Below are 54,827 nucleotides of genomic sequence, written 5' to 3'. Positions count from 1 at the left end.
TCCTCTTTTCGCCGCCCTCCCCCGTGCACGGTAATGCGCGGGCTCGACAAGCGATTGAATCGTCCGGAAAAAAGTTATGGAAGGAGCCGAGTCCGCGCAGCGGACCGGCTTATCGTCTGTTACAAATCCTCGGAACCCAGCAGCATCTCGGTGATGCCCATCCCCGCCTTGACCATCGGGAACACGTTCTCGGTCGGGTCGGTGCGGAAATCCATGAACACGGTGCGGTCCTTGAGCTTGCGCGCCTCGCGCAGCGCCGGTTCCACGTCCTGCGGGCGTTCGATCAGCAGGCCGACATGGCCGTAGGCCTCGGCCAGCTTCACGAAGTTGGGCAGCGCGTCCATGTAGCTGTGGCTGTAGCGGCCCGAATACTCGATCTCCTGCCACTGGCGCACCATGCCGAGGTAGCGGTTGTTCAGCGAGCAGATCTTGATCGGCGTGTTGTACTGCAGGCAGGTGGACAGCTCCTGGATGCACATCTGCACCGAGCCTTCGCCCGTGATGCAGAACACTTCCGATTCGGGCTTCGCCAGCTTGATGCCCATCGCGTACGGAATGCCCACGCCCATGGTGCCCAGGCCGCCCGAATTGATCCAGCGGCGCGGCTCGTCGAAGCGGTAGTACTGCGCGGCCCACATCTGGTGCTGGCCGACGTCGGACGTGATGTAGGTGTCGGCGTCCTTGGTCATGTTCCAGAGCGTCTCGACGACGTACTGGGGCTTGATCACGTCCTTGTTGCCGCGGTCGTACTTGAGGCAGTCCTTGCCGCGCCATTCCTCGATCGTGCTCCACCAGCTGGCCAGCGCCCCGGCGTCGGGCCGGACGGTGCTCTCGCGGATCATCGAGATCAGCTCGGTCAGCACGTCCTTGACGTCGCCGACGATCGGGATGTCGACCTTGACGCGCTTGGAGATGCTCGACGGGTCGATGTCGACGTGGATGATCTTGCGTTCGTTCTGCGCGAAGTGCTTCGGGTTGCCGATCACGCGGTCGTCGAAGCGCGCGCCCACGGCCAGCAGCACGTCGCAGTTCTGCATCGCGTTGTTGGCTTCGATGGTGCCGTGCATGCCCAGCATGCCGAGGAACTTGCGGTCGCTGGCCGGATAGGCGCCCAGGCCCATCAGCGTGTTGGTGACCGGGTAGCCGAGCATGTCGACCAGGGTGCGCAGCTCGTTGGTGGCGTTGCCGAGCAGCACGCCGCCGCCGGTGTAGATGTAGGGGCGCTTGGCTGTCAGCAACAGCTGAAGGGCCTTGCGGATCTGGCCGCCGTGGCCCTTGCGCACCGGGTTGTACGAGCGCATCTCGACCTTGTCGGGATAGCCGCTGTAGGGCACCTTCTTGAAGGAGACGTCCTTGGGCACGTCCACCACCACCGGGCCCGGACGGCCGCTGCGTGCGATGTGGAAGGCCTTCTTCATCGTCATCGCCAGATCCTTGGGATCCTTGACGAGGAAGTTGTGCTTGACGATCGGCCGCGTGATGCCGACCGTGTCGCATTCCTGGAACGCGTCGAGGCCGATCGCGGCGGTCGGCACCTGCCCCGAGATGATCACCATCGGGATCGAGTCCATGTAGGCCGTCGCGATGCCGGTGACCGCGTTGGTCAGCCCGGGGCCCGAAGTGACCAGCGCAACGCCGACATCGCCGGTGGCGCGGGCATAGCCGTCGGCCGCGTGGACGGCGGCCTGCTCGTGGCGCACCAGCACGTGCTGGATGGTGTCCTGCTTGTAGAACGCGTCGTAGATGTAGAGAACCGCGCCGCCGGGATAGCCCCAGACGTACTTGACGCCTTCGGCCTGCAGTGCCTTGACCAGCACTTCGGCGCCCATGAGCTCTTGGGTTTGATTGCCCATCCCTGAGGATGCGGCTGCTGCGGAAGCGAGTTCCGCCTTCGAGATTTCCATGATGAACCTTTGCGTTTTTTCGGGAACGAAAAACCTTGGGTGCCCCTTCGCCAGCTCTTTTGAAGCCGCGTCAGGACTTGAGGCCACAGCCATGGGCGTATCTGTATACCGCCGGACCGTGACCCGTTTGCCTTTTGACTTGCAAGGCGGATTATGACACCGGAACGCTGCCTTGCGGCCGGCCCGGGCCCGATCCGGGCGCAGAGGCATAATCCGCGCGACAAAAAGACAAACGTCCCAGAGACACCTCCCCACGCGGCGCACTTTCCCTGCGCCGGATTCGCTTGGCCACTGAACAAGAACTTTCCGATTTCCTGAAGAGTGTCGAAAGACGCGCTTTCAAGCGCTCGGTCTACCACGTGCGCGACGAGGAAGCGGCGCTCGACATCGTGCAGGACAGCATGATGAAGCTGGCCGAGCACTATGGAGACAAGCCGGCCAACGAGTTGCCGATGCTGTTCCAGCGCATCCTGTCGAACTGCACGCTCGACTGGTTCCGCCGGCAGAAGACGCGCCGGGCGCTGTTCTCCAATCTGAGCGATTTCGAATCGCTCGACGACGACGGCGACTTCGACCTGCTCGAGCACGTCCAGGCCCCCACCGACACGCGCGAGACCGAGAGCGCCGAAGACACCACCCGAAGGGCCCAGATCTTCCACGAGATCGAGGAGCAGATCGCCGCTCTGCCAGGGCGTCAACGCGAGGCCTTTCTGATGCGTTACTGGGAAGACATGGACGTCGCCGAGACGGCCGCCGCGATGGGTTGCTCCGAAGGGAGCGTCAAAACCCACTGTTCGCGCGCCGTGCACGCCTTGAGCAAGGCGCTCAAAGCCAAGGGAATTTCGCTATGAACACAACAAATACTGCCCCGCCAGGGTCCGCCATTGCCTTTGAAGAGCAATTCGGTCGCCGGGTCGCCGCGCGCCTGTCTGCCGGCAATCTCGAACTCTCGCACGAGGTCGGCGAGCGTCTGCGCGCCGCCCGCGTGCAGGCCGTGGCGCGCCGCAAGACTGTGCCGCAATTCAAGTCGGCGCCGGTGGTGGTTGCCAGCGGACGGGCCGCGGCCCTCGGCGGCGGTTGGTGGACCCGCATCGGCTCGGTGCTGCCGCTGGTGGCGCTGGTCGCGGGCCTGATGGCGATCAGCGTGATCCAGGAAGACCGCCGCACCAACGAACTGGCGGAAGTCGACTCCGCGCTGCTGACCGACGACCTGCCGCCTGCGGCCTACACCGATCCCGGCTTCGCCCAGTTCCTGAAGACCAGCGACGACGCTGCCGAGCGCTGACACTCCATTTCGAATGCTGCGTTCTCTCCTCCTTTGCGCACAGGCGCTCCACCCGGTGTACGTCTCGACGCCGGCCGCGAGCGTTTGTCTCGCAGCGCTGCTGACGCTGGGCGGGCTGGGGCTCGTGGCGGCAACGCCTGCCGGGGCGCAGACCGTCAAGACACAGACCCAGGCCACGAAACCCCCGTCCAAGCCGACGTGGCGCGACCTGAGCGCCCGCCAACAGCGGGCGCTGGAGCCCCTGGCCTCCACATGGGACGAGCTGACAGAACCACATAAGCGCAAATGGCTGGTGATCGTGCGCGATTACGCAGAGATGTCGACCGCAGACCAGGAAATCCTTCATAGCCGCATGAAGGAATGGTCCAAGCTGAGCAACCGGGAGCGGGCCCAGGCCCGCCTCAATTTCGCCGATGCGAAGCAATTGCCCGCCGATGAGCGCAAGGCCAAATGGGAGGCCTACCAGGCGCTCAGCGACGAGGAAAAAAGCCGGCTCGCAGCCAGCGCCAGCCCGACGGTGACGCCGGGTGCGGCCGCCACGATCCGGCCGGTGCCGGCGCAGAAGCTGGCGCCCGTGCCCTCGGCCGGCTCCGAAGGCCAGCATGCGCCGCGCATCCTGCTCGCACCACCGCCGGCCGCGCCGGTGGCAGCTGCCCGCCCGCCGGCTCCGGCGCCCTCCTCAGCGCCGGTCTCCGCCGAAGCGCAGGTGCCGCCGCCCGCCGCGAACTCGTCCGCCGCGGAGCCGCCGGTCACCTCGACGCCACCGGTTCGCTTGACCGAGCAACCCTCTTCGGCGCCCTGATCCGACACATGGCCTCCAGTTCCTCCGGCAGCGCCGGACCCCACCCGGCCACGGCCGGGGACTCCACCGCTCGACCCCCCATGCACCTGGCCGCACCCGGCCTCTGGCGCCGCATGGCCTGCTGGCTCTACGAGGGCATGCTGCTGTTCGCGGTGGTGTTCGTCGCCGGCTGGCTGTTCAGCACCCTGGGCCAGATGCGCGACGCAATGGATTCGCGCCGGCACCTGCTCCAAGCCTTTCTGTTCGTGGTCTTCGGTGTCTATTTCGTCTTCTTCTGGGCCAAGGGCCAGACGCTGGCCATGAAGACCTGGGGCATCCGCGTGGTCGATCGTCACGGCCAGGCGCTGAGCCAGGGGCGCGCGCTGCTGCGCTACCTGCTGAGCTGGGTCTGGTTCCTGCCGCCGCTGGCCGTCATTGCGCCGTTCAAGCTCGGCGGCGGCGAAGCGTCGGTGCTGATCCTCGGCTGGGTCGCAGTCTGGGCCCTGCTCGCCCGCTTCCACCCCGAACGCCAGTTCTGGCACGACGCCTGGGCCGGCACCCGCCTGATCGCATCCAGGCCGATGAGCCGGCGATGAGCGGCATCGACCCGGTCAATCCGCAGGCCCTGCGGCGCGGCCTGACCCGCGTCTGGCATGCGGCGCTGATCTCGGTGAACGGTTTTCGCGCCGGCTGGCGCGAGGCCGCCTTCCGCGAAGAGGTCTTCTGCGCCGTCGTCATGATCCCGGCAGCCTTCTGGGTCGGCCGCAGTTGGGTCGAGGTGGCGCTGCTGGTTGCCACGGTGGTGCTGGTGCTGATCGTCGAACTGCTCAACAGCGCGGTCGAGGCCGCCATCGACCGCATCGGCCCGGAATGGCATTCGCTTTCGAAGGCCGCCAAGGACCTCGGAAGCGCTGCCGTGCTGCTGTCCATTGTGCTGTGCAGCGGCGTCTGGATCGCGGCGCTGTGGCAGCGTTTCACATAAGCACGGCATCATTGCGGGATGACTCCCTCTTTTTCGATTTGCGTGTATTGCGGCTCGCGCCCGGGCGAGCGACCTGAATTCACGGCCGTGGCACAAGCGGTCGGCCGCTGGATCGGCGAGCGTGGCGGACAGCTGGTCTATGGCGGCGGCCGCACCGGCCTCATGGGCACCGTGGCCGAGGCCACGCGTGCAGCCGGCGGCCGCGTGGTCGGCATCATCCCGAAGGCCCTGGTCGACAAGGAACTCGCCAACCGCCAGAGCGATGAACTGCACGTGGTCGACACCATGCACGAGCGCAAGGCCATGATGGGCGAACGCGCCGACGCCTTCCTGGCGCTGCCGGGCGGCATCGGCACCTTCGAGGAGCTGTTCGAGATCTGGACCTGGCGCCAGCTCGGCTACCACGACAAGCCGGTCGGCATCCTGAACGTGGCGGGCTATTACGACGGCATGCTGACCTTCCTGGCCAACAGTGTGCGCGAAGGCTTCATGAACGACTGGCAGATGGACCTGGTGCGTACCGGTACCGACACCACCGCCCTGCTAGAAGCCCTGGCCGAAGAGGCCAGCCGTCACCCCAAGGGGGACAAACTCGCAGAAGTCCTTTGAACGCACGGGGGCCGGCGCAGCCAGGCCCTCGTTGGTGGGACACCGCGGAACCGGCTTCGCCGGGCCGCCGGTGTCGCCCCCGGTAGGGGGTGGGCGGGCTACACGAAGTGAGCCCAACCTGGGGGCGAGCCTATACCGCGGCTTCGTCCTCTTCGCCGGTACGGATGCGGACCACCCGCTCCACGTTGGTCACGAAGATCTTGCCGTCGCCGATCTTGCCGGTGCGCGCGGCGCTGACGATGGCGTCGACGCAGCGTTCGACGTCCGCCTCGTTGACCACCACCTCGACGCGCATCTTGGGCAGGAAATCGACCACGTACTCGGCACCGCGGTAGAGCTCGGTGTGGCCCTTCTGTCGACCGAAGCCCTTGACTTCGGTCACGGTGAGCCCGGTGACGCCGACCTCGGCCAGGGCCTCGCGCACGTCATCGAGCTTGAACGGTTTGAGGATGGCGGTGATTTGCTTCATACGGTCTTTCTTCCGGCGGTTTCGTTGAACTTGCTGGTGATAGGGTAGCGCCAATCCTTGCCGAAGCTGCGGTGCGTGACGCGGATACCCACCGGCGCCTGGCGTCTTTTGTACTCGTTGATCTTGATCAGGCGGGCCACCCGCTCGACCACGGCACGTTCGTAGCCTGCCGCGATGATCTCGTCGATGCCCTCGTCGTCTTCCATGTAGCGCGCCAGGATGCCGTCGAGGACGTCGTAGGGCGGCAGGCTGTCCTGGTCGGTCTGGTCCGGCCGCAGCTCGGCGCTCGGCGGCCGCGTGATGATGCGCTCGGGAATCGGCTCGGTGCCGGTGCCGTACGGATCGTGGGCATTGCGCCAGCGCGCCAGCGCGAACACCGTGGTCTTGAGAAGATCCTTGATGACCGCGAAGCCGCCCGCCATGTCGCCGTAGAGCGTGCAGTAGCCGGTGGCCATCTCGCTCTTGTTGCCGGTGGTCAGCACGATCGAGCCGAACTTGTTCGACAGCGCCATCAGCAGCGTGCCGCGGATGCGGGCCTGCAGGTTCTCCTCGGTCGCATCCTCGGCCAGCCCCTTGAACTCCTCGGCCAGCACGCCCCGGAACGACTCGAAGGTGTGCTTGATCGAGATCTCGTCATAGCGCACGCCCAGCCGCTTGGCCATTTCGCGCGCATCGATCCAGCTGATGTCGGCGGTATAGGGCGAAGGCATCATCACCGCGCGCACGCGGTCGCGGCCCAGCGCATCGACCGCGATCGCCAGCACCAGCGCCGAGTCGATCCCGCCGGACAGCCCGAGGATCGCGCCGGGAAACCCGTTCTTGCCGATGTAGTCGCGCACGCCCACCACCAGCGCATCCCAGAGCTGGGCCTCGGCGCCGCGCGGGGCGGCAATCGCGGCGTCGCTGCGCGCGAAGCCGACGCCGGCAGCGCGGCGTTCGAGCTGGGCGAAGACCAGGCGCTCCTTGAAGCTCTCCGCCTGCAGCGCGGTCGCGCCGTCGGCCTCGAGGGCAAAGGAAGCGCCGTCGAACACCACTTCGTCCTGCCCGCCGACCAGATGCGCATAGACCAGCGGCAAATTCACCGTCCTGGCGCGCGCGGCCATGCGCACGATGCGCTCGCCTTCCTTGCCGACGTGGAAGGGCGAGGCATTGATGACCGCGAGGACCTCGGCGCCGGCCTCCTTCGCGAGCTGGGCCGGCGCATCGAACCAGGCGTCCTCGCAGATCAGCAGGCCGACCGAGACGCCGCCGGCCTCGAACACGCAGACGCCCTCGCCCGGCGTGAAATAACGGCGCTCGTCGAACACCTGGTAGTTCGGCAGTTCGCGCTTGGCATAGGTGTCGAGAACGCGCCCCTCGCTGAGCACGCTGGCGGCGTTGTGGCGCAACTGCACCGCGACCGACCGGCTGCGCAGACTGCCGCCCGTGGGATGCCCGACCACCACCACCATGCCGTCGAGATCGGCCAGTTCGGCGGCGACGGCGCGCACCGCGTCGTCACAGGCGGTGACGAAGGCCGGGCGCAGGAACAGGTCCTCGGCCGCGTAGCCGCAGATCGACAGTTCAGGCGTGAGCAGCAGGCGCGCGCCCTGTCCGTAGGCGTCGCGCGCCGCGTCGACGATCTTGCGGGCGTTGCCGGCGAGATCGCCCACCACGAAATTGAGCTGCGCGATGGCAAGTTTCAGGGTCATATCAGAGCAGGAAAAGGGCTGGATGATTATGTCATCGGGGCCCGCCGCTCGCCCCGACGGCCGGGACCCGGCGGCCGTGCGCCATGCGGCCGACCTCGAACGGCGTGCCCTGTTACCCTCGGTGGCGATGCGCCCAGGTACCCCTCTCGCCAGCTTCTTCGACTCCGTGCTTCCCAGGCCTCAGGGCCAGGCCTATCTGCTGCTCGTGTTCACCACCCTCATCTGGGGCGCCAACGCCGTGGCGGCGCGGCTGGCGGTGGGCGAGGTGTCGCCGATGATGCTGACCTTCTCGCGCTGGATCGTCTGCTGCGTGGCGCTGGCCTTCACCGCGAGGCAGCAGATCGCCGAGCACTGGCGCACGCTGCTGCCGTCCTGGCGCTCGATCACGCTGATGGGGACCCTCGGCTTCACGGGCTTCAATGCGCTTTTCTATGCGGCGGCCCATCACACGACGGCGATCAACATCGCGATCATCCAGGGCACCATTCCGGTGCTCGTCCTGATCGGCAGCTTCTTCTTGTTCGCCACCCGCATCACGGCCCTGCAGATCGTCGGCGTGGTGCTCACGCTCGGCGGCATCGCGGTCGTGGCCTCGCGCGGGCAACTCGCGCTGCTGACCGACCTGGCCTTCAACATCGGCGATGTCTGGATCGTCGTCGCCTGCCTGCTGTATGCCGGCTATGCCCTGGGACTTCGGCGCCGCCCTGCGGTGCCCGCGATCGTCTTCTTTGCGGCAACCGCCGCGGTGGCCTGCGTGGTCTCGCTGCCGCTCGTCGCCGCGGAAATCGCGATGGGGCAGTTCTTCGTCCCGACCGGCAAGGGCGTGGCGCTGGTGCTGTTCATCGGTCTCTTGCCCAGCTTCATCTCGCAGGTCACCTTCATCCACGCCGTGACGCTGATCGGGCCGGCTCGTGCCGGCGTGTTCCTCAATCTGGTGCCGATCTTCGGGCCGCTGCTGGCCGTCCTCATCCTCGGCGAGCCGCTGTCGGCCTATCACGCGGCGGCCCTGGCCCTGGTGCTGGGCGGCATCTACATCGCCGAGTCCTTCGGGGCCGGCAAGCGCAAGGCGGAACGCCCTTGAGCACGCCGATCGTCCGCATCCACCGCTCGCCGTCCGAGATCGACCCGGCGGCCTGGGACGGCCTGCTGGCCTCGCAGCCCGCCCCCTCCCCCTTCATGCGCCATGCCTACCTGGCCGCCCTGGACGCCAGCGGCTGCGCCTCGCCCGCGAACGGCTGGACGCCGCAGTTCATCACGCTGTGGCGGGGCAAGCTGCTCGTGGCGGCCTGCCCGCTCTACGTCAAGGACCACTCCTACGGCGAGTACGTCTTCGACTGGGCCTGGGCCAACGCCTACCAGGAGCACGGGCTGGCCTACTACCCCAAGGCTGTCGCCGCCGTGCCGTTCACGCCGGTGCCGGGCGCCCGCCTCCTGGCACGCGACGCGGAAAGCCGCGTGCTGCTGGTGCAGGCCGCCGTGGCCTGGTGCAAGGAGGAAGCGTTGTCCTCGCTGCACCTGCTGTTCGGCGCCGACGAGGACATTGCGGCCTGCGCCGAAGCCGGGCTGATGCTGCGCCACACGGTCCAGTTCCACTGGATCAATGCGCCCCCCGCGCTCGGCACTGACGTGTCCTCGCTGCCCCCCGAGGGGGCGCGTTCCGCCTTGGGGCGGCCCGGCGGCGGAACTACGGCCCCCACGCTCGGCACTGACGTGTCCTCGCTGCCCCCCGAGGGGGCGCGTTCCGCCTTGGGGCGGCCCGGCGGCGGAACCGGCCCCTGGAAAGACTTCGACGCCTTCCTCTCCAGCCTGTCGCACGACAAGCGCAAGAAGATCCGCCAGGAACGCCGCAAGGTGCACGACGCCGGCGTGAGCTTTCGCTGGTCGCGCGGGACGGACATCAGCGGCGCGGACTGGGATTTCTTCTATCGCTGCTATGCCCGCACCTACCGCGAGCACGGCAACCCGCCGTACCTGAACCGCGACTTCTTCCACCGGATGGCCTCCGGCATGCCGGAGGCCTGGTTGCTGTTCGTCGCCGAGCGCGAGGGCAAACCGATCGCGACCAGCCTGATCGCGCTGTCCGCCGGCCTCGGCGGCGCCGACGACTCGCCGGCGCCGCTGGTCGCCTACGGCCGCTACTGGGGCGCTCTCGAACGCGTCGACTGCCTGCACTTCGAGGCCTGCTACTACCAGCCGCTCGCGTGGTGCATCGCGCACGGCGTCGAGCGCTTCGAGGGCGGCGCCCAGGGCGAGCACAAGATGGCGCGCGCGCTGATGCCGGTGCGCACCACCAGCGCGCACTGGCTGGCGCACCCGGCTTTCGCCGACGCGGTCGAGCGCTTCCTCGAGCGCGAAGGCGCCGGCATCGAGAACTACCTGGACCACCTGGGCGAACGCAGCCCGTTTCGCCACGACGACGAATGAAGGCCTCGACGGCGCAGGGACAAGGGGCCCGCTTCTATACTCCGCGCCGATGTCCCGATTGCACCGATTCTGGTTCCTGCTCGCGCTGCTGCTGCCCCTGCAGCTGACCTGGGCCAGTGCCAGCGCCTATTGCGCGCACGAGAGCAATCCGGGCCACGCGACACACATCGGGCACCACGGCCACCTTCACCAGGCCGACCCGCAGAAGGCCGCCGCGGGCCAGGGTCTGCTCGACAACGACTGCGGCGCCTGCCATGCGTCCTGCGCGCTGCCGCTGCCGGCGCCGGATGGCGCGACCCTCGCACCCGACCTCACGCCAAGGCGCGCGGCGGCGCCGCCGCACCACTACCTGTCCGCGCAGCCGCGCGCCCCCGACCGGCCTCAGTGGCCCCGTCTCGCTTGACCGGCGAGACGCGCAACACACATCCCCGTTTCCGTCCCGCCGAATCCTCTGGTTCAACCCTCATGAGATTCGATGCGAAGACTTCTATGGCCGCTCGGGCTGGCGGCCGCCTTGTCCAGTCCCTTTCACGTCCAGGCCCAGCCTGAGACTTTTTCTTCAACTTCCCGCCACGATCCTGCGAATGCGCTGTCGCTGGCAACGGCCTCGGCCCTCGCGGAGGCCTACAGCCCGAGCGTGTCGGCGGCCCGGCGCGAGGTCGAGGCCAGCGAAGGCGAGCGGCAGCAGGCCGGCCTGCTGCCGAATCCGGAACTGGCCCTGCTGGTCGAGGACGAGCGCCAGGCCTTTCGGACCACGACCGCCCAGCTCAACATTCCGCTCGAGCTCGGTGGCAAGCGCGCCGCGCGCGTCGCGGAAGCCGAGCGAACGACCGATCTGGCCCGCGCCGCGCTGGCCGGGGCGCAGGCCGATCTGCGCGCCGAGCTGGTAGCGGCATTCTTTCGCGTGCTGGTGGGGCAAGAGCGCGTGACGCTCGCCGCCGGTTCGGCCGACCTGGCCGCGCGCGGCGCCGAGGTCACGGCCCGCAAGGTGACGGCCGGCAAGATCTCGCCGGTCGACGAAACCCGCGCGCGGGTGGAACAGGCCAATGCGACGCTGGAACTGGCGGACGCGCAGGCCGAACTGCAAAACGCGCGACAGGCCCTGGCCTCGTTCTGGGGCAGCCCCGAACTGGTCTATGCCCAGGTGCGCGGCGACCTCGATGCCTGGCCGGTGCGGCCCGGGGTGCAGCAGTTGCTGGCCGAACTCGATGCCTCGCCGACGCTGATGGCGAGCCGACTCGAACTTGAAAGGCGCCAGGCCGGCGTCGATGTCGAACGCAGCAAGCAGTACCCGGACCTCACGCTCAACGTCGGCACCAAGCGACTCAACGAGACGCAGCTCACGCAGGCCATCGTGGGCCTCACCGTGCCCCTGCCCCTGTTCGACCGCAACCAGGGCCGGCTTCAAGCCGCCAGCAGCCGCGCGGCCAAGGCCGAGGACGACCTGCGGGCGGCGCGCACCCGGCTCGTGAATGAAGTGCAGCAGGCGTCGAGCCGCCTCGCGCGAGCCCGCGCGTCGGCCGAGATGCTGAAGACCGCGATCCTCCCGGCCGCCCGGCAGGCACACGATGCGGCGACGCGTGGATTCGAAGCCGGCAAGTTCGGCTTCCTCGACGTGCTCGACGCCCAGCGCAGCCTGCTGCAGGCGCGCGTGCGCTACGTCGACGCCGTGACGAGCGCCTACCAGGCCGCCACGACGCTCGACCGGATTCTCGGTCGCCAACCCAACGAACAGGCAGCGAAATGACACTCTCGAACAAACAGAAGGTCGCGATCGCGGCCATCGTGATCCTGGGCGCGCTCGCGGGCGCCGCCATGCTGATGACCGGGCGCTCGCCGGACAGCGCCGACGCGGGCCATGGACATGGCCATGAAGAAACCGCCGGCCATGACGACGAGGAGCACCACGGCAAGGAAGCCGCCGCCGGCCACAAGGAGCCCGAAGGCCATGGCGACAAGGAGCACGCTCACGGCGCGAAGGAAGAAAAACAGGAAAGGGTCGAACTGTCCGCCGGGCAGATCGAGGCCGCCGGCATCGAACAGCAGGTGGCCGGCAGCGCCCGCGTGCAGGTCACGCTCCAGCTGCCGGGCGAGATCCGCTTCAACGAAGACCGGACCGCCCACGTGGTGCCGCGGCTCGCCGGGGTGGTCGAAAGCGTGCCCGTGCAACTGGGGCAGCAGGTCCGCAAGGGCCAGCTGCTGGCCGTCATCGCCAGCACCGCATTGTCCGAGCAGCGCAGCGAACTGCTGACCGCGCAGCGGCGCCTCGAACTGGCCCGCTCGACTTACGAGCGAGAGGAAAAGCTCTGGAAAGACAGGATCTCCGCCGAGCAGGACTATCAGCAGGCCCGCACGGCATGGCAGGAAGCGCGCATCGCAGTGCAGAACGCGCAGCAGAAACTCGGCGCGGTCGGCGCCACGAATGCGTCGGGCGCGCTGAACCAGTTCGAGCTGCGCGCGCCCTTCGAGGGCACCATCGTCGAGAAGCACATGGCGCTCGGCGAAGCCGTGCGCGAGGATGCCAACGTCTTCACGCTGTCGGACCTCTCCTCGGTGTGGGCCGAGATGGCCGTGCCCGCGCAGGACATCGACAAGGTGCGCGTCGGCGGCAAGGTGCTCGTCACCTCCACGGCCTCCAGCGTCAAGGCCGAGGGCACGGTGTCCTATGTCGGCTCGCTGATCGGCGAACAGACGCGCACCGCGAAGGCGCGCGTCACGCTGGCCAATCCGCAGCTCGCGTGGCGGCCCGGCCTGTTCGTCACGATGACCGTGATCGCGCAGGAGGTCGAGGCGCCGGTGAGCGTGCGCGCCGAAGCGGTGCAGACGCTCGATGACCGGAGCGTGGTCTTCCTGGCCGTGCCCGGCGGCTTCGTCGCGCAGCCGGTGACCGTGGGCCGCAGGGGCGGTCCGTTCGTCGAGATCACGCAGGGCCTGGCGCCGGGCGCCCGCTACGCCAGCTCGAACACCTACGTCCTCAAGTCCGAGCTCGGCAAAGCCGGCGCGAGCCACACCCACTAAGGCCACAGACACACATGTTCGAACGCCTCATACGCTTCGCCATCGAACAGCGATGGCTGGTGCTCCTCGCCGTGCTCGGCATGAGCGCCCTCGGCATCTACAACTACGGGCGGCTGCCCATCGACGCGATCCCGGACATCACCAATGTCCAGGTGCAGGTCAACACCTCGGCGCCCGGCTACTCGCCGCTCGAGATGGAACAGCGCGTCACCTACCCGATCGAGTCGGTGATGGCCGGGCTGCCGGGCCTGGAGCAGACGCGATCGCTGTCGCGCTACGGCCTGTCGCAGCTGACCGTGATCTTCAAGGACGGCACCGACATCCACTTCGCGCGCCAGCTCGTCAACCAGCGCATGCAGGAGGCCAGGGACAAGCTTCCCGACGGCGTGACGCCCACCATGGGACCGATCTCCAGTGGCCTCGGCGAAATCTACCTCTGGACGGTGGAGGCCGACGACGATGCGAGGAAGCCCGACGGCACGCCGTACACGCCGACCGACCTGCGCGAGATCCAGGACTGGGTGATCAAGCCGCAGCTGCGCAACGTGCCGGGCGTCACCGAGATCAACACCATCGGCGGTTTCGACAAGCAGTTCCAGGTGGCGCCTGACCTGGAGCGGCTGGCCGCGCGCGGCCTCAGCCTCCAGGACGTGGTCACGGCACTGGAGCGCAACAACGCCAACGTCGGCGCCGGCTACATCGAGCGGCGCGGCGAACAGTACCTGGTGCGTGCGCCGGGCCAGGTGAAGTCGATCGATGACCTCCGCGAGATCATCGTCGGCAGCGCGCAAGGCCAGCCGGTGCGCATTCGCGACGTCGCCGAGGTGGCGATCGGGCAGGAGCTGCGCACCGGCGCCGCCACCGAGAACGGCCGCGAAGTCGTGCTCGGCACGGTCTTCATGCTGCTCGGAGAAAACAGCCGCGCCGTTTCGCAGGCGGTCGACAAGCAGATGGCCGCGATCAACCGCAACCTGCCGCCGGGCGTGAAGGCAGTCACGGTCTACGACCGCACGGTGCTGGTCGACAAGGCGATCGCGACCGTGAAGAAGAACCTGCTGGAGGGCGCGGTCCTCGTGATCGCGGTGCTGTTCCTGTTCCTCGGCAACATCCGAGCGGCGATCATCACCGCGCTGGTGATTCCGTTCTCGATGCTCTTCACCTTCACGGGCATGGTGCACTACCGGATCAGCGCCAACCTGCTGAGCCTGGGCGCGCTCGACTTCGGGATCATCGTCGACGGCGCCGTGGTGATCGTCGAGAACTGCGTGCGGCGGCTCGCCCATGCCCAGGCGCACCACGGCCGGCCGCTGACGCGCTCGGAGCGCTTCCACGAGGTGTTCGCGGCCTCGAAGGAGGCCCGGCGTCCGCTGATCTTCGGGCAGCTGATCATCATGATCGTCTACCTGCCGATCTTTGCGCTCACCGGCGTCGAGGGGAAGATGTTCCAGCCGATGGCCTTCACGGTCGTGATCGCGCTGGTCGGCGCGATGATCCTCTCGGTCACCTTCGTTCCGGCGGCGGTCGCGCTGTTCATCGGCGACAAGGTCGCCGAGAAGGAGAACCGCCTGATGCAATGGGCCCGGCGCTGGTACGCGCCGGCACTGCGCCACAGCATCGCCAACACCCCCGTGGTGCTGACGGCGGTGGTCGTGGTCGTGGCGCTGTCGCTGCTGGCGGGGAGCCGGCTGGGCCGCGAGTTCGTGCCGAATCTCAACGAAGGCGATTTCTCGATTCAGGCGCTGCGCATACCGGGCACCAGCCTCACGCAATCGGTCGAGATGCAGTCCCGCATCGAAGAGCGGCTGAAGCAGAAATTCCCCGAGATCGAGCGCATCTTCGCGCGCACCGGGACGGCCGAAATCGCGTCCGACCCGATGCCCCCGAACATCTCCGACGGCTACATCATGCTCAGGCCCGAGTCCGAGTGGCCCGCGCCGCGCAGGACGCGCGAAGAACTGCTGGCCGCGGTGCGCGAGGAAGTGGCCCAGCTGCCGGGCAACAACTACGAGTTCTCGCAGCCGATCCAGCTGCGCTTCAACGAACTGATCTCGGGCGTGCGCTCGGACGTCGCGGTCAAGGTCTTCGGCGACGACAACGAGGTGCTGAACGACACCGCCAACCGCATCGCGGCCGTGCTGCAGGCCGTCCCCGGCGCGACGGAAGTGAAGGTCGAGCAGACCACCGGACTGCCGATGCTCAGCGTGAACATCGACCGCGCCAAGGCCACGCGCCATGGCCTGAACATGAACGAAGTGCAGGAGGCGGTCTCGATCGCCATCGGCGGCAAGGAAGCAGGCACCTTCTTCCAGGGCGACCGCCGCTTCGACATCGTCGTGCGGCTGCCTGAATCGGTCCGTGGCGACATCGAGGCGCTGGGCCGGCTGCCGATCGCGCTGCCGAAGGACGGCAACGGCCGCAGCGCCTTCGTGCCGCTGTCCGAGCTCGCCACGCTGGAGATCGCGCCCGGACCCAACCAGGTCTCGCGCGAGAACGGCAAGCGCCGCGTCGTCGTGAGCGCCAATGTGCAGGGCCGGAGCATCGGCAGCTTCGTGCCCGAGGCGGAGGCGGCGCTGCAGGCCAAGGTCAAGCTGCCGACCGGCTACTGGAGCACCTGGGGCGGCACCTTCGAGCAGCTCGAATCGGCGACGGCGCGGCTCAAGGTCGTGATACCGGTGGCGCTGCTGCTGGTCCTGGTGCTGCTGTTCGCGATGTTCGGCAACCTGAAGGACGGGCTGCTGGTCTTCACCGGCATTCCGTTCGCGCTGACCGGCGGCATCGTCGCGTTGTGGCTGCGCGACATCCCGATCTCGATCTCGGCCGCAGTCGGGCTGATCGCGCTGTCAGGCGTCGCGGTGCTCAACGGGCTGGTGATGCTGTCGTTCATCCGCAACCTGCGCGACGAGGGCCGCAGCCTCGACCAGGCCATCCACGAAGGCGCGCTGACCCGGCTGAGGCCGGTGCTGATGACGGCATTGGTGGCGTCGCTGGGCTTCGTGCCGATGGCGATCGCCACCGGCACCGGCGCCGAGGTGCAGCGGCCGCTGGCCACCGTGGTGATCGGCGGCATCCTGTCGTCGACCGCCCTGACCCTGCTGGTGCTGCCGCTGCTGTACCGGCTTGCGCACCGGCGCGACGCCGACGAGCCTACTTCTTGAAGTTCGCGATGCCGTCCAGGATTTCCTTCTTGGCGGCATCGATGCCTTCCCAGCCCAGGACCTTGACCCACTTTCCGGCTTCCAGATCCTTGTAGTGCTCGAAGAAGTGGGTGATGGCCTTCAGGCGCATCGGGTTCACGTCCTCGACCTTCTTCCAGTGGCTGTAGATCGGCAGCACCTTGTCGGTCGGCACGGCGAGCACCTTGCCGTCGACGCCGGCCTCGTCTTCCATCATGAGGATGCCGATCGGCCGGCAGGGCACCACCACGCCCGGCACCAGCGCCCAGGGCGTGATCACCAGCACGTCGACCGGATCGCCGTCGCCCGACAGCGTCTGCGGCACATAGCCGTAGTTGGTCGGGTAGTGCATCGCGGTGGTCATGAAGCGGTCGACGAAGATCGCGCCCGATTCCTTGTCGACTTCGTACTTGATCGGGTCGGCGTTCATCGGGATCTCGATGACGACATTGAAGGCTTCGGGGGCGTCTTTGCCGGGGGAAACTTGGCCGAGGGACATGGTCTGTCTTGGAGTAGTTGAAAGTGTTAGCGGGATGCGGACAAACCCGAAGTTTACTTTCCATGTCACGGCGCAGTCGCACAGAAAGTCACTTTTGCCTGTAAATTGCCCACGTTGGCCAATCGGCCCCTGCCCTTCGCGGCACCGGGCTTCGAGGAAGCAACGCGGCGGAAGCACTGTCCCGTACGCGTTGCGCACAGGGTCGGGCTTTCGTCTCCACTAGTTACAACGAACGACTGGAGAAGCAAGGCATGACTGGCAACACCCCTCTCGTCCTCGCCATCGTCTGCGGCCTCGTGGCCGTGGGTTATGGCTTCTGGGCGCGCAGCTGGATTCTTTCCAAGGACCCGGGCAACGCCCGAATGCAGGAGATCGCGGCCGCGATCCAGACCGGCGCGGCGGCCTATCTCGCGAAGCAGTACCGCACCATCGCGGTGGTCGGCATCGTGCTGGCGATCCTGATCGGGATCTTTCTCGACGTCACCACGGCGGTCGGCTTCATCATCGGCGCGGTGCTCTCGGGCGCCTGCGGGTTCATCGGCATGAACGTATCGGTGCGCGCCAACGTGCGCACCGCGCAGGCGGCGACCCAGGGCATCGGCCCGGCGCTGGACGTGGCTTTCCGCGGCGGCGCCATCACCGGCATGCTGGTGGTGGGGCTGGGCCTGCTGGGCGTCTCGGCCTTCTACTGGTTCCTCGCGGGCAACGGCGCCCTGACGCCGGACAAGAGCCTCGCGAACCTGCTCAATCCGCTGATCGGCTTCGCCTTCGGCTCCTCGCTGATCTCGATCTTCGCGCGGCTCGGCGGCGGCATCTTCACCAAGGGCGCCGACGTCGGCGCCGACCTGGTGGGCAAGGTCGAGGCCGGCATCCCCGAGGACGACCCGCGCAATCCGGCGGTGATCGCCGACAACGTGGGCGACAACGTCGGCGACTGCGCCGGCATGGCGGCCGACCTGTTCGAGACCTATGCGGTGACGCTGATCGCAACCATGGTGCTGGGCGCGCTGATGGTGACGGCGGCGCCCGTCAATGCGGTGATGTACCCGCTGGCGCTCGGCGGCGTGTCGATCATCGCGTCGATCATCGGCTGCTTCTTCGTCAAGGCCTCGCCGGGCATGGTGAACGTGATGCCGGCGCTGTACAAGGGCCTGGCGGTGGCGGGCATCCTGTCGCTGATCGCCTTCTGGTTCGTCACCAGCTGGCTGATCCCGGACAACGCGATCGCGGCCACGGGCAGCCAGCTGAAGCTGTTCGGCGCCTGCTTCGTCGGCCTGGCCCTGACCGCGGCGCTGGTCTGGATCACCGAGTTCTATACCGGGACCCAGTACTCACCGGTCAGGCACATCGCGCAGGCCTCGACCACCGGCCACGGCACCAACATCATCGCGGGCCTCGGCGTCTCGATGCGTTCCACCGCCTGGCCGGTGATCTGCGTCTGCATCGCGATCCTGGCCTCGTACACGCTGGGCGGTCTCTACGGCATCGCAGTGGCTGCCACCGCGATGCTCAGCATGGCGGGCATCGTGGTGGCGCTCGACGCCTACGGCCCGATCACCGACAACGCCGGCGGCATCGCCGAGATGTCGGAGCTGCCGGCCAGCGTGCGCGACGTCACCGACCCGCTGGACGCGGTGGGCAACACCACCAAGGCCGTGACCAAGGGCTATGCCATCGGCTCGGCCGGCCTCGCGGCACTGGTGCTGTTCGCCGACTACACCCACAAGCTCGAAGGCTACGGGCTCGCGATCAGCTTCAACCTGAGCGACCCGATGGTGATCGTCGGCCTGTTCATCGGCGGCATGATTCCCTACCTGTTCGGCGCGATGGCGATGGAAGCCGTGGGCCGCGCGGCCGGCTCGGTGGTCGAGGAAGTGCGCCGGCAGTTCCGCGAGATCCCCGGCATCATGGAAGGCACCGGCAAGCCCGAATACGGGCGGGCCGTCAGCATGCTGACCGGCGCGGCGATCAAGGAAATGATGATCCCCTCGCTGCTTCCCGTGGTGGTGCCGATCGTGGTCGGCCTGGTGCTCGGGCCCAAGGCGCTGGGCGGCCTGCTGATGGGCACCATCGTCACCGGCCTGTTCGTCGCGATCTCGATGTGCACCGGCGGCGGCGCCTGGGACAACGCCAAGAAGTACATCGAGGACGGCCACCACGGCGGCAAGGGCTCCGAGGCGCACAAGGCGGCGGTCACCGGCGATACCGTGGGCGATCCCTACAAGGACACGGCCGGCCCCGCAGTGAATCCGCTGATCAAGATCATCAACATCGTGGCGCTGCTGATCGTGCCGCTGGTGGTCAAGTTCCACGCCGGCGACGCGGGTGCCATGACGGCGCCGGCCGCGGCCCCGCCACCGGTCAGCGCACCGGCAGCACCTGCCGCGGCGCCCGCTGCGGCGGCACCTGCGGCGGCGGCGGTGGCCGCAGCCGATACCGGGGCCTCGATCAAGGCCGAAGGCGGCGTGGTCAAGTTCTACTTCGCCACCAGCAGTGCGGAAGTGCCCGCGGGCTCCAGCGCGGCGCTCGCCGACATCGTGAAATCCGTGCAGAGCGGCGGCCGCGTGCTGGTGAGCGGCTATCACGACGCCACCGGCGACCCCGAGAAGAATGCCGAGCTCGCCAAGAAGCGTGCGATGGCGGTGGGCGCAGCCCTCAAGATCGCCGGCGTGCCGGAAGACAAGGTCGAACTCGCCAAGCCGGCACAGGCCCAGGCCGACGGACCGCCGGCGGAAGCGCGCCGGGTCGAAGTCAAGCTGCAATAGCGGCGATGCCTTCGACCGCGACGCTCGAAGCAGATGCAGCCGGCCTAGCTGCATCGGGCGGTCGAACTCTCAGTTCAGGCTGATGCCACGCGCCGGCGGCGTGCCTTGCTCGGCACGCAGCGGCACGCCCTGCAGGGTGTCGAAATCGGATGGCGCCTCAGGCACGCGCATTTCCTCCAGCTCATGCAGCGAAGCGACCCAGCGGCCGGCGGCGGACTCGGCCGGCTCGTCGTTGGTGAAGACACCGTCGCGGATGTAGAAGGTCTCGGCGGCCGGCCGCTCCATGTGCAGTTCGATCAGTCGCGCGATCGGGAACGTGTAGGTGACCAGCTTTTCCTTCGTCTTGCGGTCCTTGGCACCGCAGTTGAAGAAGCCTTCGGCGGCGATCACGATGCAGGAGCCTTCCACCGAACTGTCGATGTCGCCGCCGCAGCGCCAGATGGCGGTCGGCAGCCGGACACGCACCTTGTCGATGACCAGGTCGCGCTGCTTGTTGAGCGCGTTGAGCGGCGGCACCAGCGAGCGCAGTTGCCTGAGACGTTCGGCAAAGTTGTCGTCGATGCAGAACTCCACATGGTGCGTGGCGCCACCCGAGCGCTTGACGACCTGCATGATGACGTGACGCGGTGAGCTCACAGGGGCCGTCCTTTCGCGTCCATTCGACGCAGACCCGACCCGTTCGAAGCAGTGGTCTTCATTGGGATCATTGAAGCTACGATTAGTTAGAACTTAGGTATTGATGAAATTATTTGCATCAATTGTTTCTAACTGTAGTTCCAATCTTCGCGACTGGATAGGCGGAATGAAGTATTAATTAGATGAAATCAATTGCCTCGCCGACTCCCATAGGCGAGGCGTTTGCCACCCCGCTCAGGCGGCCCCGGCCGACTCCACCAGTTCGTCGAGCGCCTTGCAGGAAGGCGCACAGACCGTCTGCGATTTGCCCAGCAACTGGCGGGTCCGCATCTGGGAGCGCACACGGTGCTTCCCGCACATGAAGCAGGACATCGTGGCGCCGCTGAACGAGGCCGAGGCGCGAAACGGCGAGCCGGGCGCCTTGGCCTTGTAGCGAAGCCCGTCGGCCACCACCGCGGTCTTGACGTCGGCCTTACTCATGGGCGGCTTCCGGGCCGTTTGTACGCATGGCGCGCCCGATCGCCGCCTTGGCGGCCAGTTCGCCCGCGAGCGATGCGTCGAGCGCCGACCGGCACAGGCCGGCGTGCTGGTAGTTAAGGTTCTCGTACACCTGCGAGGCGGCCGGATAGGCATCCAGCAGCTGGCCGAGTTCGGCGCCGGGCTCGGAATCGCGGAATTGATCGACCAGGTGCATCACGACCGACCGGTATTGCTCGGGGCCTACCGGCACGGCGCTGTGCTCCAGCCGCTCGAGGAGCTGGGCCAGGACATGCGTCACGGCCAAATCGGCCTTGTGCGCGGGGGTGTGGGTAGCGTTCATGCACAGCATGTGGGGCGGCGGCGGCGGATTGCAAGAGCGGAAAAGGACCATCCCCCGAGCCTACAGCAGCATCTCCGGCACGATCGGGGCGATCAGGGAGTTGTAGAAGCGCTTGAAAAAGCCCGATTCGGGTTCCGACGTCAGGATCATCTCCTTCTCGCCGTCGGTGGTGAGCCATTCGATCGCGCCGGTGCTCTTGTCCAGCCGCAGGCGGTAGGAATTCTGCAGCTTGCTGATGTTGATGACCCGCAGCATCTCGCGCGCCAACTGGGGGCTGTCGACCACCACGCCCATTTCGGTGTTCTGAGTCGCCGAGCGCGGGTCCAGGTTCATCGAGCCGACGAAGATGCGCCGGCGGTCGATCGCAGCCGTCTTGGCGTGCAGCCGGCCGAGCGAATTGCCGAACATGTCGAAGCGCTTGTTCGCGGTGGTGCGCTCGGGGCTCAGCTCGTACAGGTCGGCGCCGCTGGCCAGCAGGCGCTCGCGGTAGCGCGCGTAGCCTGTATGGACCAGGGGTTCGTCGTTGGCGGCCAGCGAATTGGTCAGCAGCGTCAGCTTGACCTTGCGCCGCGACAGGTCCTCGAACGCCGCCATCCCCTTCTCGCCGGGCACCAGGTAAGGGGACGTCAGATCGACCTCGGCCCTGGCATCCATCAGCAGGCCCCAGACCTTCATGGTCACGCTGGTGGCGAGCGCCTCGTCGGCGGTCATGGTGGCCGGCTTCGTGGGCGGGTCGGCGATGGCGTGCGCCTCGCCCCACAGGAGGCCCATGCGGCCGCCGTCCAGCTCCTCGGCGATCGGCCCGTAGCCGAGCACGTCCGACGGGGGCAACACGATCTTCGGCGGCGGGGAACTCATGCCGATCCAGGCGTCGAACTCGTCCGCGCCGGGCTTGCGCCCGCCCGGGCCGCGAACGATCTCGGCGATCGGCCAGACCTGTTCGGCGTTCCAGTATTCGTCGAAGATCGCCTCGAGCTCGGCCACCACCTTGCCGACGACCAGCGCGTCCATGTCGATGAAGTTCTGCGCCTCGCTGAGCACGAAATATTCATCCGCGATGTTGCGCCCGCCGACCACCGCCACCACGCCGTCGGCGATGAAGAGCTTGTTGTGCATGCGATGGTTGAGCCGCCCGATCTCCTGCGGGGAAGCGAGGAAGCGCGACACGAAGCCCTCCCGGCCGCAGCAGAAGGGATTGAAGAGGCGCACCTCCACGTTCGGCGCCTGCGCCAGCGCCAGCAGCGGCTGCTGGCTTTTCGAGGTGTAGAGATCGTCCACCAGCACCCGCACCTTCACGCCGCGCCCGGCGGCCTCCCGCAGGGCACGCATCAGGAGCCGGCCGGTGGCGTCGTTCTCGAGCTGGTAGTACTGCACCACCAGCGACTGCTGGGCCCGCTGGGCGAGCTGGATGCGGGCGTCGAGGGAATAGACGCCCAACGGCATCAGGCGGAAGCCGGAATGCTCCTCGGGTGGCGTCGAATCCGCGACGATCTTCGCCAGCCGGGTCGAACGGTCGGCTGCCGCGGCATATTCGGCCGGGCGGTCGCGCGAGACCGGCAGCGAGCCGCATGCGCCCAGCAACGCGATGCCGGCGCAGGCCAGCGCCAGGCGGAGCCAGCGATCCAGGGCCATCGTCATGTCATTTCCTCATTGCTCGCGTGCAGGCACCGAACCGCCGCAAGACGGCGCGCAGTCCTAGAATTCGAAACGCACTCACCCGGGGTTACATCATGATGCTATCGATCGCCGCGCGCGCGACTTTCGTTGCCTTCGCCGCCGCCCTGGCCGCGCCTGCCCTCGCCGCCCTCGACATCGGCGACGCGGTGCCCAGATTCACCGCGACCGCGGCGCTGGGCGGCAAGACCTTCCGCTACTCGCTGGCCGACGCGCTCGCCCAGGGTCCCGTGGTGGTCTATTTCTTCCCGGCGGCGGACTCGAACGACTGCTCCATCGAGGCGCATGCCTTCGCCGAAGCCATCGACCAGTTCGCGGCGCTCGGCGCCACCGTGATCGGTGTTTCGGCCGACGACATCGACACCCTCGCGAAGTTCTCGGTCAAGTCCTGCCAAAGCCGCTTTCCGGTGGCGTCCGACCAGTCGAAGACCGTGATCGAGGGTTTCGACGCGCTGATGCAGACCCGGCCGGATTTCGCCAACCGACTGTCCTACGTGGTCGCACCCAACGGCAAGGTCGCCTACTACTACCAGAACCTGAATCCGGACAAGCATGTGGAGCGCATGCTGAACGCGGTGCGTGCGCTGCCGAAGGCGGCGGCTGCGCGCTGAATGCCGACGCGGCGGCGGGCCGTTAACATTTCCACCATGCAACTCAACTACATCGGCAACGAAAACGTTGCCTCGTCGTCCGGCCGCACCCTGCCGGTGATTGACCCCTCCGACGGCCAGGTCTTCGACGAACTGCAGCGCGGCAACGCAGCAGACATCGACGCCGCCGTCGGCGCCGCGCGCCATTGCTTCGAGACCACCTGGCACAAGGTCAGCGCGGCCGAACGCGGCCGGCTGCTCTACAAGCTGTCGCAGAAGATTGCCGAGCACGTCGACGAACTGGCGCTGATCGAGCAGCGCGACTGCGGCAAGCCGGTCAAGCAGGCCCGCGCCGATGCGCTGGCGCTGGTGCGCTACTTCGAGTTCTATGCCGGCGCCTGCGACAAGCTGCACGGCGAGACCATTCCCTACCAGGACGGCTACAGCGTCTTCACCTGGCGCGAGCCGCATGGCGTCACGGGCCACATCATCCCGTGGAACTACCCGATGCAGATCTTCGGCCGCAGCGTCGGCGGCGCCCTGGCGGCGGGCAACGTCTGCGTGGTCAAGCCCTCCGAGGATGCCTGCCTGTCGCTGATCCGGGTCGCCCAGCTGGCGGCCGAGGCCGGCTTCCCGCCCGGGGCGCTGAACATCGTGACCGGCTACGGCCACGAGGTCGGCGACGCGCTGGCGCGCCACGAGGGCATCGACCACATCAGCTTCACCGGCAGCCCCAAGGTGGGCACGCTGATCCAGCAAGTGGCGGCGGAGCGCCACTGCCCGGTGACACTCGAGCTCGGCGGCAAGAGCCCGCAGATCGTGTTCGCCGATGCCGATCTGGGCGCCGCCATCCCGGTGCTGATCAACGCCATCGTGCAGAACGCCGGCCAGACCTGCTCGGCCGGCTCCCGCGTGCTGATCGACCAGGCCATCTACGAGCCGCTGCTGCAACGCCTGGGCCATGCCTTCGAGGCGCTGCGCGTAGGCCCTGCGGCCATGGATCTGGACGTCGGCCCGCTGATCCGCCAGACGCAGCAGCAGCGCGTGTGGGACTTCCTGTCGGACGCGCACGTGGCGGGCATCCCGATGGTGGCGCAGGGCGTGGTAGTCGACGAAGCCCCCGAGGCCGGCTTCTACCAGGCCCCCACCCTGCTGCGCGACGTGCCGGTGGACCACCGGCTGGCGCAGGAGGAAGTCTTCGGCCCGGTGCTGGCCGCGATGTCCTTCCGCGACGAGGACGAGGCCGTGGCGCTCGCCAACGCCACCCAGTTCGGCCTGGTCGCCGGCATCTGGACGAACGACGGCGGGCGCCAGTTCCGCATGGCCAAGCGCGTGAGGAGCGGCCAGGTGTTCATCAACAACTACGGCGCGGGCGGCGGCGTCGAACTGCCCTTCGGCGGTGTCAAATCCTCGGGCTACGGCCGCGAGAAGGGCTTCGAGGCGCTGTACGGCTTCACCACGCTCAAGACCGTGGCCGTGAAGCACGGCTGAACAAGTGCCCTTTCAGAAGGCATCGGCCCCGGCGATGCGTTAAATTGGCCTTCCCATGAACAAGCATGTCGTCCCCGTCTCCGAGATCGGCCGCCCGCGCCGCGCCGCGAGCGCGCCTGAAGGCGTGGTCGCGGCCACCGGCGTGCTGCTCGACCGGCTGGCCCGGCCCCTGACCGACCTGCGCATCAGCGTGACCGACCGCTGCAACTTCCGCTGCAGCTACTGCATGCCCAAGGAAGTGTTCGACAAGGACTACCAGTACCTGCCCCACAGCGCGCTGCTGAGCTTCGAGGAAATCACGCGACTGGCGCGCATCTTCGCCAGCCACGGCGTGCACAAGATCCGGCTCACCGGCGGCGAGCCGCTGCTGCGCAAGAACCTCGAGGTCCTCGTCGAGCAGCTCGCCGCGCTGCGCACGCCGGACGGCCAGCCGCTCGACCTCACGCTGACCACCAACGGATCGCTGCTCGCGCGCAAGGCCCGGGCGCTGAAGGCGGCCGGCCTGAAGCGAGTGACCGTGAGCCTCGACGGCCTCGACGACACGGTGTTCCGCAGCATGAACGACGTCGACTTCCCCGTCGCCGAGGTCCTGGCCGGCATCGAGGCCGCGCAGGCGGCCGGCCTGGGCCCGATCAAGGTCAACATGGTGGTCAAGCGCGGCACCAACGAGCAGGAGATCCTGCCGATGGCCCGCCATTTCCGCGGTACCGGCGTGGTGCTGCGCTTCATCGAGTACATGGACGTCGGCGCCACCAACGGCTGGCGCATGGACGAAGTGCTGCCTTCGGCCGAAGTCGTCCGACGCCTCGCCGAGGTGTTTCCGCTGGCGCCGCTGGAAGCCACCGCGGCCGGCGAAACCGCGCAGCGCTGGGCCTATGCGGACGGCGCCGGCGAGATCGGCGTGATCAGCAGCGTGACCCAGGCCTTCTGCCACGACTGCAGCCGCGCGCGGCTGTCGACCGAGGGCAAGCTCTACCTGTGCCTGTTCGCCAGCCAGGGCCACGACCTGCGGCCGCTGCTGCGCGGCGAAGCCGACGACGCGCAGATCGCCTCCGCCATCGGCCACATCTGGCAGGGCCGCAGCGACCGCTACTCCGAACTGCGCGCACTGCGCGCACCCGACACCGACCACAGCGCGCCGCGCAGGGTCGAGATGAGCTACATCGGCGGATGAACACAGCTGGAATGAATCCATCGATTGCCATCGACGCCGGCGAGATCACCGGCCTCGTGCTCGCCGGTGGCCGCGGCTCGCGCATGGGCGGCGTCGACAAGGGCCTGCAGAACTTCAACGGCACGCCGCTCGCGATGCATGCGGTGCTGCGCCTGGGGATGCAGGTCGGCGAAGTCATGGTGAACGCCAATCGCAACCTGGCCGCCTACGAGTCCTTCGGCGTTCCGGTCTGGCCGGACGGCCTGGCCGACTATGCGGGGCCGCTGGCCGGCTTCCTGACCGGCCTGGAGCGCTGCGAGACGCCCTACCTGCTCACCGTGCCCTGCGACACGCCGCTGTTCCCGCTCGACCTGGCCAGTCGCCTGGCCGCCGCGATGGCGGCCGAGGACGCCGACATCGCGATGGTCAGCGCGCCCGAGGCCGCGGACGATCCGGCCGCCGCGCCGGTGCTGTTCCCACAGCCGGTGTTCTGCCTGCTGCGCGCCACGCTGCTCGAAAGCCTGGTGCGCTTCACGCAGGACGGCGGCCGCAAGATCGACCGGTGGACCGGACAGCACCGCACGGTGCTGGTGCCCTTCGATCGCCCCGGCGATGCCGCCAATGCGTTCTTCAACGCCAACACGCTGGCCGAGCTGCACGCCCTCGAAGCCCGGCGTCCCTGATTCCCTTCTTGCCATGAGCCGAATTGCCGAGATCGCCGCCGCGCTGGCGGGCTACGACCCCAAGGCCCTGCGCGTCGATGCCGTGCAGGCCTTCCTGGCCCAGTTGGCCGAGCCTGCGGTCGTCACGCAGGTCGAGCGCCTGCCCCTGCGCGATGCCCTCGGGCGGGTGCTGGCCGAGGACATCGTCTCGCCGGTCAGCGTGCCGCCGCACGACAACTCGGCCATGGACGGCTTCGCCTTCGACGGCACGCTGCTCGACGCCGCCGCCGGCGACGCCATGCTGACGCTGCGCGTGGTCGGCACCGCCCTGGCCGGCGCCGCCTGGCGCGGCACGCTGGAGGCCGGCGACGCGGTCAAGATCATGACCGGGGCGGTGATGCCGACCGGGCTCGACACCGTCATTCCGCAGGAGTTCTGCACGGTCGAGGGCGAGCGCGTGAGCTTCCCGGCCCAGGCGTTGAAGCGCGGCGACAACCGCCGCTTCGCCGGCGAAGACCTGATGCAGGGCCAGCCCGCGCTGCGCCGCGGCCAGATCGTCACGCCGGCCGCGCTCGGCATGGTGGCCAGCCTCGGATTGCCGATGGTGCCGGTGCTGCGGCGCCTGCGCGTGGCCTATTTCTCCACCGGCGACGAAATCCTGAGTCTCGGCGAACTGCCGCGCGAAGGCGCGGTCTACGACAGCAACCGCTACACCGTGTTCGGCCTGCTGACGCGACTGGGCTGCGAAGTGATCGACCTCGGCCTGGTGCGCGACGATCCGGCAGCGCTCGAATCGGCGCTGCGCCGCGCCGCGGCGGATGCCGACGCCATCATCACCAGCGGCGGCGTCAGCGTCGGCGAGGCCGACCACACGCGCGCCGTCATGCAGCGGCTCGGCGACATGGCGTTCTGGCGCGTCGCCATGCGGCCCGGCCGGCCGATGGCGGTCGGACTGATTCCGGCGCCGGACGCACAGCGCGGCCCGGCCGTCCTGTTCGGCCTGCCGGGCAATCCGGTCGCGGTGATGGTGACCTTCCTCGCCTTCGTGCGCCCTGCGCTGCTGAAGATGATGGGCTGCAACGCTGCCTGCGCCGCGCCGCCGCCGCTGCTGCGCGCCACCAGCGTGGATGCGATCCGCAAGAAGCCCGGGCGCACGGAGTACCAGCGCGGCCGGGTGCTGGCGGTCGCCGGCGCGTTGCCCGAAGTGCGCATCGCCGGCAACCAGGGCTCGGGCGTTCTGAGCTCGATGGTCGAGGCCAACGGCCTGGTGGTGCTGCACCACGACCAGGCGAGCGTGGCGGCGGGCGACGCGGTCGATGTGATGATCTTCGACGGCATGGTGTAAGGTCTCTGCCCGCCCCTGGCCTCACGGGAATTGCGCATGGCCGCGACCAGAATCGAGTTGATGCAGCAGATGCCGATCTTCGGCGCCATCGGCGCGGAATCCATCGAGTTCCTGCTGGCGTCCGCGCCGGTGATCGAAGTGCCGTGCGGCGGCTACTTCTTCCGCGAAGGCGAGCCGGGCCACGGGATGTTCGTGCTCGAAAGCGGCAGCGTGACCGTGTCCAAGAGCTGGCAGTCGCACGAGCTGCTGCTGGGGCGCCTGGCGCAGGGCGACTGTTTTGGCGAGATGGCCCTGCTCGACCTCTTTCCGCGCAGCGCCTCGGTGCGCGCCGATGCCGACTGCATCGCGATCGAGTTCTCGTCGGCCAACCTGTACCGCCTGTTCGAGCGCGACGTCGAACAGTTCGCGCTGATCCAGATGAACATCGCGCGCGAGATGAGCCGCCGGCTGCGGATCACCGACGACCTGCTGTTCCGGGCCCGGATGGGCGAGCATGGCTCCCCCCCAGGTTGGCCTCACTGCGTGTAGCCCGCCCACCCCCTGCCGGGGGCGACACCAGCGGCCCGGCAAAGCCGGTTCCGCGGTGTCCCGCGACTTCGAATCAGAGCCGGCCGAGTGCGCGTTCCACGCCCTTGTTCGCGAGCGCATCCGCGCGCTCGTTGCCCGGATCGCCCGAGTGGCCCTTGACCCAGCGCCATTCGATCTGGTGGCCGCCCTCGGCCACCAGCTTGTCCAACTGCTGCCAGAGCTCGACGTTCTTCACCGGCTGCTTGGTCGAGGTCCGCCAGCCCTTGGCCTTCCAGCCCTTGATCCATTCGGTGATGCCCATGCGCACGTACTGGCTGTCCAGGTACAGGACGACCTTGCACGGCCGCTTGAGCGCGCCGAGGCCCTCGATCACCGCCTGCAGCTCCATGCGGTTGTTGGTGGTGTTGAGTTCGCCGCCGAAAAGCTCCTTCTCGGTGGCACCCGACTTGAGCCATGCGCCCCAGCCGCCGGGACCGGGGTTGCCCTTGCAGGCACCGTCGGTGTAGATCTGTACTTCGTTCAAAAACCGTTTCCTTCTCGATGTCCCCGATTGTCGCGTCCCCGGTGCATCTTTCCCGCGATCGGCACCGGCGCGCTGGCGCGCGAGGCCGCGCGTCGCCAGTCGGCGCTCAACAGCCGCAGCCCCCGCACCCGCTTCACCGCCACGAGGAAATAGACGGCCCCGAAGATCGGCCACCAGCGCTCGCCGGCGGCATCGAACCAGCGGCAACGCTCCAGCCACGCTTCGCTGCGGACCGCGGGCCGATAAACGCCGAAGCGTCCCGACTCGACCTCGAAGCTCAACAGCCGCAGCCAGTCGCGCATGCGCCGGTAGCCGATGAAATCGCCGGCTTCGGGCAGGAACAGCTCGCCGAAACCCAGCCGACGATAGAGACGGGCCCGGCGCTGCCGCATGCCCCAGAGGCTGGCCGGGTTCAGGCCGCAGATCACGACGCGGCCTTCGGGCACCAGCACCCGCTCGACCTCGCGCAGGGTCGCGTGCGGGTCGGGACTGAGTTCGAGCGCATGCGGCAACACCACCAGGTCGAGGCTGTTGGCCGAAAAAGGCAAGGCCGAGAAGTCCGTCACCAGCGCGCTGGCGCTGGCCTGGGCCGGATCCGACAGCGCCAGCCAGCGGTGCGGCATGCGATTGGCGCGCAGCCCCTGGACCTCGGACAGGCCCAGCTGCAGCGCGTGGTAACCGAACACGTCGGCCACGGCCTGGTCGAGCTGCGCCTGCTCCCAGGCCAGCAGATAGCGGCCCGGGGGGGTCTCGAACCAATCGTGCAAACCTATAATTTGACCGCTCATGACCCTCGTTCCGCTGCCCGCCTTCGCCGACAACTGCATCTGGATGTCGCAGGACGGGCACGACGCGATCGTGGTCGACCCAGGGGATGCCAGGCCGGTGTTCGACTCGCTCCGGCACAGCAATCTGCAACTGGCCGCGATTCTAGTCACGCACCGTCATGCCGATCATTGCAGTGCAGCAGCAGCGCGGCACGCGGACTGCGACCACGAATACACACTTGCTAACCGGAGATTCGCGCAAAGCCTGGAACCCGGCAACCCGCATCTCACTCACTACACGGCGCACTCCGAAGCCTTGCGCGCGCGCGACGAGCCGCCGCTGCTCCCGCAGCGGGTCACCGAGCGCCGAATCAATCCCTTTCTTCGCAGCCGCGAAGCCACTGTCAGTCGGGTGGTCCACGTTCACGCCGGCCTCTCTGCGCAAGCCGCGCCGGCCGAAATGTCCGCCGCGCTGCGCCAATGGAAAAACGACTTTCGATGAAATTTCTGCTAGCCGCCTGCCTCGCGGGCTCCTTGTTTCTCGCGGGCTGTGCCACCGGCACCGGTTCATCGCCGGGCACTTCGTCGAGTGCCGCATCGGACAGCGGCACGCCGGTCTATCCGGGCGGCAGCCTGACGCCGATCACCTCGGGCAACACCAAGTCGCGCGCCGTGGTCACGCTGGCCCCGCCCGCCGACATGTGGGACCGCATCCGCCGCGGCTTCAAGATGCCCGATCTCAACAGCGATCTGGTGCGTGACCGCGAGCAGTGGTATGCGAGCCGGCCCGACTACATCCAGCGCATGACCGAGCGCTCGAACCGCTACATCTTCTACATCGTCGAGGAGCTCGAGCGCCGCGACATGCCGACCGAGATCGCGCTGCTGCCCTACATCGAGAGCGCCTTCAACCCGCAGGCCGTGTCGAGCGCGCGCGCAGCCGGCATGTGGCAGTTCATGCCGGCCACCGGCACCGACTACGACCTGAAGCAGAACATCTTCCGCGACGACCGGCGCGACGTCGTGGCCTCGACCCGCGCGGCGCTCGACTACCTGCAGCGGCTCTACGGAATGTTCGGCGACTGGCAGCTCGCGCTGGCCGCCTACAACTGGGGCGAAGGCAACGTCGGCAAGGCGATCGCCAAGAACCAGCGCGCCGGCCTGCCCACCACCTACAGCGACCTGTCGATGCCGGCCGAGACCCGGCTCTACGTGCCGAAGCTGCAGGCGGTCAAGAACATCGTCGCCGATCCGGCGCGCTTCAATGTCGACCTGCCGCTGATCGCCAACCACCCCTACTTCCAGACCGTCGCGCTCAAGCGCGATCTCGACGTCACGCTGGCGGCCAAGCTGGCCGACGTGCAGATCGAGGACTTCCGCGCGCTCAATCCCTCGGCCCACAAGCCGGTGCTGCTGGCCGCCGGCACGCCGGAGATCCTGCTGCCGTGGGACAACGCCGCGGTCTTCCAGCGCAATTTCGAGGCCTACAGCCAGGGCCAGTACGCCAGCTGGACCGCCTGGACGGTGCCGGCCACGATGACCGTGGCCGATGCCGCCCAGCGCTCGGGCATGAGCGAGGCCGACCTGCGCGCGGTCAACAACGTGCCGCCGCGGATGCTGATCAAGGCCGGCTCGACACTCATCGTGCCGCGCAGCGCCCGGGTCCAGGAGGACGTGGCGGCGCTGGTTGCCGATACCGGCCAGCTGAGCTTCCAGCCCGAGATCGTCACGCGCCGCACCGTGATCAAGGCCGGCCGCCAGGACAGCGTCGCGAGCATCGCCCGCCGCTACAAGCTCAGCCCGGCCAGCGTCGCCGAATGGAACGACGTCAAGCCGAGCCATGCCTTCCAGCGCGGCTTCGAGGTGGTGGTGTTCCTGCCCGTGCGGGCCTCGCGCGCCGCCAGCGTGGGCTCCGGCGCCGGCCACGTACGCGGCGGCGCCGTGCTCAAGAGCACCAGCGTGCCATCCAAGGGGAGCGCGAGCAGCAGGAGCACTCCCGCCAAGGCGACCAAGTCTTCGAGCAACGACAAGCAGGTCGTGCGCGAGAAGCGCGGCGGCACGCCGTCGAAGAAGAAGCGCTGATCCGGAGCCCGGAAGCGCGCCCTCAGAGCTTCTCGGTCTCGCCGCTGCGCGGCTGCCATTTCATCAGCCGCTTCTCGAGCACGCCGACGATCGCGTCCAGTACCAGCGCGAAGGCCGTGAGCACCACGATGCCGGCGAACACCGTGTTCACATCGAAGGTGCCCTCGGCCTGCAGGATCAGGTAGCCGACGCCGCGTGCCGAGCCCAGGTACTCGCCGACCACCGCGCCCACGAAAGCCAGGCCCACCGAGGTGTGCAGGCTCGAAAACACCCAGCTGGTCGCGCTCGGCAGGTAGACCGTGCGCAGCAGCTGCCGCTGGTTGGCGCCGAGCATGCGCGCGTTCGCCAGCACCACCGGGCTCACTTCGCGCACGCCCTGGTAGACGTTGAAGAAGACGATGAAGAACACCAGCGTGACCGCCAGCGCCACCTTGCTCCAGATGCCGAGGCCGAACCACAGCGCGAAGATCGGCGCCAGGATCACGCGCGGCATCGAGTTGGCGGCCTTGATGTAGGGGTCGAAGATCAGGCTCGCGGTCGGCGCCAGCGCCAGCCAGAGCCCGCAAGCCAGGCCCAGCACGGTGCCGATCACGAAGGCCAGCACGGTCTCGAGCAGCGTGGTGCCGAGATGAAGATAGATGTCGGCATTGCCCGCCAGGCCTTCGGGAAACAGCGGATTGGGCGGGATCGCGACCGGCATGAACCAGCTCCAGACCCGGCCTGCCACCTGGACCGGTTCGCCCAGGAAGAAGGCGAACTGCGGGTTGCGCGAGGCCAGGTGCCAGGCGACCAGCAGCACGACCAGCACGCTCAGCTGCCAGAAGCGTGCGTTGCTTTCGTCAGGGCGCAGCCGCATGTTCAGGCGGCTTTCTTCAATTGCTGCGCATACCCCTTGAGTACCTCGTCGCGCAGCACATTCCAGATCTGCGTATGCAGCTCGACGAAGCGCGGATGCGTGCGAACCTCGGCCACATCGCGCGGCCGCGGCAGGTCGATCCCGAATTCGCCGATCGGGTGGGTCGCGGGCCCGGCGGAAAGCACCACCACGCGATCGCTCATCGCGATCGCCTCATCCAGATCGTGCGTGATGAACAGCACCGCCTTCCGTCCTTGTTGGCCCCCGGGCGCTGCGCGTCCGTCGCTCGGCGCAGCCCACAACTCGAGCACCTCGTTCTCCATCAGTTGCCGTGTCTGGATGTCCAGCGCGCTGAACGGTTCGTCCATCAGGATGATGTCGGGGTCCAGCGCCAGCACCTGGGCCAGCGCGGCGCGCTTGCGCATGCCGCCGGACAGCTGGTGCGGATAGCGGTCGCCGAAGCCGCTCAGGCCGACGCGCGCGAGCCAGTCCTCGGCCTGCGCCCTCGCCTGGGCGTCGGGCAGGCCGCGGTACTGCAGGCCCACCATCACGTTGTCGAGCGCACTGCGCCACGGCATCAGGGCGTCGCTCTGGAACATGTAGCCGGCGCGCGTGTTGATGCCCGACAGCGGCCGGCCGAAGACCCGCACCGTGCCCGACGACGGCTCGAGCAGCCCGGCGCCGACATTGAGCAGGGTCGACTTGCCGCAGCCCGTGGGCCCGACCACCGAGACGAACTCGCCCTCGCCGATGCGCAGCGTGGTGTCGGCCACTGCCGTGTAGCGCTGGCTGCGGTCGTCCTTCGAGCGGAAGGTGCAATGGATGTCGATCAGTTCGAGCGCGTGGTCGGGCATGGGCTTGGAAGAAAAAACCCGGCCGAAGCCGGGTTGCAGGACGCCGCGGTCAGGCTTTGAACCGGTCCTTGGCACGCCGCGCAAAATCGTTGGTATAGAGCTTGGCCAGGTCGATCTTCTCGGCCTTGACCGTGGGGTCGAAACTGGCGATGGCGGTCAGTGCGGTCTTGGGGCCTTCGGCCGGCACCAACCCGTCGATCGCGATCGCCTCGCGCACCTTGTCGAAGGACGCGAGGTACAGCGCGCGGTCGCCCAGCAGGTAGGTCTCGGGCACGGTCTTGATGATGTCGCCCGGCCCGGCCGTCTGCAGCCACTTGAGGCCATGCACGATGGCGTTGGCGAGCGCCTGACAGGTGTTCGGATTCTTCTGGATGAATTCCGCCGAGGCGTAGAGGCAGGCCGCCGGCATCATCCCTCCGAACACCTCCTGCGTGCCCTTTAGCGTGCGGGTGTCGCTGATGATCTTCACGTCGCCCTTCTGCTCGAGCATGGTCATCACGGGATCGGTGTTGCTGATCGCATCGATCTGGCCGGAACGCAGCGCCGTGAGCGCACCGGCCGCGACACCGACGCCGATGAAGCTCACGTCGCTGGCCTTGAGCCCACCGCGGGACAGCACCAGGTTGACCACCATGTTGGTGGAAGAGCCCGGCGCCGAAACGCCGATCTTCTTGCCCTTGAGATCCGCGATGCCGGTGTAGCCCGGCATGTTCTTGGTCGACACGCCGATCGCGATCTGCGGCGCGCGGCCCTGCAGCACGAAGGCCTGGAAGAACTGGTTCTTGGCCTGCAGGTTGATGGTGTGCTCGAAGGCCCCCGAACAGACGTCGGCCGAGCCGCCCACGACAGCCTGCAGCGCTCGCGCGCCGCCGGCGAAATCGGAGATCTCGACATCGAGTCCTTCGGCCTTGAAGTAGCCGAGCTGCTCGGAGATCGTGAGCGGAAGGTAGTAGAACGCCGCCTTGCCGCCGACCGCGATGGAAACCTTGGACTTCTCGAGCTTGGCCTGGCCGTGAACCAGCGGTACGCCGATGGCAGCAGCGCCCAGCGCGGTGGCTGCGGTGAAGGTTCGGCGATTGAGCATGAGTGGGGCCCGCGGGCTCTGTTCGTGTGATTCGAATCGAGCTTAGAGGCACCCCTCTGCCCCTGCATCGGGAACATCCCGTGCGGGTTTTTACGTAATCACGAAGACCACTGGCGGCGCGCGCACCAGATGGCTACGCGGACCGCGAATCCGAGCTCAGCGGCGATCCACGAGCGCATGGGCGATGGTGCCGAGATCGACGTACTCGAGCTCGCTGCCGGCCGGCACGCCGCGCGCGAGCCGGGTCACGGAAAGGCCGCGCTGCTTGAGCGTGTCACCGATCACATGGGCCGTGGCCTCGCCCTCGGCGGTGAAGTTGGTGGCGAGGATCACCTCGCTCACGGTGCCGTCGAGCGCGCGCTCGAACAGCTTCGAGAGCCCGATGTCCTTGGGTCCGATGCCGTCGAGCGGACTCAGCTTGCCCATCAGCACGAAGTAGTAGCCGCGGAACACACCGGTGCGTTCGAGCGCGGCCTGGTCGGCCGGCGTCTCCACCACGCACAGCTTGCTGGCGTCGCGGCGCGCATCCTGGCAGACGCTGCAGATCAGGCCTTCGGTGAAGGTGTTGCAGCGCTCGCAATGCTGCACGTTGCTGGCCGCCTGCTGCAGGGCACGCGCGAGCCTCTGCGCGCCCTCGCGGTCGTGCTGCAGCAAGTGAAACGCCATGCGCGAGGCCGACTTCGCGCCGACGCCGGGCAACCGGCGCAGCGCCTCGACCAAGGCCTCGAGCGAGCTGGAATCCGCCATCGAGGGCTGATGAAAGCTCAGAACGGCAGCTTCATGCCGGGCGGCAGGCCAGGCATGCCGGAAGTCAGCTTGCCCATCTTCTGCTCGCTGGTTTCCTCGGCCTTGCGCACCGCGGCATTGAAGGCCGCTGCCACCAGGTCTTCGAGCATGTCCTTGTCGTCGGCCAGGAGGCTCGGATCGATGGTGATGCGCTTGACGTCGTGCTTGCAGGTCATCACGACCTTCACCAGCCCGGCGCCGGATTCGCCCTCGACCTCGATGGTGGCCAGTTCTTCCTGGGCCTTCTTGAGGTTGTCCTGCATTGCCTGCGCCTGCTTCATGAGGCCGGCCAGTTGTCCTTTGTTGAACATGTGGGTCCTGTCGATCGTTGAAATAAAGAGTTTAGTCAGTTGAGGACAGAGCAAAAACTGCTGCGCAGTATCTTGATCTGTCCCGCGAGGTCTCAGTCAGTCGAGGACAGAGCAAAAACTGCTTCGCAGTTTCTTGGTCTGTCCCGCGAGGTCTCAGGCTGGACGCAGCGTACCCGGGACGATCCTCGCGTCCCAGTCGCGCATCATCGACTGCACCTCGGGGTCGTTGTGGATCGCTTCCTCGGCGATGCGCTGGCGCTCGTCGGCCGCCTGCTTGTTGCGGCGCGCCGGGCTGTCCACCACGGCGCCGATTTCGATGGCGATCTTGACGCCATGGCCCAGCGTCGCCAGCGCACCCTGGAGCTTCTCGCGGCTGCTGGTCTGGTTGAGCGACTCGCGCTCGACGCGCAGCAGCCACTGGTCGACATCGCGGGCCACCAGTTGCGACTGCAACGCGAGTTCGCGCGCCAGGGCGGCAATGGCCTCGGCCGCCACCATCTGCGTCACCGTGGCGTACCAGAAGTCGCCCTCTTCGCTCGGCGGAATCGGTGCCGGGGCGACGGACGGAACGGCAGCCTGGACCTCGCGCGCACCGGGCGGCGGCTGGACGCGCACCGGCATCGCCATCAGCTTCGCGGCCGCAGGCGCCGAGTCGGCGGCGACCGCCGGCCTGGGCGGTGCCGACCCGTTCAGCGCCGGGGCATCGACCACCGACAGCCGCTGGCCCGGCGGCGTGTTTGCGGCCACGGGCGTCATCGCCGCCGGCGCGGGGGCCGGGGCACGTGGCGCTTCCGCGGCGGACGGATGCGCCGCTTCGACAGCAGGGGCGGCCCGGGGCGCATCGGCGACCGGCCGCGCCGGCTCATTCAGAGTTTTTTTTTCCGCGCCCGCCGCAGCGGTGGGCTTGAAGGCCAGCAGGCGCAGCAACACCATCGTGAGCGCCGCGTACTCGTCGGGCGCCAGGCCGAGCTCGCCGCGGCCGTGCAGGCAGAGGCTGTAGAGCAACTGCGTCTCGTCGGCCGGCAGCAGCGCCGCAAGGCGCGCGGTCTCGGCCGCGTCGGGATCGGCGCCGTCGCGCGACTCGGCGCGCGACGGCACGGCCTGCAGCACCGCCATGCCCTGCAGCACGGTGGTCATCTCCTCCAGCGTGGAGGCGGCCGACAAGCCGTCGCGGCGCAAGCCTTCGGAGGTCTCGACCACCGTCTTGCCGTCACCCTGCGCGAGAGCCTCGATCAGCCGGAACACATGGCCGCGGTCGACGCTGCCGAGCATCTGCCGCACCCCGGTCTCCAGCAGCTCGCCATTGCCGAAGGCGATCGCCTGGTCGGTCAGCGACAGCGCATCGCGCATCGAGCCGCGGGCGGCACGCGAAATCAGCCGCAGCGCGAGCGGTTCGGCCGGCACGGCCTCGGTCTGCAGCACCTGCGTCAGGTGCTCGAGCACGGTCTCGGGCGCCATCGGCCGCAGGTTGAACTGCAGGCAGCGCGACAGCACGGTGACCGGTACTTTCTGCGGGTCGGTGGTGGCCAGCACGAACTTGAGGTATTCGGGCGGTTCCTCGAGCGTCTTCAGCATCGCGTTGAACGCGTGGCCCGTGAGCATGTGCACTTCGTCGATCATGAAGACCTTGAAGCGGCCCTGCACCGGCTTGTAGACCGCCTGCTCCAGCAGCGCCTGCACCTCGTCGACGCCGCGGTTGGAGGCCGCATCGAGTTCGGTGTAGTCGACGAAGCGGCCGGCATCGATATCCTTGCACGCCTGGCATATGCCGCACGGCGTGGCCGTGATGCCGCCCTGGCCGTCGGGCCCCTGGCAGTTGAGCGACTTGGCCAGGATGCGCGAGACCGTGGTCTTGCCGACGCCGCGCGTGCCGGTGAACAGGTAGGCGTGATGCAGCCGCTGCGAGGTGAGCGCGTTCTCGAGCGCCTGCACGACATGTTCTTGGCCCACCATCTCGCTGAAGGTTCGGGGACGGTGTTTGCGAGCGAGCACGAGATAGGCCATCGGCGCATTTTAGGTCGACGCGGCGACACGCCCCGCGCAATGGCCTAGGCCGTCTTGCAGATGGATTTCGCGCCCTCCGCGCCTAGCATGAAAAACCCTCCGAGGAGATCGACATGCCCACTGCGACGCGCAAGGCGGCCCGACCGGCCGCAGCCAGCAAATCCAGCCAGCCGGGGGCCCTCGCTCCACGGCGGTATTGCTCGCAGCCGGTGCAGCAAGTTCGCCATTTCGACATCGGCGTCGCCGCCGGCCGCGCCCGTGCCATCATGGCCGCGAGCAAGAAGTGGGTGAACGGCACCCAGCTCACCTACTACTGCTTCAAGCGCGGCGACGGCGTGCCCGCGGCCTGGCAAGGCAGCACGGCGGACATCGGCGTCGTCGACACCTCCTTCGAGGCCTGGGCCAAGCTCGGCATCGGCATCAGCTTCAGGCGCGCGGAAACGCCCGAGGACGCCATGGTGCGCATCGGCTTCGATCCGCAGGACGGTTCCTGGTCCTATGTCGGGCGCGATGTGCTCAACACCAGGTCGCCGCAGGAGCGCACCATGAACTTCGGCTGGGCGTTGACCACCGCCTACGGCCATGACACGGCGCTGCACGAGATCGGCCACACGCTCGGACTCGAGCACGAGCACCAGAACCCGAACGCCGGCATCTCCTGGAACCGCGAGGCGGTGCTCGCCTATTTCAAGGGCCCGCCGAACAGCTGGGACGAGTCGCAGATCGAGTGGAACATCCTGCGCAAGATCCCGCTGTCCGAGGTCAAGGGCACCACCTGGGATCCCGACTCCGTCATGGAATACCAGTTCGACGCCGGACTGATCGTCGCGCCGGAAAAATACAAGGCCGGCCTGCAGCCCAAGGGCGGGCTTTCCTATGCGGACAAGGCGTGGGTCGTGGAGTCGTACCCGGGTGTCAGGGCACCTTCGACGGCCACATTGAAAGTCGGGCTGTCGCAACTGCTCAAGCTGAAGGCCGGAGAGACGCGCACCTTCGATTTCGTCCCGACCCGCACGCGGACCTACAACATCGGCACCTTCGGCACCTCCGACACCGTGCTGGTGCTGTTCGAGGTCACGCCCAACGGCAATGTGCAGATCGCGGGCGCGGACGACAGCGGCACCGACCTCAACGCCAAGGTCAGCATGCGGCTGCAGAAGGGCCGCCGCTACCAGGTCGGCGTGCGCCTCTACTACGCGGACGCAGTGCTCGAAACCTCGCTGATGGTCTGGTGAAAACCCGGGGCTCTCGAGTCGCCTACAATCCTCAGTTGACGGGCCTCCCCGCATGGTGAAGCGGCCAACCGGGTCAGGTGGGGAACCAAGCAGCCCTAACTGCGTAGTCAGTGCCGGGGGTAAGGCTCGTCAACCTCACATCCAGAAGCCTTGAGTTCTCCACAACTCGAGCGCCATCAACCACTTGCAAGCCCTTCCCGCCCCGACCGCGGGAACCGGCATGGCACAGGTTCCCTTCATCTTCCCGCCCATGCAGTTCACGCCGAGCGAATTCGCCGCCGCTGTAGCCAGCGCATCCGATCAACTGAAGGCCGTGCAGGCCGGCCTGAGCACGCTGCGTTGCCCCGAGATCAGGCCGCTTCGCGTGAAGCTCTCCAGCCTCTCGGAGGCGTCCATCAAGGAACTCCTCAAAGACCTGCCGAGCAGCCACGCGAAGGCGGACAAGGATGTCGACTACGTCTATGTGATCCGTGTCGCGGAACCTGCGGCCGACACGGTGTCCTCGCTTCGCAAGGCGCTGACCAAGGCACGGGAGATCGGCGGCGACTACTGCCGGGTCATCGAGCCTTGCCCGGACACGACGACCCTCTACGTCGGGCGCTCGAAGAGCCTCAAGACGCGGCTGCGCCAGCATCTCGGGGCGGGAGGCGCGGGCGTCTACGCCATGCATCTCGAGCGTTGGGCGACCGGCATCGATGCGGATCTGTCGATCTCCTACATGCAGTTCGTGAACCAGCACGATCTGCTGGTGCAAGCCATCGAGGACGGCATTTGGGAATCGCTGCGCCCTGCCTTCGGCCGCAAGGGCGGGAAGTAGCCCGAAAGCAAAGCGACCCCAGGTGTCTCCACATGGGGCCGCGTGACGGAAACCGGAAATCTACGGGAGCTTGGCCAGTATCTTGTCCATCTCCTGGCTCGAATACGCGCGCATCGAGGCGATGCGGACATTCCCCTGGCTGGCCGTCGCGATGCTGAACGCCGCCAATGCGAGTTCGTCCTCTGCCTCGAGCACGCAGACGAGGTCGTACTTGCCCATGGTCCAGAACAGTTCCCGCATGGTGACTCCGCTCTTTTTTGCAGCTTCCTTGGCGGCAGCGGCCCGTTTGGTCGTGTCCTTGACCGATTGAATGCCCTTGTCGGTGAAGCTCATCAAGCCAACGTAGGTGATCATGTCACCCTCCTTCGAGCTGAAAGTAGGCGGGCCGTGCCAGCTGCCTCGAACCGACGCGGCCGCCTGCCGTCGATCCAGATCACGACCAGTGAATTGACCTGCGCGTCACGGGCGCGAACCTCGCACAGTGCGGCGAGGCGTTTCACCGAGAGGTGATCCGGCGCATGCTACGCGCTTCGCCGGCACTGGCAAGGCTGGCCTGATGGGCGGGAAGCGCGATGTCCACCGGGCATGGCGCCCTCCGGGGACCGCATCGCGTCATCCGGCGCGCTGCACCTCGGCAGCAATGACCTCGAGTTCGTCCAGGATCGCCCAGCCCTCGCCCGCCTCGCCCTCGAGGCTCTCGGTCAACAGCTCGGCCGCGAACTCCATCTGCATCGGCGTGAACCAATGGGCCACCATGCCCAGGAGCTGGCTCGCATTGCGCGGCGGATGGCCAGCGGCCGTCTCGGCCAGATGCACGGCGCGGATCAGATTGATCTGCGGATAGCTCAGGGCTTGTTCGCCGCAAGTGCCCAGATAGGCGGTCATTGCGCGGGCGGCCCGTTTGCAGGCGGAACGCGTGTCGGCGCCGAGGGCTTCGGCCTGCGCATCCGCGCGGCGACCACTCGCCAGGATGTCTGCGGCAGAGGTCATGTTGTTCGGGGTCATGCTGTGATGGAGGTGGGCCAATCGGGGTCCGCAGGCGATCCAGGCTGGTGAGCAAGTCCTGCGGCACATGACGCCGAGCTTCGACGATCTCGCTGAAGGCAGCCTTAAACGAAAGTATCACCCCCATTCGCGAATTACTGTATTTTTATACAGTCATTTTGCTAGAATGGACCGCCTCCAACAACAAGACAAAGGCGAGACCATGCCCCCCTTCAACCCTTCCTTGAATGTTGGCCGGGTGCTGCCTTTGCGGCCTGCGCCGCGCCTGGCGGCGCGCTCCTCCTGGCCCTTTCGGGTGGCCCGCGAACAGGCCCCGGCTCCTCCGATCAGGGCGCAGGCGGCGCGGGTCATCGCAACCACCGCCCGGCACTGGAAGGTCCGGGAAAACTGAATTCCGAGCGCTACTTCAAGCGCTCCAGCACGCCGCGCGCGGCCGCCGCGCCGCTCGCCATCGAGGCGGTCAGCAGATAGCCGCCGGTCGGCGCTTCCCAGTCGAGCATCTCGCCTGCAAAGAACACGCCCGGCAGCGCGGCACCCATGAGCTTGTCATCGAGCGCATCGAAGCGCACGCCGCCGCCGGTGCTGATGGCTTCATCGAGCGGCCTCGGCGCCAGCAGCCTGAGCGGCACCGCCTTGATGGTTTCGGCGAGCTTGTCGGGCGACTGCATTTCTTCGCGCGTGAGCACTTCATGCAGCACGCCGGCCTTGATGCCCTCGAGGCCGAGCCGGCTCTTCAGGTGACTGGCCAGCGAACGCGCGCCGCGGGGATGCAGCACCGCGGCGCGCACCTGTTCGGCGCTGCGGTCGGGCAGCAGGTCGAGCATCAGGAGGGCGCTGCCGCGCTCGGCGATCTCGTCGCGCAACAAGGCCGCAGCCGCATAGATCAGGCTGCCTTCGATGCCGGTGGCGGTCGCCACGAACTCGCCCTTGCGCGCGAAGCGCCGACCCTGGGCGTCGCTGACCGTGATCGCCACCGACTTGAAGGGCATGCCGGCAAAGCGCTCCGCGAAATACGGGGTCCAGCCGAGGTCGAAGCCGCAGTTGGCCGGCACCAGCGGCGCGACCGCCACGCCGCGTCCGGCCACCCACGGCACCCAGGCGCCATCGGATCCCAGCCGCGACCAGCTCGCGCCGCCGAGTGCCAGCACCACGGCATCGTGGGAGGCAACGACCTCGGCGTCGGGCGCGGCGAAGCGCAGCGTGGTGGCCGGCATCGCCGCATCGGGCCAGCCCAGCCAGCGGTGACGCATGTGGAACCGCACGCCGGCCTGCCGCAGCCGATGCAGCCAGGCACGCAGCAGCGGCGCGGCCTTCATGTCCTTCGGGAACACGCGCCCCGACGTGCCCACGAAGGTCTCGATGCCGAGTCCATGCGCCCACGCGCGCAATTGATCGGGGCCGAACGCTCGCAGCAGGGGCTCGAGCGCGGCGCGCTGCGGGCCGAAGCGGCCGACAAAGAGGTCGTAGGGCTCCGAGTGCGTGAGGTTGAGGCCACCGCGGCCGGCCAGAAGGAACTTGCGTCCGACCGAGGGCATGGTGTCGTAGAGATGCACCTCGATGCCCGCGCCGCCGAGCACCTCGGCGGCCATCAATCCGGCGGGGCCGCCACCGACCACCGCGACTTTCTTTTCTTGATTCATGCGCCAAGTGTCACCGCTTTGGCTATCGGCGCCATAGCTTGCGCGCCGACCACGGCATCACTTGGTTTCTGTCACAATGACCCGCACTTTAGCTGCACCGAAACTCTCCGCGCAGAAGGACACACCCCCATGGCCAGCGACCTCATCAAACACATCTCCGACTCTTCTTTCGAAGCCGACGTGCTCAAGTCCGGCAAGCCTGTTCTGGTCGACTACTGGGCCGAATGGTGCGGTCCCTGCAAGATGATCGCGCCGATCCTCGACGAGGTCTCCAGCACCTATGAAGGCAAGCTGCAGATCGCCAAGATGAACGTCGACGAGAACCGCGACATCCCGGCCAAGTTCGGCATCCGCGGCATCCCCACCCTGATGCTGTTCAAGGACGGCCAGTTGGCCGCCACCAAGGTCGGCGCCATGAGCAAGGCGCAGCTCACGGCGTTCATCGATCAGCAGCTCGCCTGACGTCCCCGGGGCCGCCCGCGCGCAATGCGCCGGCGGCCTGCTTTTTTCCTGTCATAATCTCCCACAGATCACCGGCCCTTCCAGGGACCCGGTTCGAGTTCCCCGGTTTGTGAGGCATCTCTCGCCTCTCCTCAAACCTCCCCCTCCTGGTTCCAGACTGATTTCCCCACACGGGGTCATTCCATGCACTTAAACGAACTCAAGGCACTCCACGTGTCCGAAGTCTTCAAGCAGGCTGAAGCGCTTGAAATCGAAAACATCGGCCGTATGCGCAAGCAGGAGTTGATGTTCGCAATCATCAAGAAGCGGGCCAAGGCCGGCGAGCAGGTGTTCGCCGACGGCGTGCTCGAGATCCTGCCCGACGGCTTCGGCTTCCTGCGCAGCCCGGACACCAGCTTCACGGCGAGTACGGACGACATCTACATCTCGCCCAGCCAGGTCCGGCGCTTCAACCTGCACACCGGCGACATGATCGAAGGCGAAGTGCGCACGCCGAAAGACGGCGAGCGCTACTTCGCGCTGACCAAGCTCGACAAGGTCAACGACGGCGCCCCCGAGGCCAACAAGCACAAGGTCATGTTCGAGAACCTGACGCCGCTGTTCCCCAAGGAGCAGATGCGTCTCGAGCGCGAGATCAAGGGCGAGGAAAACCTGACCGGCCGGATCATCGACATCATCGCCCCGATCGGCAAGGGCCAGCGTGCCCTGCTGGTGGCGCCGCCCAAGAGCGGCAAGACGGTGATGATGCAGCACATCGCGCATGCGATCAGCGCCAACTACCCCGACGTCCACATGATGGTGCTGCTGGTCGACGAGCGGCCCGAAGAAGTGACCGAAATGCAGCGCACCGTGAAGGGCGAGGTCATTGCCTCGACCTTCGACGAGCCTGCCGCGCGCCACGTGCACGTCGCCGAAATGGTCATCGAGCGCGCCAAGCGCCTGGTCGAACTCAAGAAGGACGTGGTGATCCTGCTCGACTCGATCACCCGCCTGGCCCGCGCCTACAACAACGTCGTGCCCTCCTCGGGCAAGGTGCTGACCGGCGGCGTCGACTCCAACGCGCTGCAGCGCCCGAAGCGCTTCCTCGGCGCCGCACGCAACGTGGAAGAAGGCGGCTCGCTGACCATCATCGGCACCGCGCTGATCGACACCGGCAGCCGCATGGACGAAGTGATCTTCGAAGAGTTCAAGGGCACCGGCAACTCCGAAATCCACCTCGACCGCCGTCTCTACGAGAAGCGCGTGTTCCCCTCGATCCAGCTCAACCGCAGCGGCACGCGCCGCGAAGAGTTGCTGCTGCCGCCCGAGATCCTGCAGAAGACGCGCATCCTTCGCCAGCTCATGTACAACATGGACGAGATCGAGGCGATGGAGCTGATGCTCAAGAACATGAAGGCGACCAAGACCAATGTCGAGTTCTTCGACATGATGCGTCGCGGGGGCTGATCGCCTTCTCGCGCTGACGGCTTGTCAGCGCGCCGCCAGGGCCCGGCCTTCCGCCGCGCTCTGGCGCCCCAGGTCGAGCAGTTCCATCAGCTCGACCGCCTGCTCCGGCGTCACCGGATTCGGGCCCTTTCCCAGGATCGCATCGCGCACCGCCGCGTAGTAGCCGACATAGTTACCCGCCTGCGTGGGCCGCTTCTGCGTTGCCGCCCGGCCCTCGATCCCCACCAGCGTGAGTTCGCCTTCGACCGGGTCGACGCCCCACCCCGCTTCGCCGGGCCGGCCGCCGGCGCGCAGCGCATCCTCCTGCGGGTCGACGCCGCGCTTGAGGTAGCTGCCGCGCGTGCCGTGCACGATGTAGCGCGGGGCCGGAAAGGCCGCCAGCGTGGTCGCGTGCAGAACCACGCGCAAGGGGGCGTGCCCGCCGCTTTCGTAGCGCAGGACGGCATGGAAATAGTCTTCGACCAGCGCGCGCTCGCGCAAGGCGGCGATGTCGAGTTGAAGCGTGTCGGGCCGGCCGAAGAGCTGCACCGCCTGGTCGAGCAGGTGCGAGCCGAGGTCGACCCAGAGGCCCGCGCCGGGCACCGGCTGTTCGCGCCAGCGCTCGCGCACCTGCGGCCGGAAGCGGTCGAAATGCGATTCGAAATACACCGGGCGACCGAGTTCGCCGCGTGCCAGCAGGTCGCGCAGGCTCAGGAAGTCGGAGTCGAAGCGACGATTCTGGTAGACCGACAGCAGCCGGCCCTTGCGCTCGGCCAGAGCGGCCAGTTCGCGCGCCTGGGCCGCATCGAGCGTGAAAGGCTTGTCGACCACCACGTGCTTGCCGGCTTCCAGCGCCTGCCTGGCCAGCGGATGATGCTGGGCATTGGGCGCGGCGATGACGATCAGGTCGATGTCGCTTCGGCGCAACAAGCCGCCGACGTCGGGGACCACGTCCACGCCGGGCCAATCGGCATGGACCTTGTGCGGCTGCGAACTCGCGACGGCGCCGAGCTCCAGCCCGGGGACCGCCGACAGCACGGGTGCGTGGAAGGTCTGGCCGGCGAATCCGTAGCCGACCAGGCCGGCGCGCAAGTTGGAGAACGGCATGGTGAGGGAGCCTCTGGCGCGGAAAACATCCAGTATGCGATAATTGCGGGCTTAGCGAAAAGTGCTGCGCGGCCTCCTGCCGCGGCTTGACGGCCCCAGGCCAACGACACCCAGTGGCTCTCGCATCGACTCAAAGGAAAGATCATGGCTAAAGAAGGCATTCACCCCAACTACCGCGAAGTTCTGTTCGTCGACCTGTCGAACGGCTTCAAGTTCGTGACCCGTTCGTGCGCGAACACCAAGGAGATGGGCAAGACCGACGACGGTCGCGAACTGCCTCTCTTCAAGCTCGACACCTCGAGCGAGTCGCACCCCTTCTACACCGGCACGCAAAAGTCGGTCGACAACATGGGTGGCCGCGTCGAGAAGTTCCGCAACCGCTTCGGCAAGACCACCGGCGCCGCCTCCAAGTAAGGAGGGCGCTTCCGCGTCGAGGGCAGCCCGGTTTACCGCGCTGCCCTTTTTTTCTTTAGCCCCGCACGCTCCACGCCCCACCCTTGAACCAGCCGACGCCAGCGATCGTTGCCCAGAGCGCCGTGCGCCGCCTGCCGCGGATCGCGCTGCTGCTGCTGTGCGCGGCCTACCTGATGCCGGGACTGGTGGGCCGGGGGCCGTGGAAGAGCGCCGACATCGCGGCCTTCGGCTTCATGGCCGAACTCGCGAAGGGCACCGGAGGCCTCGCGCGCTGGCTGGACCCGATGCTGCTCGGCCTCCGGCCCGAGACACCGGCGCTGCTGCCCTACTGGATCGGCGCCTGGGCCATCAAGATCGCACCGGCCTGGCTCAGCCCCGACCTGGCGGTGCGCATCGCCTTCGCACTGCTGCTCTGGGGTGCTTTCAGCGCCACCTGGTATGCCGCCTACTACCTGGCGCGCACACCGCGCGCGCAGCCGGTGGCCTTCGCCTTCGGCGGCGAGGCACGGCCGACCGACTATGCGCGCGCCATCGCCGATGGCGCCGTGCTGGCCCTGATCGCCTCGCTGGGGCTGGCGCAACTCGGTCACGAGACCACGCCCGCGCTGGCCCAACTGTTCTTCGCCTCCCATCTCTTCTACGGCGTCGCGGCCCTGCCCTATCACCGGATCGGCGCCTTCATCGCGCTGCTGATCGGCAGCTGCGGGATGGCGCTGTCCGGGGGGCCGACGGTCGGCCTGGGACTGGGCCTCGGCTGTGTCCTGGTCCTTGCCGCGGAGCGCAGGCGCAGCAGCGCCGACGAGACTTCCGAATCCGAACCGACCTACAGCGTCGGCGCGATCGCAGCGGTGCTGGCCGCCACGTTGTTGGCGGCGGCGCTTGCGGCCGCGCTCGGGCTCTTCCAGTGGAAGATCGCGTTGCCGGGCGGCGATCCCAACGGCCGCGTGCTCTCCGAGGTGCGCAGCCAGGCCAAGTTGCTGCTGTGGTTCACCTGGCCGACCTGGCCGCTGGCCGTCTGGACCCTCTGGCGCTGGCGCCGGCAACTGACGGCACGCCACGTCGCGCTGCCGCTGTGGTTCGCGCTGATGCCGCTGCTCGCCACCTGGACCACCGACTTCTCCGAGCGCTCGCTGCTGCTCGCGCTGCCCGCCCTCGCGACGCTGGCCGCCTTCGCGCTGCCGACCTTGCGGCGCAGCGTGGCGGCGCTGATCGACTGGTTCACGCTCCTGTTCTTCAGCGGCTCGGCCATCATCATCTGGGTGATCTGGGTGGCGATGCAGACCGGTGTGCCGGCCAAGCCCGCGGCCAATGTCGCCAAGCTGGCACCGGGCTTCGTGCCGCATTTCTCTGTCGTCGCCTTCATCTTCGCCGTCGCCGCGACGCTCGCCTGGGCCTGGCTGGTCCGCTGGCGCACCGGACGCCATCGCGCCGCGCTCTGGAAGACCCTGGTGCTGCCGGCCGGCGGTGCCGCGCTGTGCTGGATGCTGCTGATGACGCTGTGGCTGCCGCTGCTCGACTACGCGCGCAGCTACGTGCCCCAGGTGCGGGCGATCGCGGAGAAGGTCGGCCAGACCGAGTGCATTTCCGAGCTCGCGCTCAATCGGCCGCACATCGCGGCGCTGCGCTACCACGGCGGCTTCAAGCTCCGCTCGCTCGGCACCGACGCGCCCTGCCCCTGGCTGCTCGTCAGCCCCGAGGCGATCGCCCGCCTGCACGACATCGTGAACCTCGACGGTTGGCGCCTGATCGGCACGCTGCGGCGACCGACCAGCCCGAGCGACGACCTGCTGCTCTACCAACGGATCGTCCCGGCCGGTGGCTAGCGAACCGCCGGTGGCCAGCGAACGGCGGGTGATCGCACGCCACGCGGCGACGGTGCTGGTCGGCCAGCTCGCGGTGATGGCCTTCGGCGTGACCGACACGATCGTCGCCGGCCGCTATGCCGAAGGCGCACTGGCGGCGCTGTCGGTCGGCTCCGCGATCTTCATCAGCGTCTTCGTCTCGCTGATGGGCGCGCTGCAGGCGCTGCTGCCGATCTGGGCCGAGCTCCACGGCGCCGGCCGTACGCACGAGGTCGGCCGTTCGGTCCGGCAGTCGCTCTACCTCTGTGCGATCACGATCGCGATCGGCATGGCGGTGCTGCTGTTCCCGGCACCGCTGCTGCGCTGGACCGAAGTGCCGCCTGCGATGCGCGACGACGTCGAGGCCTACCTGCAGGTGCTCGCCTTCGCGCTGGCGCCGGCCCTTCTGTTCCGGCTCTTCAGCACCCTCAACCAGGGCCTGGGCAAGCCCCAGCTCGTGACCTGGCTGCAGCTGGGCTCGCTGGGCGTGAAGCTGCCGCTGTCGATCTGGTTCACCTTCGGCGGCGCCGGAATGCCGGCCATGGGGCTGGTGGGCTGCGGCTGGGCCACGCTGGTGGTCAACTACACGATGCTCGGCGCCGCCATCTGGCTGCTGCGCAGCGATCCCTTCTACACGGGCTACCGCTTCTGGCAGCGGATCGAAGCGCCCGACTGGCGGCAGATCCGCCTGTTCGCGCGTCTCGGCGTGCCGGCCGGACTGTCGGTGCTGGTGGAGGTGACCTCGTTCACGCTGATGGCGCTGTTCATCGCGCGGCTGGGAACCGCGGCCTCGGCCGCGCACCAGATCGCTTCCAATCTCACGGCGGTGGCCTACATGATGCCGCTGTCGCTCGCCATCGCGACCAGCGCGCGGGTCAGCTTCTGGCTCGGCGCCGGCGACGCCGCGCTCGCGCGGCGCGCCTGCCGCAGGGGCTTCGAACTGACCGTGTTCTTCGCGTTGCTGTTCGCGGCCGCGATGGCCACGCTGCGCTGGCAGCTCGCGGACATCTATTCGGCCAACCCGGCGGTGGTGGCGCTCGGCGCGACACTGCTGCTGGCCACCGCGGTCTATCACTTCGCCGATGCATTGCAGACGCTGTGCGTCTTCGTCCTGCGCTGCTATCGCGTCACCGTGCTGCCGCTGGTCCTCTATTGCACGCTGCTGTGGGGCGTGGGGCTCGGCGGCAGCTACCTGCTGGCCTATCGCGGCATCGGCCCCTGGACCGCGATGCAGTCGCCGCTGGCCTTTTGGCTGATGGGGGCGCTGGCGCTGGCCCTCACCGCCGGCCTGTTCATCGCGCTGCTGGCGGCCACGCTCAGGCGACGACGCTGATCGGCGAAGCCTGCCGCAGGCGCGTCACCGGAAACACGAGCGCAAAACGAGAGCCCTTGCCGACCGTGCTCTCGATGCGCAACTCGGCACCGTGGCGCTGCGCGATGTGCTTCACGATCGCCAGGCCGAGGCCGGTGCCGCCGGTCTCGCGCGAGCGGCTGCGGTCGATGCGGTAGAAGCGCTCGGTCAGGCGCGGCAGGTGCTCCGCGGCGATGCCGGGGCCGCTGTCGCGCACCGCGTATTCGCCTCGGCCGTCGGGCAGCAGGCGCCAGGTCACCTCGATGTCGCCGCCACCGGGCGTGTAGCGGATGGCGTTGCTCACGAGATTGGACATTGCGCTCTGCAGCTCGGTCGGTCCGCCGGCGATCTCGGAGTCGGCCTCGATCGTGAACGACAACTGGTGACCCTGCGAGGACAGCCGGCTCGACAGCCCCTTGCCCTCGTCCTCGCACTGCGCCATCAGGGCCCGCACGCGGGTCCAGCGATGGGCCGGCGGGGCCGCGCTGCCCTCCAGCCGCGACAGGGTCAGCAGGTCGTTGACCAGCGTCTCCATGCGGTGCGACTGCTGGCCCATGAGCGCCAGATAGCGGGCCCGCTCCTCGGCATCGAGCGGCAGGTTCTGCAAGGTCTCGACGAAGCCCGCCAGCACCGTGAGCGGGGTGCGGATCTCGTGCGAGACGTTGGCGACGAAGTCACGCCGCATGGCCTCGGCCTGCTCGAGCGAGGTGATGTCGCGCGTCAGCAGCATGCGGCGGTTGCCGGCGTAGGGATGCACCTGCACCGACAGCCGCGCGGGATGGCCGCGATGCTGAGAGGCCTGCGCCGGGGCATCGATCACGACGTCGCGGCTGTAGTTCCAGGAGGCCAGGTAGGCCACGAAGGCCGGGTCGCGCACCAGGTTGGCCAGGTGCTGGAGCAGGTCGCGCTCGGCGTCGATGCCGAACTGGCCGGCGGCGGTCTGGTTGCACCATTCGATGCGCCCCTGCTCGTCGAGCAGCACGACGCCGTTCGGCGAGGCCTGGATGGCGGCGAGGAACTCCTGCAGCCGGTCCTCTGCCTGGCGGGTCTGCTGCTCGCGCTCGCGCAGCAGCTTGCGGATGCGCTCGGACAGTTCGCCCCAGACCCCGGGCCCGCGCGACGGCAGCCCGGCGACGTCCTTGCGCAGCACGTTCAGCAGCCGTTGGGCGCGCCAGGCGTCGAGCAGCAGCCACAGCAGCGCGCCAAGCCAGGCACCGAGCCAGGCATGGTGCCAGCCCAGCAGCGCCGCGGCCGCGCCGCCGCCGAGGGCGGAAGCCGTGAGGAAGGTGGCGATACGAAACGGCATGCCGAACGATTATCCCGCCCGGTCGCAGCCGACCGGGCATCTGGCGCGTTGGACTTTCAGACCGTGGCCTGGGCAGTGAGCCGGTAGCCCGCGCCGCGCACGGTCTCGACCATCGGCGCGGCTGCACCGAGCGACTCGCGCAGGCGCTTGACGTGCACGTCGACCGTGCGCTCCTCGATGTAGACGTGGTCGCCCCACACCTTGTCGAGCAGCTGGGCGCGGCTGTGGACGCGCTCGGCGTGCTGCATCAGGAAGCCCAGAAGCTTGAACTCGGTCGGCCCGACCTTCAGCGGCGCCCCTTGCCAGGTGACACGATGGGTGGCGGTGTCGAGCGCCAGCTCGCCGATCTCCACCCGTTCGGCCACTGCTTCAGGTGCCCGGCGGCGCAGCACGGCACGGATGCGCGCCAGCATCTCCTGAGTGGAAAAGGGCTTGGTGATGTAGTCGTCGGCGCCGGCATCGAGCCCGGCCACCTTGTCGGGCTCGTCGCCGCGCGCGGTCAGCATCAGGATCGGGATGGCCTTGGTGCGCGGGTCCTTGCGCCATTGGCGCGCCAGTTGCAGGCCGCTCTGGCCCGGCAGCATCCAGTCGAGCAGCACCAGGTCGGGCAGAAAGGCATCGATCTCACGCTGCGCCGCCGCGCCGTCCTCGGCCCAGATCGGCTCGAAGCCGTTGTGGCGCAGGTTGACGGCGATCAGCTCGGCGATCGAGGACTCGTCTTCGACGATCAGGATCCTAGGTTTCTTCATGAATTGCAGGCGGACTTCATTGCAGTGCCGACTCGATCTCCTGCATCGAAGTGTGCCGCACATCGGCCCCCTTGACGATGTAGATGATGAACTCGGCGATGTTCTTGGCGTGATCGCCGATGCGCTCGATGGCCTTGGCGAGGAACAGCAGGTCCAGGCTGGCGGAGATCTTGCGCGGGTCTTCCATCATGTAGGTGACCAGCTTGCGCACGAAGCCATCGAACTCCTTGTCGATCAGGTCGTCGTCCTTGAGGATCGACAGCGCCGCCGCGGTGTCCAGCCGCGCGAAGGCGTCGAGCGCCTTGCGCAGCAGGCCCGAGGCCAGGTCGGCGGCGATGCGCAGCTCGGACGAGGGCAGCGCGCGGGCCGACCCGCTCTCGATGATCGACTTGACCATGCGCGCGATCTTGTTCGCCTCGTCGCCCACGCGCTCGAGGTTGGCGGTGGTCTTGGAGATCGCGATCAGCAGGCGCAAGTCGCGCGCGGTCGGCTGGCGGCGGGCGATGATCGACGACAGCTCGCGGTCGATCTCGATTTCCATCGCGTTGACGCGGTGCTCGGTCTCGGCGACGCGCTCGGCCGCCTCGGCATCGAACTCCTGCAGCGCGTAGACCGCCTGGTGGATCTGGGCCTCGACCATGCCGCCGAGCTCCATCACGCGCGAGGACACGGTGTTGAGTTCGCTGTCGAACTGGCTGGAAAGATGCTTTTCGGTCATTTCTGTCCCCTTAGCCGAATCGGCCGGTGATGTAGTCCTCGGTCTCCTTGCGCTTCGGCTTGAAGAACAGGTCCTCGGTCGCGCCGAACTCGATCAGGTCGCCCAGGTACATGTAGGCGGTGTAGTCGCTGCAGCGCGCCGCCTGCTGCATGTTGTGGGTCACGATGACCACGGTGTACTCGCTTTTGAGCTCGGCGATCAACTCCTCGATTTTCGCCGTGGAGATCGGGTCGAGTGCCGAGCAGGGTTCATCGAGCAAGAGCACTTCCGGCTTGATCGCGATGCCGCGCGCGATGCACAGGCGCTGCTGCTGGCCGCCCGAGAGCCCGGAGCCGCTTTGCTGGAGCTTGTCGCGCACCTCCGTCCAGAGCGCGGCCTTCTTGAGCGCCCATTCGACCCGGTCGTCCATCTCGGAGGCGCTCAGGTTCTCGAACAGCTTCACGCCGAAGGCGATGTTGTCGTAGATCGACATCGGGAACGGCGTCGGCTTCTGGAACACCATGCCGACCTTGGCGCGGATCAGCGCCACGTCCTGCTTGGAGGTCAGCAGGTTCTCGCCGTCGAGGGCGATCGTGCCCTCGGCGCGCTGCTCCGGGTAGAGCTCGAACATGCGGTTGAAGGTGCGCAGCAGGGTCGACTTTCCGCAGCCCGACGGACCGATGAAGGCCGTCACCTTGTTCTCGGGAATCTCGAGGTTGATGCCCTTGAGCGCGTGGAACTTGCCGTAGTAGAAGTTCAGGTCCTTGACCGAGATCTTCGAGCGCGTCGGCTGGGCGAGAGTGGTTGGCATGATGTTCAGAGTTTGTTGCGCGTGAGGATCCGCGCGAGGATGTTGAGCGCCAGCACCGCGACCGTGATCAGGAACACGCCGGCCCAGGCCAGCTGCTGCCAGTTCTCGTACGGGCTCATCGCGAACTTGAAGATGGTCACCGGCAGGCTGGCCATCGGCTGCGTCACGTCGGAGGTCCAGAACTGGTTGCTGAGCGCGGTGAAGAGCAGCGGCGCGGTTTCCCCCGCGATGCGGGCCACCGCCAGCAGCACGCCCGTGACCACCCCGGCGCGCGCGGCGCGCAGCGTGATGCTCAGGATCACCTTCCACTTCGGCGTGCCCAGCGCGTAGGCCGCTTCGCGCAGGCCCGGCGGCACCAGCTGCAGCATGTTCTCGGTGGTGCGGATCACCACCGGGATCACGATCAGCGCCAGCGCCAGCGCGCCGGCCAGGCCTGAGAAGGACTTGAAGTAGGCCACCACCACCGCATACACGAACAGGCCGATCACGATCGAGGGCGCCGACAGCAGGATGTCGTTGACGAAGCGCACGAGGGTCGACAGCCAGCCCTTGGGGTTGTATTCGGCCAGGTAGATGCCGGCCATGATGCCGATCGGCGTGCCGACGAAGGTGGCCATGAGCACCATCACCAGCGAGCCGAAGATCGCGTTGGCGATGCCACCGGCCTCGTTCGGCGGCGGCGTCATCTCGGTCAGGGTGCTGAGCGCCAGGCCGCCGACGCCCAGGCGCAGCGTTTCCCAGAGGATCCAGACCAGCCAGAAGACGCCGAAGGCCATCGCGGCCAGCGAGAGCGTCAATGCGATGAAGTTGAGCCGCTTGCGACCGGCGAAGCGCGCCGCGCGCGTCTCGTCCAGCGTCTTGGCGTTCAGGAGGCGTTCCGCGGTGGTCATGACTTGGTGCCCTCGCTCTTCTTCATGCGCTGCAGCAGCAGCTTGGACAGCGACAGCACCACGAAGGTGATGAAGAACAGCACCAGGCCGAGGTACATCAGCGAGGCCTGGTGCAGGCCGGCGCCGGCTTCGGCGAATTCGTTGGCCAGCACCGAGGTGATGCTGTTGGCCGGCTCGAAGACCGACAGCGAATTGAGCTGGTTGGTGTTGCCGATCACGAAGGTGACGGCCATCGTCTCGCCCAGTGCGCGGCCCAGGCCGAGCATGATGCCGCCGATGACGCCGGCCTTGGTGTAGGGCAGCACGACCTTGGAAACCACTTCCCAGGTGGTGGAGCCGAGCCCGTAGGCCGACTCCTTGAGCAGCGGCGGCGTGACCTCGAACACGTCGCGCATCACCGAGGCGATGAACGGAATGATCATGATCGCCAGGATGATGCCGGCCGACAGGATGCCGATGCCCACGGGCGGGCCCGCCACCAGCGCACCCAGGTAGGGCACGCCCTCGAACAGCTTCTGCAGCGGCTGCTGCACGTAGGTCGAGAGGATCGGACCGAACACCAGCAGGCCCCACATGCCGTAGACGATCGACGGCACCGCGGCCAGCAGTTCGATCGCGGTGCCGAGCGGCCGCTTGAGCCAGGCCGGCGACATCTCGGTGAGGAACAGCGCGATGCCGAAGCTCACGGGCACCGCGATCAGCAGCGCAATCAGCGAGGTGGCCAGCGTGCCGTAGATCATCACCAGGCCGCCGTACTCGTCCTTGACCGGATCCCAGACGCTGCTGGTCAGGAAACCGAGGCCGAACTTGGAAATGGCGGGCCAGGCGCCGACCAGCAGCGACAGCAGGATGCCGATCAGCATCGCGAGCGTCAGCAGCGCGGCACCCTTGGCGGCCCAGCCGAACAGGCGATCGGTGGTGGGGCCGCTGCGCGGCTGCTTGGCCGGGGGCGGGCCGGCTTGGGCGCGGGCGCGCTCGGCCGGGCGGTCGAGCGTGGTGGCGCTGGCAGGGAATGTGGATGACACGTGTCGCTCCGAATCCGGCGCGCGATCAAGCGGTGTGCTCACCAGGCGGCCTCCGCGCCGAAGCGCTTCGGTGTTCGCCTTGGGTCTGCCCAGCGGCTCATGTGCGCGCCGAGGGGTGTTTACTTGATCGCGACGGGCTTGCCCGAAGCGTCCTTGATCTCACCCCAGGCGGTGGCGATCGCGCCCTTCACCTTGTCGGGCATCGGCACGTAGTCGAGGTCGCCGGCGGTCTTGTCGCCGTTCTTGTAGGCCCAGTCGAAGAACTTGAGCGTGGTCGTGGCCTGCA

The 54,827-nt window shown here is 67.8% G+C and carries 55 protein-coding genes, 1 other RNA gene and 1 pseudogene; 30 read left to right on the top strand and 27 right to left on the bottom strand.

The features are described 5' to 3' along the window. Positions 1 to 119: 119 nt before the first annotated feature. A complete protein-coding gene (locus AB4Z46_RS08925; protein WP_442283126.1) occupies positions 120 to 1,904 on the bottom strand; it encodes an acetolactate synthase 3 catalytic subunit in 1,785 nt (594 codons plus the stop codon). Between the two features lie 284 nt (positions 1,905 to 2,188). Between AB4Z46_RS08925 and AB4Z46_RS08920 the strand changes: the two genes are divergently transcribed. The 6 genes from AB4Z46_RS08920 to AB4Z46_RS08895 all read left to right on the top strand — a co-directional run bounded on the left by AB4Z46_RS08920 (position 2,189) and on the right by AB4Z46_RS08895 (position 5,561). Then, complete coding sequence (locus tag AB4Z46_RS08920) at positions 2,189 to 2,755, top strand: RNA polymerase sigma factor (protein WP_442283125.1); 567 nt, start codon at positions 2,189 to 2,191, stop codon at positions 2,753 to 2,755. Then, on the top strand, positions 2,752 to 3,189 hold the full coding sequence (locus tag AB4Z46_RS08915) for a DUF3619 family protein (RefSeq protein ID WP_442283124.1): 438 nt from the start codon (positions 2,752 to 2,754) through the stop codon (positions 3,187 to 3,189). The genes AB4Z46_RS08920 and AB4Z46_RS08915 overlap by 4 nt, the downstream gene beginning before the upstream one ends. Before the next feature lie 55 nt (positions 3,190 to 3,244). Next, entirely contained in the window at positions 3,245 to 3,991 is a 747-nt protein-coding gene (locus AB4Z46_RS08910) for a DUF3106 domain-containing protein (RefSeq protein ID WP_442283123.1), read from the top strand. 80 nt (positions 3,992 to 4,071) lie between these two features. After that, complete coding sequence (locus tag AB4Z46_RS08905) at positions 4,072 to 4,566, top strand: RDD family protein (protein WP_442283122.1); 495 nt, start codon at positions 4,072 to 4,074, stop codon at positions 4,564 to 4,566. Next, entirely contained in the window at positions 4,563 to 4,952 is a 390-nt protein-coding gene (locus AB4Z46_RS08900) for a diacylglycerol kinase (RefSeq protein WP_442283121.1), read from the top strand. The genes AB4Z46_RS08905 and AB4Z46_RS08900 overlap by 4 nt, the downstream gene beginning before the upstream one ends. A gap of 18 nt (positions 4,953 to 4,970) precedes the next feature. Further along, a complete protein-coding gene (locus tag AB4Z46_RS08895; RefSeq protein WP_442283120.1) occupies positions 4,971 to 5,561 on the top strand; it encodes a TIGR00730 family Rossman fold protein in 591 nt (196 codons plus the stop codon). 130 nt (positions 5,562 to 5,691) lie between these two features. Here the strand turns inward: AB4Z46_RS08895 and AB4Z46_RS08890 are convergent, their stop codons facing one another. Together AB4Z46_RS08890 and AB4Z46_RS08885 are read right to left on the bottom strand one after the other, a co-directional pair. After that, on the bottom strand, positions 5,692 to 6,030 hold the full coding sequence (locus AB4Z46_RS08890) for a P-II family nitrogen regulator (protein ID WP_286368035.1): 339 nt from the start codon (positions 6,028 to 6,030) through the stop codon (positions 5,692 to 5,694). Next, positions 6,027 to 7,721 (bottom strand): NAD+ synthase, encoded by a 1,695-nt coding sequence (locus AB4Z46_RS08885; protein WP_442283119.1) that lies wholly within the window; start codon positions 7,719 to 7,721, stop codon positions 6,027 to 6,029. The genes AB4Z46_RS08890 and AB4Z46_RS08885 overlap by 4 nt, the downstream gene beginning before the upstream one ends. 22 nt (positions 7,722 to 7,743) lie before the next feature. Here AB4Z46_RS08885 and AB4Z46_RS08880 point away from each other — a divergent pair, with 22 nt between their 5' ends. The 6 genes from AB4Z46_RS08880 to AB4Z46_RS08855 all read left to right on the top strand — a co-directional run bounded on the left by AB4Z46_RS08880 (position 7,744) and on the right by AB4Z46_RS08855 (position 16,318). Continuing rightward, positions 7,744 to 8,802 carry a DMT family transporter gene (locus tag AB4Z46_RS08880; RefSeq protein ID WP_442283118.1) on the top strand — a complete coding sequence of 353 codons (1,059 nt, stop codon included), beginning with the start codon at positions 7,744 to 7,746 and terminating at the stop codon, positions 8,800 to 8,802. Continuing rightward, positions 8,799 to 10,145 (top strand): GNAT family N-acetyltransferase, encoded by a 1,347-nt coding sequence (locus AB4Z46_RS08875; RefSeq protein ID WP_442283117.1) that lies wholly within the window; start codon positions 8,799 to 8,801, stop codon positions 10,143 to 10,145. Before AB4Z46_RS08880 ends, AB4Z46_RS08875 begins: the two co-directional genes overlap by 4 nt. Positions 10,146 to 10,194: 49 nt before the next feature. Further along, entirely contained in the window at positions 10,195 to 10,548 is a 354-nt protein-coding gene (locus tag AB4Z46_RS08870) for a cobalt-zinc-cadmium resistance protein (RefSeq protein ID WP_442283116.1), read from the top strand. Between the two features lie 72 nt (positions 10,549 to 10,620). Then, complete coding sequence (locus AB4Z46_RS08865) at positions 10,621 to 11,892, top strand: TolC family protein (protein WP_442283115.1); 1,272 nt, start codon at positions 10,621 to 10,623, stop codon at positions 11,890 to 11,892. Continuing rightward, the gene (locus tag AB4Z46_RS08860) at positions 11,889 to 13,163 is read left to right on the top strand and encodes an efflux RND transporter periplasmic adaptor subunit (protein ID WP_442283114.1); all 1,275 of its coding nucleotides are present in this window, start codon (positions 11,889 to 11,891) and stop codon (positions 13,161 to 13,163) included. Before AB4Z46_RS08865 ends, AB4Z46_RS08860 begins: the two co-directional genes overlap by 4 nt. 14 nt (positions 13,164 to 13,177) lie before the next feature. After that, a complete protein-coding gene (locus tag AB4Z46_RS08855; RefSeq protein WP_442283113.1) occupies positions 13,178 to 16,318 on the top strand; it encodes a CusA/CzcA family heavy metal efflux RND transporter in 3,141 nt (1,046 codons plus the stop codon). Here AB4Z46_RS08855 and ppa read toward each other — a convergent pair. Further along, complete coding sequence (ppa, locus tag AB4Z46_RS08850) at positions 16,308 to 16,835, bottom strand: inorganic diphosphatase (protein WP_162567842.1); 528 nt, start codon at positions 16,833 to 16,835, stop codon at positions 16,308 to 16,310. The genes AB4Z46_RS08855 and ppa overlap by 11 nt on opposite strands. Positions 16,836 to 17,086: 251 nt before the next feature. Between ppa and AB4Z46_RS08845 the strand changes: the two genes are divergently transcribed. Further along, positions 17,087 to 19,600, top strand: coding sequence for a sodium-translocating pyrophosphatase (locus AB4Z46_RS08845; protein WP_442283112.1), 2,514 nt, complete (start codon positions 17,087 to 17,089; stop codon positions 19,598 to 19,600). Between the two features lie 69 nt (positions 19,601 to 19,669). Here the strand turns inward: AB4Z46_RS08845 and AB4Z46_RS08840 are convergent, their stop codons facing one another. The 4 genes from AB4Z46_RS08840 to AB4Z46_RS08825 form a co-directional block, all read right to left on the bottom strand. After that, positions 19,670 to 20,236: a hypothetical protein gene (locus AB4Z46_RS08840; protein WP_442283111.1), complete on the bottom strand. Its 567-nt coding sequence runs from the start codon at positions 20,234 to 20,236 to the stop codon at positions 19,670 to 19,672. Between the two features lie 234 nt (positions 20,237 to 20,470). Further along, positions 20,471 to 20,716, bottom strand: a complete 246-nt coding sequence (locus tag AB4Z46_RS08835) for a hypothetical protein (protein ID WP_442283110.1) — start codon at positions 20,714 to 20,716, stop codon at positions 20,471 to 20,473. Further along, on the bottom strand, positions 20,709 to 21,056 hold the full coding sequence (locus tag AB4Z46_RS08830) for a hypothetical protein (protein ID WP_442283109.1): 348 nt from the start codon (positions 21,054 to 21,056) through the stop codon (positions 20,709 to 20,711). Before AB4Z46_RS08830 ends, AB4Z46_RS08835 begins: the two co-directional genes overlap by 8 nt. Positions 21,057 to 21,116: 60 nt before the next feature. Further along, positions 21,117 to 22,694 (bottom strand): phospholipase D family protein, encoded by a 1,578-nt coding sequence (locus AB4Z46_RS08825; protein WP_442283108.1) that lies wholly within the window; start codon positions 22,692 to 22,694, stop codon positions 21,117 to 21,119. A gap of 92 nt (positions 22,695 to 22,786) precedes the next feature. On the opposite strand from AB4Z46_RS08825, the gene AB4Z46_RS08820 reads away from it, so the two are divergent. From AB4Z46_RS08820 to AB4Z46_RS08795, 6 genes are read left to right on the top strand one after another with little or no spacing between them, the layout of a single operon-like run. Continuing rightward, complete coding sequence (locus AB4Z46_RS08820; RefSeq protein WP_442283107.1) at positions 22,787 to 23,341, top strand: peroxiredoxin; 555 nt, start codon at positions 22,787 to 22,789, stop codon at positions 23,339 to 23,341. A 36-nt stretch (positions 23,342 to 23,377) separates the two neighbouring features. Then, on the top strand, positions 23,378 to 24,811 hold the full coding sequence (locus AB4Z46_RS08815; RefSeq protein WP_442283106.1) for an aldehyde dehydrogenase family protein: 1,434 nt from the start codon (positions 23,378 to 23,380) through the stop codon (positions 24,809 to 24,811). A 55-nt stretch (positions 24,812 to 24,866) separates the two neighbouring features. Further along, a complete protein-coding gene (moaA, locus tag AB4Z46_RS08810) occupies positions 24,867 to 25,985 on the top strand; it encodes a GTP 3',8-cyclase MoaA (protein ID WP_442283105.1) in 1,119 nt (372 codons plus the stop codon). 11 nt (positions 25,986 to 25,996) lie between these two features. Then, positions 25,997 to 26,647 carry a molybdenum cofactor guanylyltransferase MobA gene (gene mobA, locus AB4Z46_RS08805; RefSeq protein ID WP_442283104.1) on the top strand — a complete coding sequence of 217 codons (651 nt, stop codon included), beginning with the start codon at positions 25,997 to 25,999 and terminating at the stop codon, positions 26,645 to 26,647. 13 nt (positions 26,648 to 26,660) lie between these two features. After that, entirely contained in the window at positions 26,661 to 27,971 is a 1,311-nt protein-coding gene (moeA, locus tag AB4Z46_RS08800; protein WP_442283103.1) for a molybdopterin molybdotransferase MoeA, read from the top strand. A 36-nt stretch (positions 27,972 to 28,007) separates the two neighbouring features. Next, positions 28,008 to 28,499, top strand: a complete 492-nt coding sequence (locus AB4Z46_RS08795) for a Crp/Fnr family transcriptional regulator (RefSeq protein ID WP_442283102.1) — start codon at positions 28,008 to 28,010, stop codon at positions 28,497 to 28,499. A 73-nt stretch (positions 28,500 to 28,572) separates the two neighbouring features. On the opposite strand, the gene rnhA is transcribed toward AB4Z46_RS08795, so the two are convergent. Together rnhA and AB4Z46_RS08785 are read right to left on the bottom strand one after the other, a co-directional pair. Beyond that, on the bottom strand, positions 28,573 to 29,022 hold the full coding sequence (gene rnhA / locus AB4Z46_RS08790) for a ribonuclease HI (protein ID WP_442283101.1): 450 nt from the start codon (positions 29,020 to 29,022) through the stop codon (positions 28,573 to 28,575). Continuing rightward, positions 29,019 to 29,810, bottom strand: a complete 792-nt coding sequence (locus AB4Z46_RS08785; RefSeq protein ID WP_442283100.1) for a class I SAM-dependent methyltransferase — start codon at positions 29,808 to 29,810, stop codon at positions 29,019 to 29,021. The genes rnhA and AB4Z46_RS08785 overlap by 4 nt, the downstream gene beginning before the upstream one ends. Here AB4Z46_RS08785 and AB4Z46_RS08780 point away from each other — a divergent pair. Together AB4Z46_RS08780 and AB4Z46_RS08775 are read left to right on the top strand one after the other, a co-directional pair. After that, positions 29,809 to 30,291 (top strand): hydroxyacylglutathione hydrolase C-terminal domain-containing protein, encoded by a 483-nt coding sequence (locus tag AB4Z46_RS08780; RefSeq protein WP_442283099.1) that lies wholly within the window; start codon positions 29,809 to 29,811, stop codon positions 30,289 to 30,291. The two genes, AB4Z46_RS08785 and AB4Z46_RS08780, sit on opposite strands and share 2 nt — an antisense overlap. Beyond that, positions 30,288 to 31,871 (top strand): transglycosylase SLT domain-containing protein, encoded by a 1,584-nt coding sequence (locus AB4Z46_RS08775; protein WP_442283098.1) that lies wholly within the window; start codon positions 30,288 to 30,290, stop codon positions 31,869 to 31,871. Before AB4Z46_RS08780 ends, AB4Z46_RS08775 begins: the two co-directional genes overlap by 4 nt. A 22-nt stretch (positions 31,872 to 31,893) precedes the next feature. Here the strand turns inward: AB4Z46_RS08775 and AB4Z46_RS08770 are convergent, their stop codons facing one another. The 6 genes from AB4Z46_RS08770 to dnaX form a co-directional block, all read right to left on the bottom strand. Next, positions 31,894 to 32,727 carry an ABC transporter permease gene (locus AB4Z46_RS08770; RefSeq protein WP_442283097.1) on the bottom strand — a complete coding sequence of 278 codons (834 nt, stop codon included), beginning with the start codon at positions 32,725 to 32,727 and terminating at the stop codon, positions 31,894 to 31,896. Between the two features lie 2 nt (positions 32,728 to 32,729). Then, the gene (locus tag AB4Z46_RS08765) at positions 32,730 to 33,581 is read right to left on the bottom strand and encodes an ABC transporter ATP-binding protein (protein WP_442283096.1); all 852 of its coding nucleotides are present in this window, start codon (positions 33,579 to 33,581) and stop codon (positions 32,730 to 32,732) included. A 49-nt stretch (positions 33,582 to 33,630) separates the two neighbouring features. Next, positions 33,631 to 34,665: an ABC transporter substrate-binding protein gene (locus tag AB4Z46_RS08760; RefSeq protein ID WP_442283095.1), complete on the bottom strand. Its 1,035-nt coding sequence runs from the start codon at positions 34,663 to 34,665 to the stop codon at positions 33,631 to 33,633. Between the two features lie 156 nt (positions 34,666 to 34,821). Further along, positions 34,822 to 35,412 carry a recombination mediator RecR gene (gene recR / locus AB4Z46_RS08755; RefSeq protein WP_442283094.1) on the bottom strand — a complete coding sequence of 197 codons (591 nt, stop codon included), beginning with the start codon at positions 35,410 to 35,412 and terminating at the stop codon, positions 34,822 to 34,824. Positions 35,413 to 35,429: 17 nt separating this feature from the next. Further along, positions 35,430 to 35,762 carry a YbaB/EbfC family nucleoid-associated protein gene (locus tag AB4Z46_RS08750; protein WP_442283093.1) on the bottom strand — a complete coding sequence of 111 codons (333 nt, stop codon included), beginning with the start codon at positions 35,760 to 35,762 and terminating at the stop codon, positions 35,430 to 35,432. A gap of 153 nt (positions 35,763 to 35,915) precedes the next feature. Beyond that, positions 35,916 to 37,766, bottom strand: coding sequence for a DNA polymerase III subunit gamma/tau (dnaX, locus tag AB4Z46_RS08745; RefSeq protein WP_442283092.1), 1,851 nt, complete (start codon positions 37,764 to 37,766; stop codon positions 35,916 to 35,918). A gap of 113 nt (positions 37,767 to 37,879) precedes the next feature. Here dnaX and AB4Z46_RS08740 point away from each other — a divergent pair, with 113 nt between their 5' ends. From AB4Z46_RS08740 to AB4Z46_RS08730, 3 genes are all read left to right on the top strand, one after another. Beyond that, positions 37,880 to 39,001 (top strand): M12 family metallopeptidase, encoded by a 1,122-nt coding sequence (locus tag AB4Z46_RS08740; protein ID WP_442283091.1) that lies wholly within the window; start codon positions 37,880 to 37,882, stop codon positions 38,999 to 39,001. A 37-nt stretch (positions 39,002 to 39,038) separates the two neighbouring features. After that, an RNA gene (gene ffs / locus AB4Z46_RS08735) (signal recognition particle sRNA small type) lies at positions 39,039 to 39,135 on the top strand. A 116-nt stretch (positions 39,136 to 39,251) separates the two neighbouring features. Then, on the top strand, positions 39,252 to 39,818 hold the full coding sequence (locus AB4Z46_RS08730; protein WP_442283090.1) for a hypothetical protein: 567 nt from the start codon (positions 39,252 to 39,254) through the stop codon (positions 39,816 to 39,818). Between the two features lie 60 nt (positions 39,819 to 39,878). On the opposite strand, the gene AB4Z46_RS08725 is transcribed toward AB4Z46_RS08730, so the two are convergent. Both AB4Z46_RS08725 and AB4Z46_RS08720 read right to left on the bottom strand, forming a co-directional pair. Further along, complete coding sequence (locus tag AB4Z46_RS08725) at positions 39,879 to 40,172, bottom strand: GYD domain-containing protein (RefSeq protein WP_442283089.1); 294 nt, start codon at positions 40,170 to 40,172, stop codon at positions 39,879 to 39,881. A 258-nt stretch (positions 40,173 to 40,430) separates the two neighbouring features. Continuing rightward, complete coding sequence (locus tag AB4Z46_RS08720; protein ID WP_442283088.1) at positions 40,431 to 40,823, bottom strand: hypothetical protein; 393 nt, start codon at positions 40,821 to 40,823, stop codon at positions 40,431 to 40,433. A gap of 67 nt (positions 40,824 to 40,890) precedes the next feature. On the opposite strand from AB4Z46_RS08720, the gene AB4Z46_RS08715 reads away from it, so the two are divergent. Continuing rightward, complete coding sequence (locus AB4Z46_RS08715; RefSeq protein WP_442283087.1) at positions 40,891 to 41,214, top strand: hypothetical protein; 324 nt, start codon at positions 40,891 to 40,893, stop codon at positions 41,212 to 41,214. Between the two features lie 10 nt (positions 41,215 to 41,224). On the opposite strand, the gene AB4Z46_RS08710 is transcribed toward AB4Z46_RS08715, so the two are convergent. After that, complete coding sequence (locus tag AB4Z46_RS08710; RefSeq protein ID WP_442283086.1) at positions 41,225 to 42,463, bottom strand: TIGR03862 family flavoprotein; 1,239 nt, start codon at positions 42,461 to 42,463, stop codon at positions 41,225 to 41,227. A 129-nt stretch (positions 42,464 to 42,592) separates the two neighbouring features. Between AB4Z46_RS08710 and trxA the strand changes: the two genes are divergently transcribed. Together trxA and rho are read left to right on the top strand one after the other, a co-directional pair. Next, positions 42,593 to 42,925 (top strand): thioredoxin TrxA, encoded by a 333-nt coding sequence (trxA, locus tag AB4Z46_RS08705; protein ID WP_183023723.1) that lies wholly within the window; start codon positions 42,593 to 42,595, stop codon positions 42,923 to 42,925. A 183-nt stretch (positions 42,926 to 43,108) separates the two neighbouring features. Continuing rightward, positions 43,109 to 44,371 carry a transcription termination factor Rho gene (rho, locus tag AB4Z46_RS08700; RefSeq protein ID WP_442283085.1) on the top strand — a complete coding sequence of 421 codons (1,263 nt, stop codon included), beginning with the start codon at positions 43,109 to 43,111 and terminating at the stop codon, positions 44,369 to 44,371. 24 nt (positions 44,372 to 44,395) lie between these two features. Here the strand turns inward: rho and AB4Z46_RS08695 are convergent, their stop codons facing one another. Further along, complete coding sequence (locus AB4Z46_RS08695) at positions 44,396 to 45,457, bottom strand: oxidoreductase (RefSeq protein ID WP_442283084.1); 1,062 nt, start codon at positions 45,455 to 45,457, stop codon at positions 44,396 to 44,398. 144 nt (positions 45,458 to 45,601) lie between these two features. Between AB4Z46_RS08695 and AB4Z46_RS08690 the strand changes: the two genes are divergently transcribed. From AB4Z46_RS08690 to AB4Z46_RS08680, 3 genes are all read left to right on the top strand, one after another. Beyond that, positions 45,602 to 45,871 (top strand): type B 50S ribosomal protein L31, encoded by a 270-nt coding sequence (locus AB4Z46_RS08690; protein ID WP_158722485.1) that lies wholly within the window; start codon positions 45,602 to 45,604, stop codon positions 45,869 to 45,871. Between the two features lie 83 nt (positions 45,872 to 45,954). Next, the gene (locus AB4Z46_RS08685; RefSeq protein ID WP_442283083.1) at positions 45,955 to 47,694 is read left to right on the top strand and encodes a hypothetical protein; all 1,740 of its coding nucleotides are present in this window, start codon (positions 45,955 to 45,957) and stop codon (positions 47,692 to 47,694) included. Then, positions 47,687 to 49,045 carry an MATE family efflux transporter gene (locus AB4Z46_RS08680; protein ID WP_442283082.1) on the top strand — a complete coding sequence of 453 codons (1,359 nt, stop codon included), beginning with the start codon at positions 47,687 to 47,689 and terminating at the stop codon, positions 49,043 to 49,045. The genes AB4Z46_RS08685 and AB4Z46_RS08680 overlap by 8 nt, the downstream gene beginning before the upstream one ends. Here the strand turns inward: AB4Z46_RS08680 and phoR are convergent. The 7 genes and pseudogenes from phoR to AB4Z46_RS08645 form a co-directional block, all read right to left on the bottom strand. Further along, on the bottom strand, positions 49,029 to 50,369 hold the full coding sequence (gene phoR / locus AB4Z46_RS08675; protein ID WP_442283081.1) for a phosphate regulon sensor histidine kinase PhoR: 1,341 nt from the start codon (positions 50,367 to 50,369) through the stop codon (positions 49,029 to 49,031). The genes AB4Z46_RS08680 and phoR overlap by 17 nt on opposite strands. A 56-nt stretch (positions 50,370 to 50,425) precedes the next feature. Beyond that, positions 50,426 to 51,118, bottom strand: a complete 693-nt coding sequence (gene phoB / locus AB4Z46_RS08670) for a phosphate regulon transcriptional regulator PhoB (RefSeq protein WP_442283080.1) — start codon at positions 51,116 to 51,118, stop codon at positions 50,426 to 50,428. Between the two features lie 16 nt (positions 51,119 to 51,134). Further along, positions 51,135 to 51,836 carry a phosphate signaling complex protein PhoU gene (gene phoU, locus AB4Z46_RS08665; RefSeq protein ID WP_442283079.1) on the bottom strand — a complete coding sequence of 234 codons (702 nt, stop codon included), beginning with the start codon at positions 51,834 to 51,836 and terminating at the stop codon, positions 51,135 to 51,137. 10 nt (positions 51,837 to 51,846) lie between these two features. After that, on the bottom strand, positions 51,847 to 52,626 hold the full coding sequence (pstB, locus tag AB4Z46_RS08660; protein WP_442283078.1) for a phosphate ABC transporter ATP-binding protein PstB: 780 nt from the start codon (positions 52,624 to 52,626) through the stop codon (positions 51,847 to 51,849). Between the two features lie 5 nt (positions 52,627 to 52,631). Beyond that, positions 52,632 to 53,516, bottom strand: a complete 885-nt coding sequence (gene pstA, locus AB4Z46_RS08655; RefSeq protein WP_442283077.1) for a phosphate ABC transporter permease PstA — start codon at positions 53,514 to 53,516, stop codon at positions 52,632 to 52,634. Beyond that, on the bottom strand, positions 53,513 to 54,541 hold the full coding sequence (pstC, locus tag AB4Z46_RS08650; protein WP_442283076.1) for a phosphate ABC transporter permease subunit PstC: 1,029 nt from the start codon (positions 54,539 to 54,541) through the stop codon (positions 53,513 to 53,515). Before pstC ends, pstA begins: the two co-directional genes overlap by 4 nt. A gap of 119 nt (positions 54,542 to 54,660) precedes the next feature. Then, positions 54,661 to 54,827: pseudogene (locus AB4Z46_RS08645) on the bottom strand (phosphate ABC transporter substrate-binding protein PstS); the annotation flags it as partial.

Source organism: Variovorax sp. M-6 (assembly GCF_052114385.1).
In the GTDB taxonomy this organism is placed as follows: Bacteria; Pseudomonadota; Gammaproteobacteria; order Burkholderiales; family Burkholderiaceae_C; genus Variovorax.
Note: the sequence above shows the minus strand (reverse complement) of the source record. Positions and strands in the feature narration are given on the sequence as shown.

Coding starts and splice junctions, on each gene's coding strand:
- AB4Z46_RS08925 (WP_442283126.1), bottom strand. CDS start 1,904: ATGGAAATCTCGAAGGCGGAACTCGCTTCCGCAGCAGCCGCATCCTCA.
- AB4Z46_RS08915 (WP_442283124.1), top strand. CDS start 2,752: ATGAACACAACAAATACTGCCCCGCCAGGGTCCGCCATTGCCTTTGAA.
- AB4Z46_RS08905 (WP_442283122.1), top strand. CDS start 4,072: ATGCACCTGGCCGCACCCGGCCTCTGGCGCCGCATGGCCTGCTGGCTC.
- AB4Z46_RS08900 (WP_442283121.1), top strand. CDS start 4,563: ATGAGCGGCATCGACCCGGTCAATCCGCAGGCCCTGCGGCGCGGCCTG.
- AB4Z46_RS08895 (WP_442283120.1), top strand. CDS start 4,971: ATGACTCCCTCTTTTTCGATTTGCGTGTATTGCGGCTCGCGCCCGGGC.
- AB4Z46_RS08890 (WP_286368035.1), bottom strand. CDS start 6,030: ATGAAGCAAATCACCGCCATCCTCAAACCGTTCAAGCTCGATGACGTG.
- AB4Z46_RS08885 (WP_442283119.1), bottom strand. CDS start 7,721: ATGACCCTGAAACTTGCCATCGCGCAGCTCAATTTCGTGGTGGGCGAT.
- AB4Z46_RS08880 (WP_442283118.1), top strand. CDS start 7,744: ATGATTATGTCATCGGGGCCCGCCGCTCGCCCCGACGGCCGGGACCCG.
- AB4Z46_RS08870 (WP_442283116.1), top strand. CDS start 10,195: ATGTCCCGATTGCACCGATTCTGGTTCCTGCTCGCGCTGCTGCTGCCC.
- AB4Z46_RS08865 (WP_442283115.1), top strand. CDS start 10,621: ATGCGAAGACTTCTATGGCCGCTCGGGCTGGCGGCCGCCTTGTCCAGT.
- AB4Z46_RS08860 (WP_442283114.1), top strand. CDS start 11,889: ATGACACTCTCGAACAAACAGAAGGTCGCGATCGCGGCCATCGTGATC.
- AB4Z46_RS08855 (WP_442283113.1), top strand. CDS start 13,178: ATGTTCGAACGCCTCATACGCTTCGCCATCGAACAGCGATGGCTGGTG.
- ppa (WP_162567842.1), bottom strand. CDS start 16,835: ATGTCCCTCGGCCAAGTTTCCCCCGGCAAAGACGCCCCCGAAGCCTTC.
- AB4Z46_RS08845 (WP_442283112.1), top strand. CDS start 17,087: ATGACTGGCAACACCCCTCTCGTCCTCGCCATCGTCTGCGGCCTCGTG.
- AB4Z46_RS08835 (WP_442283110.1), bottom strand. CDS start 20,716: ATGAGTAAGGCCGACGTCAAGACCGCGGTGGTGGCCGACGGGCTTCGC.
- AB4Z46_RS08830 (WP_442283109.1), bottom strand. CDS start 21,056: ATGAACGCTACCCACACCCCCGCGCACAAGGCCGATTTGGCCGTGACG.
- AB4Z46_RS08825 (WP_442283108.1), bottom strand. CDS start 22,694: ATGACGATGGCCCTGGATCGCTGGCTCCGCCTGGCGCTGGCCTGCGCC.
- AB4Z46_RS08820 (WP_442283107.1), top strand. CDS start 22,787: ATGATGCTATCGATCGCCGCGCGCGCGACTTTCGTTGCCTTCGCCGCC.
- AB4Z46_RS08815 (WP_442283106.1), top strand. CDS start 23,378: ATGCAACTCAACTACATCGGCAACGAAAACGTTGCCTCGTCGTCCGGC.
- moaA (WP_442283105.1), top strand. CDS start 24,867: ATGAACAAGCATGTCGTCCCCGTCTCCGAGATCGGCCGCCCGCGCCGC.
- mobA (WP_442283104.1), top strand. CDS start 25,997: ATGAATCCATCGATTGCCATCGACGCCGGCGAGATCACCGGCCTCGTG.
- moeA (WP_442283103.1), top strand. CDS start 26,661: ATGAGCCGAATTGCCGAGATCGCCGCCGCGCTGGCGGGCTACGACCCC.
- AB4Z46_RS08795 (WP_442283102.1), top strand. CDS start 28,008: ATGGCCGCGACCAGAATCGAGTTGATGCAGCAGATGCCGATCTTCGGC.
- AB4Z46_RS08780 (WP_442283099.1), top strand. CDS start 29,809: ATGACCCTCGTTCCGCTGCCCGCCTTCGCCGACAACTGCATCTGGATG.
- AB4Z46_RS08785 (WP_442283100.1), bottom strand. CDS start 29,810: ATGAGCGGTCAAATTATAGGTTTGCACGATTGGTTCGAGACCCCCCCG.
- AB4Z46_RS08775 (WP_442283098.1), top strand. CDS start 30,288: ATGAAATTTCTGCTAGCCGCCTGCCTCGCGGGCTCCTTGTTTCTCGCG.
- AB4Z46_RS08770 (WP_442283097.1), bottom strand. CDS start 32,727: ATGCGGCTGCGCCCTGACGAAAGCAACGCACGCTTCTGGCAGCTGAGC.
- AB4Z46_RS08765 (WP_442283096.1), bottom strand. CDS start 33,581: ATGCCCGACCACGCGCTCGAACTGATCGACATCCATTGCACCTTCCGC.
- AB4Z46_RS08760 (WP_442283095.1), bottom strand. CDS start 34,665: ATGCTCAATCGCCGAACCTTCACCGCAGCCACCGCGCTGGGCGCTGCT.
- recR (WP_442283094.1), bottom strand. CDS start 35,412: ATGGCGGATTCCAGCTCGCTCGAGGCCTTGGTCGAGGCGCTGCGCCGG.
- AB4Z46_RS08750 (WP_442283093.1), bottom strand. CDS start 35,762: ATGTTCAACAAAGGACAACTGGCCGGCCTCATGAAGCAGGCGCAGGCA.
- dnaX (WP_442283092.1), bottom strand. CDS start 37,766: ATGGCCTATCTCGTGCTCGCTCGCAAACACCGTCCCCGAACCTTCAGC.
- AB4Z46_RS08740 (WP_442283091.1), top strand. CDS start 37,880: ATGCCCACTGCGACGCGCAAGGCGGCCCGACCGGCCGCAGCCAGCAAA.
- AB4Z46_RS08730 (WP_442283090.1), top strand. CDS start 39,252: ATGCAGTTCACGCCGAGCGAATTCGCCGCCGCTGTAGCCAGCGCATCC.
- AB4Z46_RS08725 (WP_442283089.1), bottom strand. CDS start 40,172: ATGATCACCTACGTTGGCTTGATGAGCTTCACCGACAAGGGCATTCAA.
- AB4Z46_RS08720 (WP_442283088.1), bottom strand. CDS start 40,823: ATGACCCCGAACAACATGACCTCTGCCGCAGACATCCTGGCGAGTGGT.
- AB4Z46_RS08715 (WP_442283087.1), top strand. CDS start 40,891: ATGACGCCGAGCTTCGACGATCTCGCTGAAGGCAGCCTTAAACGAAAG.
- AB4Z46_RS08710 (WP_442283086.1), bottom strand. CDS start 42,463: ATGAATCAAGAAAAGAAAGTCGCGGTGGTCGGTGGCGGCCCCGCCGGA.
- trxA (WP_183023723.1), top strand. CDS start 42,593: ATGGCCAGCGACCTCATCAAACACATCTCCGACTCTTCTTTCGAAGCC.
- rho (WP_442283085.1), top strand. CDS start 43,109: ATGCACTTAAACGAACTCAAGGCACTCCACGTGTCCGAAGTCTTCAAG.
- AB4Z46_RS08695 (WP_442283084.1), bottom strand. CDS start 45,457: ATGCCGTTCTCCAACTTGCGCGCCGGCCTGGTCGGCTACGGATTCGCC.
- AB4Z46_RS08690 (WP_158722485.1), top strand. CDS start 45,602: ATGGCTAAAGAAGGCATTCACCCCAACTACCGCGAAGTTCTGTTCGTC.
- phoR (WP_442283081.1), bottom strand. CDS start 50,369: ATGCCGTTTCGTATCGCCACCTTCCTCACGGCTTCCGCCCTCGGCGGC.
- phoB (WP_442283080.1), bottom strand. CDS start 51,118: ATGAAGAAACCTAGGATCCTGATCGTCGAAGACGAGTCCTCGATCGCC.
- phoU (WP_442283079.1), bottom strand. CDS start 51,836: ATGACCGAAAAGCATCTTTCCAGCCAGTTCGACAGCGAACTCAACACC.
- pstB (WP_442283078.1), bottom strand. CDS start 52,626: ATGCCAACCACTCTCGCCCAGCCGACGCGCTCGAAGATCTCGGTCAAG.
- pstA (WP_442283077.1), bottom strand. CDS start 53,516: ATGACCACCGCGGAACGCCTCCTGAACGCCAAGACGCTGGACGAGACG.